Here is a 57,671-nt window from a genome sequence, read left to right as displayed (position 1 = left end):
CTTGGGCAAAGCAAAGCGACAAGAAGGTAGCATCGGCTTCTTCATCGGCTGTATTGTCGTTTTGGTGCTGGTTATTCTGCTTGGCTATCGCGTATTTGTAAGATAGGCAATACGGGAAGGAAGAGGGTTTCCTCGCAAGAAATATTTGCGGGCGAAAGCCCTTTTTTCTGTGAAAAACGTCTCGACGTTTTTCATAAAAGTGGATGCGACCGCTTGCGGTCAACAAAACGGTCATGACCGTTTTGTAGGGACGGGCACGGACAAGCCAATTAGCAAAGGGAGGGCCGGGGCCATATTACTCTATGTACATATGTTAGAGGGGAGAGGTGAGGAAGAATAATGGCCTATCCTTCTGACAGTCAATTCATCCCGTTTATGCTCGGGGGAAGTCCATTCGTAGACGTCCCGAACGACGAAAGTCCCGGCTCTGTTGACATGGTAGGAAACGCTACGTTTCCCGTTGCCTTTTTGGCGTACGATGGAACGTATCTCTACTTTCGGATGAGAGTCAATGAAGATCCAAGAAATTCGCAAAAAACAGGGTTACAAAACTTTGCTTGGGGATATTTGATCAATGCAACGGGAGTGGCTGGCACCTACCAATGGATGTTGGGCGTGCAAGGCTTGCGTAACCGCATTGCCTTGATTCAAAACACCGTTGTTGAATTTAACTCCTGGAACGATCCGGCAGAGGGCACAAGCGGCAGTGGAGCGCCCAACTGGCAAGCGCCGATTATCAATTTTGACACGGCTCGCGTGCGGCTAACGAATGATGGCTCAAATTTTAGCGGCAATCCTGATTACTTCATCGATCTCGTAATACCGGCTGCTACTTTTTTTTCAACGATCGGTGTTACCTCCCTTACTTCCATTCGCTTCCTCCCCTTTACTTCTACGAATGACAACAATTACAACAAAGACTCTCTACGAATCAGTGAAGGCTTTAGCTTTGAAAATTCCTTGAGCAATACGACTACGGTAGCGACAGGAGACGTTCGGGCTAGCCTTGCCATCGACAAGCAGGTAACAGCAGGACCAGTCGTCGTTACCACAGGACAACTATCGCAATGGACGGGATCGATCACTGTCACCAATACCGGGAAGAGCCAGGCAACGACAGTCGTTGTCAACGATCTGATCGAGCTGGATCAGGTAACGGCTTTTACGGTAAACGCAACTAGTATCGGCTCTGTCATCTACAATCCCCTCACGAAGGTGCTCAGCTGGAAGATCGGCAATTTGGCCGCTGGTTCTACTGCCAGCTTGTCATTTACGGTCAATGGGATTTTCGCGGTCTCTCCAGGCGGAACGCGGCGGTTAAACACAGCGACAGTCACTGGCGTTGACAGCTTTTCTGGTGGGACGCTTTCTCCTGTGCAAGATAATATTGTCATCACGGTTAACTTGGCTGGAAGTGTTGCTGGCGTATTGCTTGACCAGTCCACGAACTTGCCTGTGGCAGGTGCGCAGGTCGAGCTGTATGATTCGATTCCCGTACTAATCGGAACGACGACATCGGACACGGATGGTGCCTATTCGTTTACTGGATTGGCTCCTGGTCTGTATTCTGTGTCGGTGACCGCGCCGACTTATGACCCCAAAATCCAGTTCGTGAGCGTTTTAGCAGGGCAAACTACAAGATCAGACATTTTGCTTCCTCCGAGTCCGGGTCAGGTGAATGGGACGATAACAGATACCGGATTGGCACCCATATCAGGGGCAGTGATAAAGCTCATTAATACGACAGGCGTGACTGTAAACCAGACAGTGACAGGGGTAGGGGGGACCTATCAGTTTACCAATATTGTGCCGGGTGCCTACACCCTTGCAGTCAGTGCGGATACATTCCAGCCAGCAACCGTTGCAATCAATGTCATTCGAGCCCAGACGACTACACAAAATGTAGCGCTCCAAACATCAGTTGCCCAGCTCTCCGGACTGGTAACAGGTCCTGGCGGCATACCGAATGCCGGGGCATTGGTGGAAGTGCTGAGCCAGACGGGTATTACGCTGACGGAAACGACAACAGATGGAGCTGGTACGTATCTACTGACCAAGCTCGCAGAAGGTGGTTATCAAATCCGTGTCAGTGCCGCAGGCTTTTCCACACAGTTAGCTGGAATCAGTCTGCAAGCGGGCGATGCCAAAGTACTTAATTTTTCTTTGACGACTGCATTTGGAACGGTAAGTGGAACTATTTCCGATGCGCAAACGGGTGAGGGAATCCCAAATGCGAGCATCAAGGTGGTAACTCAGTCGGGAATAGCTGTGGGAGAGACATTAACCGACGCGAATGGAGACTACTCCTTATCCTTGCTAGGTCCCCAAACCTATATCCTTACGGCTGCTGCAGAGGGGTATGCGGGCCAAACAGTGGGGATAGAAATCATTGCTGGAGCTACTACACCGGTTGACCTCCAATTGGAAAAACTGGCAGGAGTATTGAATGGGACTGTCTCGGACACAGGGAGCAATCCGCTGGGTAATGCCACTGTCATTGTTATGAAAGGAATTGTTCCTGTCGCGCAGACCATTACCGACAGCGCTGGCACCTTTTCCTTCCCGCACTTGGCCCCAGGCACGTATACCATAACCGCTTCGGCTTCTGGTTATTCCACTGTTGTGTTAGGGGCAACTGTGCAGCCTCAGGAAATATCGTCCCTTGCTTTTGTCCTGCAAGCCTCTCCGGGATCAATCGCAGGACAGGTGGTCGACAGCGGTAATCAGCCGATTCAGGGTGCCACTGTCATCATTAGGGAAAATACGGCAGCAGGTGCTGTTGTTGCTACTGTATTGACTGATGGGAGCGGACAGTATGTGGTACCTAATCTGCTACCGCAGGCGTACGTCGTCATCGTATCTGCTCCAGATAAAACGACAGTGATCACAGGGGCAATCGTCACCTCATTGACGACAACAACGGTGAATGTACAGCTGGCAGACTTGCCGGGAAGCATTTCAGGTTCGATTTTTGATGCTACCTCGGGTCTGCCGATCATAGGTGCATTGATAGAGGTTAGCGTGTTGAACCAAGCAGGGGCAATTGTCGCCCATGCAAATAGCGATCTGTCTGGCGGTTACGAGATCACAGGACTTGCACCCGGAGTTTATACCATTACCGCCCGTGCAACCAATTATGAAACGAACAGTGCTTCCGCCACTGTACTTGCGAATACGAATACGCCTGTCAGCGTATCGTTGTTTGCGAGTCCGGGTGAAATCCAAGGGCAGGTGCTCGCTGCAGGGACGTTACAGCCGATTGCCGGTGCGCAAGTAAATGCACTCGATTTCAATGGCTCCGTCGTGCATTCGGTATACAGCGATAATCAAGGAAGCTTTGTTATCACGGGCTTGGCGCAAGGTCAATACGTCATCAGGGCTTTAGCGGATGGCTTTCAGTCCAATCATGTCGGAGCCATTGTGTTCGCGAATACAACTACTCCTGTCCAGCTTCAGCTCAATCAGGATTTTGGTTTTATTAGCGGTACAGTAGCACCTGTCGTACCGGGAACCACCATTCAATTGTTTGATATCAATAACCTGTTGATCGGTACTGTCGTCGCAGATGGGAATGGGGCATTTTCATTTTCAGGGGTCGCACCAGGCTCTTATATTCTTACAGCTACCGCTCCTGGCTACGCTGTTCAATCTGTTGGGACGATCGTACAGCCTGGGCAGACAGCCAACGTATCCTTTACGCTTATCCCGAATCCGGCCAGTATTTCTGGAACCGTGCTAGACACGGGGATGCAGCCGATTGTCAATGCCGTTGTCCGTATTCTGGACTTGAATGAGACGACAATAGGCTTTGGCTATACGGATTCAAACGGGGCCTATACAATTGGCAACCTGCCTGCTGGATCATTTGTCGTGGTGGCAAGTGCCCCTGAATATGTTACAGGCTCGGTTGGTGTTACACTTGGACCTGGTGAAAATAAGACCGGAGTAGACTTTACTCTTGAGGCGAATGCAGGCGGGATTAGTGGACAGGTGACGGATGCAACGAATCCCGCGGTATTCATTACAGGCGCCGTTGTACTGATTCGTTCCATAAGTAACGGAAATGTAGTGGCTACAGCAAGTACCGACCAGACGGGTAGCTATTTGATTCAACATCTGTTGCCGGGTGCTTATACCGTCACGGTAAGTGCGCCTAGCTATGCTGATCAATCAGTAGGGGCCAATGTAGTCAGTGGAGAAACGACGGGGGCTAGTGTGGTGCTCTTGCCAATGCCTGGGTCCATCGTGGGAAGTGTCATAAACAGCTTGGGTGTACCTGTTACGGGAAGCGAAATCAGCGTCAAGCTGATGGATAGCAATCAAGCCGTCAAACAGAGCTTGCTCGCGAATGAATCGGGTGTATTTTTCATTGGGAGTGTCTCTCCCGGCGTTTATACCGTTATCGCGTCGGCGCCTGGCTATGCCGTAGGAAGTATCGGCGTAATCGTGACGGCCAATACCGCAACTTCAACGACCGTCACGTTACCTGACTTGCCTGCGGCTATCTCGGGTGTGGTGACCAATCAGATGACGGGATTTGGGATTCCGGGAAGCACCGTGCTCATTACGGATGACCATGGTGTTGTGCTTGCTCAATTATTGACAGACGATCAAGGCAATTTTTTGGCAGAGAAGCTTCCGCCGGGTGTCGTAAATGTAACTGTTTCTGCGCTGAATTTTGTATCCGTCTCGCAGGCGGTTATTTTGCAAGGGGGCATTACCACCAACTTTCAGCAGGCATTAGTTCCCAATCCCGGCAGTCTATCCGGCGTTGTGACTGACCTGGAGACGGGCTTGCCGATCATTGGCGCAACGGTAATCGTCTACGACAGCACCCGTGCTGCTGTAGGCTCCGTACTGACCGATGCAACTGGAAACTTTTCGCTTGATAGGCTGGCTCCCGGAGGGTACACGGTCAATGTCAATGCAACTGGATATGCAAGCGATGTAGCTGGCGCACAGATACAAGCAGGGGCGGCGTCCGTATTAAGCTTTGCGTTAAACGAATTGCCCGGTGGGATAGCTGGTACAGTGCGACAGGAAGGTACGGCCTCACCGATTGCCGGTGCGGTCATTACTGTTCGACAGGGAAGTCCGTCTGGAACGATACTGGCTATTGTCCTGACGAATGCGCAGGGTCAGTATATGGTGAGTGGACTGTCCCCTGGGAGCTATACACTGATCGCAAGTGCTACGGGATTCGCTGCTGAGGCTTCAACAGTTATGGTCGAATTGGGAGCGACTACCGGTCTTGATTTTTCTTTGCAGAATCTGCCTGCAAGTGTCACAGGAGAAATTAGTGACGCCATTCTCGCTACGCCATTGCCGAATACGCTCGTTCGCTTGCTGGGCAACAATAACACGATTCTCTTTTCTACCCAGACAGACGCTCAGGGGATATACTTCATTGATGGATTTGTGGCTGGAAATTACACCATTTTGGCAAGGAACGAAAGCTATCAGAGGGAGAGTGTCTCCTTTGATGTAGCTCCTGGGGGAACAGTTACAGTCAATATCCCACTGGACCCGAATCCTGGTGTTTTGCAGGGCACTGTCAGGGATGCGCTTGATGGCACGCCACTGGTAGGGGCGGAAGTATTGATCTATTTCCCTGGCACAAATAACTTGTTGTCTCGGGCGATTACGGACGGTCTCGGTCAGTTTAAAATCGACGGCTTGGCGCCTTTAACCTATACACTTGCGATTAGCGCTCAAAACTACACCACCCAGCCTGTTGGTGCGACGATCTTTTCCGGACAGACCACTACGATTGAAGTGGGGCTCCCCCCTTTTCCAGCTTCTGTAACAGGTCAGGTACAGGTATCTGGTGGAGTAGTTGTTCCCAATGCATTGATACAGGTGAAGGATTCACACGGGACATTGTTTGGCAGTGCGATTACGGATAACCTGGGCAACTTCGCTGTTGGCAATCTGCCGCCAGGAACGTATTTAATAAGCGCAAGTGAAGACAACTACGCAGCGGCAACGCAAAGCATCACCGTGACTGCTGGACAGACACTTAGTGGAGTCATTCTCACGATGTCTCTTCTACCGGGCAACATCTTCGGAAAGGTGACCAATCAGTTGACGGGACTCCCGATCACAGGGGCGGCTGTTGCGATTCAGCTGTTTTCCAACGGCCTGTTTGTTGCCAACACCGTTACGAACCAGAGTGGGCAATTCCAGGTGAATGGCTTGACGGCTGGAGCGTACAATGTGATCGCAAGCGCAGATGGCTTCGGTACACATTATAGTACAGTTACAGTCGCAAGCGGGCAAACGACCGTAGCGACAGTCGAGCTATTGCCATTCGTCGGAATAATATCCGGGATTGTCCTCTTGCCAGACGGAATTCAAGCCAGTGGAAACAATATTCAATTGTCACTATTCAATTCAAACCAGATTCGCCTGCAAAATATCCTGGCTGAGCCGGATGGAACATTCCATTTTGTCAATGTGGCTCCGGGTACGTATACCGTTATCGGGACCATCCCGGGCATTGGTACCGGCCAAGCAGAAGCGGTCGTTTTGCCGAACCAAACAACCTTTATCATCATCCGCCTTTCTCAAACGGGTACGATACAAGGAACGGTTCGATCCGGTTTGACAGGTTTGCCAGTAGCTGGAGCGACCGTGTATGTGCAAACGGTGAATCAACCAAACAGAACGACTGTGGTCGTCCAAACGGACAGCTTCGGCAGGTACAAGGTGACTGGTCTTGCTCCCGGCACCTACTTGGTTGTAGCCAATGCGATGGGGAGTGGAGAAGCGAGAGGGACAGTGACGCTGGGTGCAGGGGAGATCGTGACGCTCGATCTGGCTCTGCTTCCAGCAGCAATGAGCGGATCTTTTCGGGTCGCAACATGTCCGACCATTTTGTTTACCCCATTTTGACATTTTGGAGAATTGCTCCACTAGAAATAATAAATATGGCGGAGAACTCCTTTTTTGATATAATAGCTGTAGAAATACAGCTATTTTGTTTTGGGTAAAAACAACTGTGAAAACCATGACTTATATTCAAGGGGGAGCGAGCCATATGGTGAAACAGCAGGAGGAGCTGTCCCATCCATTGACAGCTACCATCACAAAGACAAATACGCTTTTGCATATTCAGAGTCTCCTTCCCTCCTTTACGAAATCGGAGCAAAAGGTTGCCCATATCGTCTTACAGCAGACAGACAGCGTGATTTATTCATCGGTGATTGACCTTGCCGAAAAGGCTGGAGTGGGCGAGACGACCGTTTTGCGATTTTGCAGGAAAATAGGCTTCCATGGCTATCAGGAATTCAAGCTGGCATTGGCGCAGGAATTGGTTAATCCAGTCAAAAACTTGCATGGCGAAGTAGGAGAAGACGATTCGCTGGACATCATCACGCACAAGGTAACCGCAACCAATCAACAGGCGATTGGGGATACCTCGGCCCTGTTTCAGATCGAACAGTTGGAGCGTTGTGTAGACCTTTTGCAAAAAGCAAACACGATCCATTTTTATGGGGTAGGTACGTCAGCGGTAACAGCTCAGGATGCCAAGTACACGTTCTTGCGGATCGGGCTTCGAGTGGACGCTTTTAATGAATCACATCTGCAAGCGATGGCTGCAGCGACTCTGGGACCGGGGGATGTCGCGATCGGTTTGTCTGTATCAGGCAGTACGAAAGACACCATCGATTCATTGAAAGTCGCCAAGCAGGCAGGGGCAACTTGCATTTGCCTGACTCACTATCGACGCTCACCGATTACGAATGTAGCGGACATTACGCTTCTGACCGCAGCGCAAGAAGGTCCGTTGCAGGGAGGCTCTCTCGCAGCAAAAATTGCACAGCTGCATGTACTGGATGTCATTAGTACGACAATAACGATGCGCAACAAGGAAAAGGCCCTTTTATATAAAGAGAGAACAGCGAAGGCTGTCCTAGAGAGAAAATACTAAGAGGTAGTTCAAAAAGTCGTCTTTTGATCATGGAGTAGACCGGGGAGCTGATTCGACTTCGAAATTGGCGTTCACCTTCGAAGTCCGGTGCTCATGTAGTTTACCTACACTCAGCTCCTCCTTCTTCAGGTTCTCGCCACTTTCTCGATGCTGAAAAGACGACTTTTTGAATTTATCTTATATTGAATAGGAGTGGTTGGAAATGAAGCTTGTGATTGTGAAAGATTACACGGAGCTCAGCAGAAAAGCTGCTGAAATGCTCGTAAGCGAAGTAAAAGCAAATCCGAAGACTGTCTTTGGCCTTGCAACCGGAGGCACGCCAGTAGGGATGTACCGTGAGCTGATCAAGCTGTCGCAAGCGGAGAGCATCGATTTTTCGCAGGCGAGCAGCTTTAATCTGGATGAATACGTCGGACTTGCCTCATCTCATCCGCAAAGCTATCGCTCGTATATGCAAGAAAACTTGTTCAATCACATCAACATTCCTGCGGAGAAAACACATGTGCCAGTTGGGAATACGACAGATCATTTGGCAGAGTGTGCACGCTATGAGGAAGCGATTCGTTTGGCAGGCGGGATCGACATCCAGGTGCTGGGGATCGGCAATAACGGCCACATTGGCTTCAACGAGCCTGGCTCCCCTGCCGACTCATTGACACGCGTGGTCCAGCTCACTGACAGTACGATCGAAGCAAATGCCCGCTATTTTGATAGTGTGGACCAGGTTCCGACTCAGGCAGTTTCCATGGGGATCAAGACGATTCTTGGCGCTAAAAAAGTCGTACTTCTCGCAAGTGGAGAGGCAAAGGCAGAGGCAGTGCGATTGATGCTGGAGGGTGAGTCTACGGCAGATGTACCAGCTTCCTTATTGCAATTGCATCGAGATGTAACTGTCATTGTGGATCAGGAAGCAGCGAGCAAGCTGACAACCTCTGTACTGGCAGGAACCAAACCAAGCGGCAGCTAATGCACCGCTTGGTTTTCATTTTTCTTGTTCACCAATCTGTTCCGAATACGCACTTGTTCCTTATGCTATACTGGGAATGTTGCAAGAAGGTCACCAGATTTTTCAAAGGAGCTGATTTAGAATGAGCGCAAACGAAGCGTTGCTTACATTAGAAGGTTGGTATACGTATCATAATTTCCGCACCATCAATTGGGAAAAGTGGAAAGCAGCGTCCGCAGCAGAACGCCAAGAAGCGTTGGACGAGCTGAATGCATTGATCCGCACATGGGAAGCGAATGAGGGCGAGAACCAAGGCAGCACGGCTGTCTACTCCATCCTCGGACACAAAGCAGACCTCGTGTTCATGTTCCTGCGTCCTACCATGCAAGAACTAGATGAGATCAAAACAGCGTTCAATAAAACCCGCTTTGCTGCCTATACAGAAGCTCCTTATTCGTATGTATCCGTAGTAGAGCTGAGCAACTATGTACATAACCCAGGTGAAGATCCAAAAGCGAATCCGCACGTGCGCGACCGCCTCTATCCGATCCTGCCAAAATGGGAGCACATTTGCTTCTATCCAATGAACAAAAAGCGTGATCTACAAGACAACTGGTACATGCTCTCCATGCAGGAGCGCCAAGAAATGATGCGCTCCCACGGCTTGATCGGTCGCTCCTACGCTGGCCGCGTGAAGCAAATCATCGGTGGCTCTGTTGGTTTCGACGATTGGGAGTGGGGCGTTACCTTGTTTGCCAACGATCCGCTGGAATTCAAGCATATCGTCTACGAAATGCGCTTTGACGAAGTGAGTGCGCGCTTCGGTGAATTCGGCAACTTCCTCGTAGGAAACGTATTGAACGTAGAAACACTGGCGAAAAAGCTGGAAGTATAATCAATGATCCCAAAAGATCTGCTGTGCGAGAAAATCGTATCGGCAGATCTTTTTTTGGACTACATAACCTCTCATTAATGGTAAAATAAGGTGGTATTTTGATAATAGAGAGGAGAGGTTGATCCGTGTTGAGACGTACAACGTCGTGGGGGCTCTCACTCGGCGTGTTATCCACTATTCTGGTGACGACTGTATTCGCTACAGCTGGAGTTGAGGGTCTTACCCTGATCGTGCGTGCAGCCGAGAAAACGCTATCGCAGGAAGAGGCAATTAAACAATCCCAGAAGTGGGTGACAATTCCTGAAGACTACAAGCTGAGAGGTGCCAGAATCACAGATCCGGACGAGGAATACAATGTTACAGGTCGAACATATTGGAATATATCTTGGGAAAAAGGCAAGGTTGGACGCATTAATGTGACGATTGACGCTGTTTCTGGTGCATTATCCCGATATTCTAACCGTTTGGAGGACGATCAATTAGGAAGCACTAAAAATGAGTTTACGGAAGAGCAGGCAATAAAAGTAGCGAGGAAGTTTCTGGAAAAAGTGACAACCGAAGAGGAACGGGGTCGTTTATCCAAGCCCAATGAATATGCGGACCAGAACGGTTACTATTTCAGAAATCAGGGACAAGTTGTAAATTTTACTCGCATGGTGGGCGAAATCCCTTTTTTGGGAAATGGTATTCAAATAATAGTGGACCAGAACGGGGACGTCATCAGCTTTAACCGGGAATGGTATGACGGCAAGCTCCCGGAAGCTACGAAAGTGATTGAGATAGCCGAAGCCGAGAAAAAATGGGAGGAGAAAGCAAGCCCGTCCCTTATGTACAAGGATATGGCAGGGATGACGAATAGATATCAGCAGGCACCTGGCTCCTACGAGCTGGTCTACGAGTTCCAGGATGAGGACCCGCAACTGGTCGATGCTACGACTGGAGAAGTCATTAATTTATTTGGAAAAGTAGCAAGTGAGAAAAAAATCAAGCCGTTGGGGAATATGATATCCTCAGAAACGTCAGAAAAGCGGTTGATTACAAAAGAAGAGGCACAAAAAATTGCGGAACAATATGTGAAAAGACTGCCTGGCAACTATCGTTTTGACGGCAGCAGCGGAGGGGGTTCGAGCTCAGGACCAGGTGGAATCTCTGAACGCCATTGGAGTTTTGATTTCTCCCCTCAAAATGGAGGAGGCAAAAAGTCAGAGCAAGTAGAAGTGGATATTAACGATCGGGGAGAATTGGTCGGTTATCAAGTGAATCCAAACGGTCGATTTGAAGAAACTCCCAAAAAGATGGTCATCACTTGGGAGCAGGCCGAGGATAGTGCTACGAAACTCGTAAACACTCTCTTGTCCGATCAGCTGGGAGAAATTTATCTGATAGAAGAGGAGCCTTCGAAGGAAACTCTCCAAAGTTATGCGGATAATGGCGAACCATATGAAATTCAATTTGGCATGCTGATCAATGGTACTCCGGTCGAAGATGAAACCTTTCGAGTCGAGGTCAATCCGGAGACGGGGATGGCTGAGTCATTGAACCAAAGGTCACGCTCGGAAGTGAAGCTGCTTTCCAAGCCAAATAACAAGCAAATCGAACGGCAAAGTGCGAAAGAAGTAATCAAGAAGCAGCAGAAGCTTCAGCTTGCCTACCTCCAGCCTGTGCCAGAGTGGATACCGATAAAGCCGTCTGAACCGATTCTCGTCTATCGTTATGTTGGAGATAATGGGGTTGTGAAAGCAGATACCGGAGAATGGTACAGCTTTGTTGAGGCACAAAAAAAGCAATCCCCGAGTGATATCGATGAGCATCCGCAACAGGCAGTGCTTGATTTTGCGGTCCGTAAGGGATGGATGACGGTCGCAGACGGCCAGTTAGGACCCGAAAAAGAGGTTACTCGTGGGGAAATGGCCATGATGATGGCGCAGATGGCAGATGAGGGCGAATTCCGATATCTACGTCCTTACTTCGACAGCGATGAAGAACGGCTTATTCATAACTTTGCTGACGTACCTTCTTCCCATCCAAACTACGCTGCCATTCAAAGAAACGTAGAATACAAATTGATTCCAAAAACAGGAAATAACTTTGAGCCAGATCGGTTGATTACACGCGCCGAAGTAGCGGATATGGTGGCAAGACTGCTGGGTTATGGTGACCTCCTGGAAAAGCCCGAACTATTCAAGTCGCCATACCAGGACGTGCAAAGCAAGCATGTTCCTGCTGTTACCCTCATCTCAGCAAATGGCTTGCTCAAGGGAAAATCAGCAACGAATTTTGATCCGGATGCAACAGTTACGCGTGCACAAGCCGCTGAACTGCTGAAATTGATTTACGACCAGCAGCAAGAGCGGAATTGATTTGCAAGATCGTGAAAAAGCTTGACGTATAATCAACATCCCAAAAGATCTGTTGTGCGAGATTTCGCATCGGCGGATCCTTTTTTTTTGGTCTATTTTCTCTCATAAATGGTAAAATGAGGTTGTTTGTAGATGGAGAGGAGAGGTTATTCGTGTTGAGACGTACTATATCGAGGGGACTTTCACTCGGCGTGACATTTTCCATTTTGATGACAACTGTGTTCGCTACAGCAGGGGCCGGAAGTTTGGCACCAGTCGTACATGCAGCCGAGAAGGCACTTTCGGAGGAAGAGGCAATTGCGCTTGCCAAGAAGCAATTGACGATTCTGGGTGAGTACAAGCTGGCAAGAGTCGAATTTGTCGACAGTATTGAAATGCTATGGGGAAAACCCATATGGTCTAGCAGTTGGAATAAAGAAAATAGTGGGAGTATTGAATTGCGAATAGATGCATTATCAGGGGGAATTTTGAAATATGAACGTCGTGGGGAAGAGCGGGACTTGGACGCAATTCAAAAGAAGCTTCCGGAAGATCAGGCGATCCAAGTGGCAACCGAATTTCTTAAGCAAGTAACGACGGAAGAAGAACGGAGCCGTTTATCCAAGCCGAATGAATATCCTGATCCATATGTTAACTATAACTCTACTAGCAAAGGAACCATTATAAACTTTACCCGTATCGAAAACGAGATTCCTTTTCTGGAAAATGGGTTTCGATTCAGAGTGGGCAGCAATGGGGAAGTGATCAGGTTTGAGCGACATTGGACAGAGGAGGAACTTCCAGATACTTCGAAAGTTATAGATATAAAGAATGCTGAAAAGAAATGGGATAAAGAGGCGATTCTGTCACCCATGTACAAGGATACTGCTGAAATAGACCAGCCTGTTTATGATTTCAAGAGTGAAGACCCGCAAATTGTCAATGCCATTACAGGGGAAATGCTTGATTCGTACGGACAGACTGTCAATGAAAAGAAGATAAGGCTGTTAGGGAAAACCGTTCCTCCTTCTACCACTGAACAAAAGATCATTACACAAGACGAAGCATTAAAAATAGCAGAGCAACAGATTAAAAAGCTACCTAGTACTTACCGATGGAATGGTAGAAGCTTTGAGTCACGCTCAGTACTTGATAGAAAGAACTGGAATTTTGAGTTTGTTTCGCAACCAAGGGATGGAAGTGAGTCAGATACTGTAAAAATAGGGATTAACAACCGTGGTTATTTCGTCGAATTCAGTATGAATGAAAAAAGCAGGTTCTTAGAAGAGAGAAAGAAAATAGAAAAGAGTATTACTTGGGCACAAGCACAAGAAAGTGCAGAAAAGTTCTTACAAACATTCTACCCTGATCAGTTAGGAATAATTTATGCGGTCGATTACGTTCCGAATGAGAAAAGGATCAAAGAAATCTTGGAAAATGGTGAACCGTATAATATCCAATTTGGCTATATGATCAAAGGCATACCAGAAGAGGATACCATCTTTCACGTCGATATCAACCCTGCGACCGGGGAAGTATGGCAAATGTATAACAACGGACTTCAGGAATATTTACTACCACGTCCCTCTCAAAAAAATATTGGTATCGATCTGAATACGGCGAAAAAAGTCATGAAAGAGAACAAGAAGCTCATGCTCACTTACTTTCAGCCAAAAGTTGATGGAATTTATGGAAGAAAGAAAATGCTTGAACAACCACTCCTCGTCTATCGTTATGTGGGAGAAAAAGGGCTCGTAAAAGCAGATGGCAAGTGGCACAGTTATGCAGAGAAGCACAAACAGGAATAGATGCTTTGAAAATTTACGAACTCTTTCCTTTGGTTCCCCGATACTTTTTGTTAAAGTAAACAGGAAAGCATTTTTGACAGCGGAGGGGAACAAGACTGGGCTTTCTCAAGTTTAAAATTGGTTATCGTACGTTAAAAACAGCCATTGGAACGGCTATCTCGATTCTGATCGCCCAGCAGTTAGGCTTGATGTATGCTTCTTCTGCGGGGATCATTACGATCTTGTGTATTCAGGTAACAGTCAAGCAATCGTTTCAGACAGCGTGGAATAGGATTCTGGCCAGTTTATTGGGGCTGGGAATCGGTGTCTGCCTGTTTTCCCTTATGGGCTATACGCCGATTGCCATTCTCCTTTTCATTTTGCTTTTCTTGCCGCTCGCGGTGCGTTTTGGCATTCAGGAAGGCTTCGTCAACAGCATGGTTGTGCTTATGCATCTGTATTCTTCAAAGAGAATCGACGGGATGCTATTGCTGAATGAGGTCGTTTTGCTTGTCATCGGTGTGGGCGTAGCCCTGCTGGTCAATCTGTACATGCCGAGTCTCGATAAAGAGCTAAAAGGGATGCAAGTAAAGGTGGAGAAGCTGTTCAGCAAAATCTTGCTGGAGTTCTGCTACTACTTGCGTCACGGGGAAAGTGATTGGGACGGGAAAGAATTGATCGAAACAACAGGTGTCTTGGAAACGGCGATTCGTTTAGCATCACGAGATGTTGGCAATCGATTGGGCCGTCGTAACGATTCGTACTACGAGTATTTTGTGATGCGGCAAAAGCAGTTCGAGCTATTGGAACGCATGATGCCAATTGTCTCTTCCTTGGACAATCAGGTGGCAGAGAGCCATCGGATCGCAGATTTTCTTGCGCGAATCAGTGACTCGGTACATCCGGGTAATACCGCCTACCGCTTTATCGACCAACTGCGCGTGATGCAAGAGGAGATCAAGGCAGCAGATTTGCCGCGAACGCGAGAGGAATTTGAGACGCGTGCCTCGCTTTTCTACCTCCTTCGGGAAATTGAGAGCTATTTGTTCATCAAGCATGAGCTAGGCAAAAACAGGGACGAAAAGGCACAGGTGGCAAAGAGTTAGACAAAACAGTACGTAACAATGAAAGAGTTGTAGAATACCGAAGGAAGGCTGCGAATACTTTTCGCAGTCTTTTTTTGTTTTTCGGTAAAAACTCCGTGAACTTTTCATTAAAACCAAAAAAATGCACCGTTGTCCTAGTACGTTTTTGAACTTACTTGTATACCGTGTACAAGCGGCGAAAAATAAATCAAAAGAGTAGGATCAAGGAGATGAGAGTGACCAGATGAAATTAATTGTGAATGAAAAAGAGTTGAAAGAGTATTTTCGAGGGCTGCGTAGTCTCATTTGGGGAAAAGACCAAAGAGACGAAGAAGTCGAAACTGATAAGGAAGAAGCTGTTCGCTGTTCGCTTCGCAAAGAGCTGTACGCAGAAGAATTCGCCGCCTTTCTGCAAGAAAACAACAGCGATTTGATACGTGATACTTTTCGTAAAGTGCTGCTGCGCTATTTGCATGAAACCGTTGAGCTGGGAACAGATGCAGGGAGTGTCACAGGCGTCCTGGATGAGGTTGGCCGGGACTATGCTGAAGTCATAGAGTCAGGCGGTACACGTGTGCTGATTCGTTTCAAGCAAATTAATTACGTTCATGAGGTGTAAGGAGGAGAAGACAAATGAACTATGTACAGAAATTGAGAACGTTTATAGGCGATAGTGTACAAGTCGTAACCGGATTGGACGTGATTACCGGTGAGTTGCTCGGCGTGACCAATTCGACATTAACCGTGCTTGCAGCAAGTGAGCCAGGCTATGGCGGAGGTCAAACAGTGGTATTTCAGCTCGATCGCATCACGTATGTGCGCGTTCTCTAATGGCAGAGCCGCAAGGGAGAAGGGGCCTCGTGCCCCTATCCATTCTAATTCCTGCCATGCATGGGACAGCTCATCTGTCAAAGCTGATTGCCGTATGTAAACAGCTTGCACCTCTGGAGATTATCGTGATTTCGAAAAGGACCCTGGAACTTGGCTCAGGTGTTCGCGTCATTCTTGCAGAAGCAGTTGAGAATCTGTTCGCATGGCGGAGAGAGGCTGCCAAGCATGCAAGAGGGAGTGTCCTACTTTTTCTCGGTGAAGAGCAGATCGATTCGCTGTCTGGACTGCAGCGCTTCTTGTTCCCGATTTTATATGGAAATGCACAGGTCGTTTTGCCCCAGCATGATATTCGGAACAGGAGAATGACAAAACCACGGCCCATCCACAGTTTTTCCTTGCTGGTAAATAACCTCTTCGGTCGCTCTGACCTGCGTGAAGCTTCCTTGCTGGACACACCTCACGCGATGACCAGAGAGGCACTTTCCAAAATCGGAGTGGAACAGTTGGCACAGCCTGCAGAAGCGCACAAGCGGGCGGTTGTGAGCGGGCTGACCATTACCGCTCAAACCATTGAAATGGGGACGGAAGAACGGATGTTTTTGCCACAGCTTCACGGTTCGTTGCTCAAAGAGCTCTCTTTGTATGAAAAGCTGGTGATTGCCGAACAGCTTGATCTCGTCTCGCGTCTTCCTTTTCGTGGCGGACTGTCCGATGGAGGCAGGCGAAGAGATATAGCTGAGAATGTGAGCGCTAAAAACAGCAGTATGCCTGTTACACAGTTAGGGAAATGGCCCTTGAGACAAACAACTCTTTACGGTGGGAAAACGGTATCCGTAATCATTCCAGCCCTTAACGAGGCAGCGACGATCCAGCAAGTGATCCGTGAAGCTCTTCGGCTGGAGCCAGTTGAAATTATCGTGGTTGTCAATGGCTCGGTTGATCAGACAGCACGGCTTGCCCGTGAATGCGGAACGACGACCGTAGAGTTCCCATATGAATTGGGAGTTGACACAGGACGAGCAATTGGGGCAAGTCTATCGAAAGGTGACATCCTGCTGTTTGTCGATGCGGATGTGATCATCACGGCGCATGATTTGTACCCATTTGTTCTGGCGTGCGAGTGCGGCGTGGATGTGGCACTGAATGATGTTTCTGCTTTTTTGAATCAGCCTTGCACAGACAACGTTTTTGTGGCTTGTCGCCAAGCCCTCAACTTGGCTTTGAATCGTAAGGATTTGGCGATCGGGTCCATGGTGACCGTCCCCTTTGCCTTACGCAGGGAAGCGGTTGCTCCGCTCGGGTGGCCTATTCTGCTCTGCCCGCCAAAAGCACAAGCAGTATACGCACAGGCAGGTGTAAAGATGGAATTGGTTCATCAGGTGAACAGCTTCACCTCCAACCGACTCCGTCCAGAAAAACACTTCGCCAGCTCCGGAATGCCCCCTGCCGTCGAACAGATTGCAGGTGACCACGTGGAAGCCTTGCAGTTTCTGGCGAAAGGACGGTAGCGAGGATGCGATGTGAAAACAAGAAGACTGGAAGGAGGGAATTAAATTGGCAAAACAACGAATAGAGGGTCTCGTAAGTGTCGTGATTACCAATTTCAACAGGGCTGCTTATATACGTGAATGTTTAGACAGTATCCTCCAGCAAACCTATGAAAATTGGGAGATTGTCCTGATCGATGATGCTTCGACGGATCATTCCGTAGAAGTGGCCAGAGAATGGTTGGAAGAGAGTAAAAGATTTTTTCCAGGAGACAATCAGGTACTGATTCATGCGCTCCCTCGCAATATTGGCTTTGCGGGTGCCATTAACGTCGGGCATTACCTGAGCAGAGGTGAGTTCATCGCGAATCAGGACTCAGATGACTTCTCTCACGTCTTGCGCCTTTCGCGGCAGGTTGAATATTTAAAAAGTCATCCCCAGATTGATTTGGTCGGTACGAATTATTACGCGTTCCCCTCCGATCATCCGGAAAAAAAGGAGCTTGCTGCATGGATCAGGTACGGTGATGACATTCGCAAGGTATATGGGAACGGCGGACACTGTGTCTGTCACGGAACCTGCATGTTTCGGGGACGCTTGTTTGACCAGATTGGTGGCCCGACGCGGAGGATCGACGGTGCGGAAGACTACGAATTTGTTGCAAAAGCCTTGAATGCGAGAGCAGGCGTGAATAATATCGCCGAAGCACTGTATTATTACCGAACCCACTCTGAGCAGCGTTCGGCCCAATATTATCGGAAAAAGGGGGTGTAAAAAAATTGGATAGTAGTAATGATCGAATATTGATGGTGCTGGACAATTTGAGAACAGGCGGAACTGAGACACATGTTCTTAGCATGGGCAAAGCGTTGAGAAAAAAAGGCGTCCAACTGTTTTATGCAGGCGGCAACGGCCCCCTCTACCAAGAATTTGTCGATGCAGGCTTTTTGGTCGAACCAATAGAATCCGCACGTGAGCCGCTCCAGGCACGCAGACAGCATCTGACCGAGTGTTACCGTGCATTCATGAAGAAGCATCGTATTACCATCGTCCATGTGCATCAGACCCCTTCAGGATTTCTTGCCGCTACGGCAGCCAATGAGCTCGGCATTCCTGTCGTATTCACCTTGCATGGAACGTACTACCCAAAGGATGAGGCGATAAAAGTAGCCCAGCTCTGCTCCGCCGTTATCAGTGTGAGTAAACCTGTCCAACTATTCTGGCAAAAGCGAGGGGTAAAAACCACACTCATTTCCAATGGGGTTGATGTGGAAGAGTTCCAGTCTGGCTCTGCAAGTAAGGCTGATGTGCCGTCATTGCCGCCTGATGCCACAGTGGTAACGTATGTCAGCAGGCTGGCTTGGCAAAAAGCGACGGTGTGCAACATGGTGTTGCGGGCAACCAAAACGTTGCGCAGTGAAATCCCCAACTTGCATATCGTGGTGGTGGGTTCGGGTGCCCAGGCCGTTCATGTTCATGAGCTGGCAAAAGCGCTGAATAAAGCCGCAGGGCAGCCCTATATTCACATTGTGGGGGAGCAAACCGATGTCCGGCCGTATTACGCCATCAGTGATTTGGTGATTGGAACAGGGAGGGTCGCACTCGAAGCGATGGCGTGCGGAAAGCCTGTGCTTGCGATCGGTAATCATGGCTACGTCGGTTTGGTCGAACCTTCGTCTTACGAGTTGGCTTGGGACTGTTACTTCGGTGACCACTCCTCTGTGCAGAAGCCGTCTCCTCTGTTGATCGACAGTGCTCTGCGTCAAGCATGCCGCGACCGGAGTCAATTGAAGGAAATAGGAGGTCAAGGAAGAGCGTGGGTACAAAACCATTTTCATATCACGCAAAAATGTGCCTCCTTGCTTACCGTTTATGCGCAAATAAAGAATGGAGGGGGGGCGACAAGTATGAAAAAAATTTTGTACGTTGGCTGGTTAGGGTTCAACAATTTGGGCGACGAGCTGATGTGGCATGCCTTTTACGATTTGTCATGCAAATACCTCGACCCTACACAATACAAGGTAATACCTTCCCTGCCCGGGGTTGATCTGAAGGATGTAAGCGCGTATGACACCGTCGTTTTGGGAGGAGGTTCGCTCCTCATCCCGGGGTATGTGGATGTAGCTTATCGTGCTGTTGAACAGAAAAAAAATCTATGGGTCTGGGGAAGCGGGTTTGACTCACAAGATCAAGTCGTGCTGGATTCTTCCGGCAGATTGACAAACAAGCTAATAACTGGCCAAGATAAAATGAGCCACATGTTGCAAAAAATCGCCGAGCACGCCACGTTTTTTGGTGTACGCGGACCACTTACACTTCAATACCTCCAGCAAGCGGGAGTGGGAGAAAGGGCAGCGATTAGCGGAGACCCGGGGATGCTACTTATTCCTGCATCCTTGCCAACAGTGGTAGATAAAAGCAAGAGATTCACGATTGGCATCAACTGGGGTACGTCCTATAACCGGATTTATGGGAAAAACGAGAATGGAGTAGAGGATGCACTGGTATATGCAGCCAAGAAGCTGATCAGGGCAGGCTACGATATCCACTTGCTCACCATGTGGGGACCAGATCGGGAAGCCATAAAAAGACTGTACAAAAAAATCGACGATCCAGCTCATACGATCCTCGACCTGGAGCTGCACGATCATACGCGAATGCTGCAGCTGATGAAAGGCTTTCAGGCGACAATCAATTTTAAGTTGCATGCCAATGTGCTGAGTGCCGCTGCAGGTATTCCGTTCGTTTGCTTGGCTTATCGCGTTAAGGGCATCGACTTCGCTTATTCACTGGATCTGCCGGAGCTCCTCGTGCCAACAGACGAGCCACAATTAGGGGAACGAATTCTTTCTTGCACCTGGGAGGCCATCGCACGTAGGGAGCAGATCGCAGCAAAATTGGCGGCGAGTCAGAAAAAAATGATCGAGAATTTGGAGCAGCCGTTCATCCAAGGCTTGCTGTAAGTCCATTTGTACAATGAAAAAGAAGACAAGGGGACCTGTGAATTTGCTACAGGTCCCCTTATACGTTGTCGTGGCAAAAATCAGTACTCACCGTGCTCTCGCAAGCTGGCTACAGGAACACTCATCTCCTGATCCGGCTGGTTGAGCGGGTAAATCCTCGCCATGTCGTTGTCATCATCGATGTGCTGGATGTATACGGGTATTCCATCGCAAGTAACATTCGCCATAACGGGTGAAGCGGCGATTTCTTTCGCGCGCTGTTTATTCATTTTGATTCCTCCTGTCATATGTAACAGCTTTAATATGTACGTCAGCCCAGCAAGGTATACTTTTTGCGCCTGTTGACATCACCTAAAATATGTAATAAATTGAAGAGGAAGTTACTACGAAATCGTACTAAAAGGAGTCACCGGTATGCAGCAACTATACGACCTCTTTCTGAAAACCGGTTTGCGTCCGTTCGCCTTTATGTCCGATACGATGCAGCTGGAAGAAAAACTGACTCGTTCTGATTTGTCGACACTCCTCATTTTGCTGTTCCGCGGAGATTTGACCATGTCAGAGCTGGCTGCAGAGATGGGGGCGCCGCTTAGTTCGATGACCAGCATCGCGAAACGGCTTGAACGCAAAGGATACATCGCGAGGGCTACCTCTGTAGAGGATCAACGGGTGAAGCTCGTCACGCTGACACAACCAGGCAAACAGCTCGCTAAAGAATCAGAGCAAATGATGCTGACGATGCTGGGCAGGCTTCAGGAAGCATTTACACCGGAAGAAATGGAGCAATTCACTACCCTTTTACTTAAGGCAGCCAAGGTATTTCAGGAGGGAGGCCCTGTCAAGCCTCGTGAAACAAAGGTTCGTTCCATCAAGATCAACATTGAAGAATAGTCCGTTCGAGCCTGCTTCTTTTTTTGTCTAATTACTACGAAATCGTATTAAATGGATCGTGAAGGAGAGAGTCGAGATGAGAATCATCATCTACACCGGCAAAGGTGGGGTTGGGAAGACGAGTGTTGCAGCAGCAACGGCTGTTAAGCTGGCAAAGCAGGGAAAGAGGACGCTCGTACTCAGTACGGATGCCGCACACAGTTTGGCTGATTCATTGGGGACTGTGATCGGACCAGACCCCGTATCAATCAGCGAAAATTTATGGGGCCAAGAAGTAAACAGCTTGCGGGAAACCGAGCGCAACTGGGGGGCAGTACAGGGATGGCTGACAACACTGCTCGACAAAGCACAGCTGACTGATATTACAACGGAGGAAATGCTCGTTTTTCCTGGCATGGAGGAATTGTTCAGTTTGCTACAGATCAAGGAACACGCCATGAGCGGGCAGTTCGACGTCCTGGTAGTAGATTGTGCCCCCACTGGGGAAACACTGCGTCTGCTCAGTTATCCGAACGTATTGAATTGGTGGTTGGAGAAAATTTTTCCGACGGAGCGCAAGCTGATCAAACTCGTTCGCCCAGTGGCTAAGATCGTCAACAAAGTAGAGCTTCCTTCTGATGATGTGCTAGACAGTGTCGAGCAGCTCGCTCGAGGGCTGGAGGAAATGCAACGAATTGTTTTGGACCCGGAGATTACATCAGTGAGGATCGTAGTAAACCCAGAAAAAATGGTGCTTGCGGAAGCAAAGCGCTCGTTTACGTACCTGAATCTGTTCGGGTTTAATACGGATGCCATCATCGTAAATCGGGTGCTTCCGGATGAAGCGGGAGAGGGATTTTTTGCCCACTGGCGAGAGCTGCAACGAAAGTATGAGAACGAAATCGTGGAAAACTTTCAGCCGCTGCCGATTTTGAAAGCACCGATGATGCCAAAAGAAGTGATTGGCCTGCCCATTCTAGAAGAATTGGCTGATATCGTTTTTGGAACAGAAGACCCGTCCGCCAAGCTTTATCAGGGCAGAACGGAATTGATTCGAGAAGTGGACGGCGAGCTGCATTTGGAGCTGATGATTCCTTTTGTGGATAAAGATGCCTTGGATTTAACGCAAACAGGGGATGAATTGACCGTAAATGCGGGTGCCTACAAGCGAAAAGTCATCTTGCCACGAGTAGTAATGGGACGACAGGTTACGGGAGCGAAATATGCGGAAGATCGGCTGATCATTCGTTTTAGCGCAAGGGAAGGGGCTGCCCAGCATTGAGACGTACTGGATTGAATAAGATGCTGACGATTCTCGGGAACATGGAACAGCATGGAACCGAGCGACATGTGAAAAATGCCTGCAAAGAATGGCTACTCGCATCGCGGTCAGTTATCGACAGCGTGATCGATGCGTTACAGGATGAACAAGACCGTCCGAGAGCTCACAAAATTAACATTTCCAAGGAATAGGCCAACTTGAGAGGAGAGAAATGAAATGGTACATGGGATCAAGCGCCAAATGGGTTTCACTCTTATCCTGACAGGACTGCTGCATACGGTTGTCGGTCTCTTTTTCTACGCGGAGCCACTTCAGCAGATCATCGCAAACGGCTTTTGGAATGCGGTAGGGCAAGAGGGAGATGCTGCTTTCTGGTTTATGATGTTTGGCTTTTTGTTGATGTTGCTCGGATATATGGCGGATTGGCTGATGAAAAAGAAGGGAATGGAGCCGCCGACTACCTTCGGGTGGACGATTCTTGGCATATGCGTGGTCGGGGTGATTGCCATGCCTGTATCGGGCTTCTGGCTAGCCTTACCACAGGCAGGCATCCTTCTGCGTAAGTGATGTAAGAAATTTGCGGATAGGTAGATGGTTCAGATAAAATGAATGTAACCATTTTCCATATGTTTCAATATCCGAGGTGATTTTCATGAACTTCTTAGATGCAAATAACCAATGGACCCCAGAGTTTTTGGAACACATCCAAAAATCCGCAAAGTCATCCATCAAGCTCACGCTGACGAAAGAAGCGGCTACCTTAACGGATAGCAAGGTGGGCGGAAAGCCTTGGCTGCCGCCACAAATGCCATATCCACAGGATGAAGCTGGAAACGACTACTTGTTTATCGCACAAATCAACTGGGCGCAAATGCCGCGACTCGATGGCTACCCTGCTTGTGGATTGACCAGTTTTTTTGTCAAGGAGGATGATACGTTCGGATTGATGGACCAATCCTTTCAAGTGCTTCATTTTGAAGAGGTCATGGACACACAGGAAATAGACCCCTTTCAACCAGAGGAACCTGACGTGTACAGTCCGGTACTAGGTGGGCCATACAAACTGACAGGAAAACTAGAGACGCAGTACGTCCCACATCGAGATCCACAGGCGGTGAATTTTCAGCTTCCTACCGACGAGGATGATCAAGTGGCCTATTCGAAATATTGGGACCTCGCTGATGCAAGCGGATCACGGATTGGTGGATATCCCTACTTTACCCAAGCATATTTGAATCAGGATGGTTGGGAGCTGCTCCTTCAACTGGATATGGAGGGCGACCACTACGATTACTATGTGTCGTGGGGAGATAGCGGAGTGGGCAACTTCTTCATTCGCAGGGAGGATCTGCTTCGTCGGGATTTTTCGAAGGCTTCGTATACATGGGATTGTTTATAAAAGAAAGACGGGGATAGCGAAATGGAGCCAATACAAGACTTACAAACCTTAATCAAAGAATCTCAGAGGACCAGAGTGAAATACCTGTTCTTTTGGGGACATACACAGAAGGAGTCAGGCACAATCGATAAATCTTGCTTTAGCCAATGGTATCCGGTCGCTTTTGTAGAGGATGGCATCACGTACCTGACCGCAGAACATTACATGATGGCGAAAAAGGCTGAACTGTTCGGTGATCTTGCTATTCGTGATGAAATACTCAGGAAAAACCATCCCAAACAAGCGAAGGAATTGGGACGAAAGGTTCATTCCTTTGACGAGGCTGTGTGGAATGCGAACAAGACAGCGATCGTTCGCCAGGCAAACCTATTAAAATTCAGCCAGCATGCTGATTTGAAAGCATACCTCTTGGACACAGGTGACCGCGTTATTGTGGAAGCGAGTCCTTATGATCGGATATGGGGAATCGGGATGGCCCAGGATCATCCGCATGCAGAACAGCCCGAAAAGTGGCGGGGAGAAAATTTACTCGGTTTTGCATTGATGGCAGTCAGGGAGCAGTTACGTTCGTGATCAGGATTATCAAAATCGGCGAAGAGCCTGTCGAGCAGGTTGCCCATCTTTTTTTGGGGGAGCAAATAGTTGTAATTCATCAGATACAGAAATAGACGTACAAATACGCCATTCTTTCCTATGATTCTTCAGAAAGAATAGCGTATTTTTTCATTTTAGGGAGGATTTTGTTTTATTAGCTTACTAGCATTGGTTGCCACCGAAATTCCAAAAACACCCAAATTTATTCTTTAGAGTAAGTTAGGGGTTTTTGGACCGGAAAGGTATTAACTATAAAAACTATGACAAAATTTATCGGGTTTTCCTTTTTGCCTACTTGCTAAATTCTGTAAGTAAAATATTTTTAAAGTTAGCTTTACCCATACTGTTCAAATTGACGGTCAACATATGCTTGCCTCCAAGTGTACCCCCAACAAGAGTAATAAACCCTGGAATGCTACCTGTATGTCCCCATATCGAGACACCGTTTGGAAGCTTAGTTTCATAGATTCCAAGACCATATCCGCTGATTTCAGCACTTCCTGTAGGAACTGTAGTAAGCATTTGTTTTAATTGCTGTTCCTTCAGTAATTTGCCACTGAGTAAGTAAGAGAAGAATTTATTTAAGTCGTCAGCAGTAGAAATCATATCTCCAGCCGAGCTAGCTATACTTGGGTTATAATAAGTAACGTCTTTTAGCTCACTTGCTCCGTCTGGTTGGAAATATCCACGGGCATGCTTGGTGCCTGGAATAACGCTTGAATTGCCAGGTAGGAATGTATTCGACAATTCAAGCGGTTCAATAATCCGATTTTCAATCTCTTCCGCATAGCTGTTTCCGGTTATTTTTTCAATAAGGATACCCAGTAATACGTATCCTGTGTCTGAATAAGACCAGCCCTTTCCTGGGGCAAAGTCTGGAGGCAGAGAAAGCCCAATCTTTACTAATTCTTCAGCGGTATATGATTTTTTGGGATTCATCATATCAGCGTCTTTTGACCTTAAGTATTCAGCGATACCACTTGTATGGTTCAATATCTGCCGGATAGTAATCTGGTTACCATCATATCCGTTTCCTTGAATGACACCAGGCAACCATTTTTCGATGGAGTCGTCTAGATTCAGCCGGTTCTCTCCAGCTAATTGAAGTACAACTGTTGCGGTGAACGTCTTCGTCACGCTGCCAATGCGAAAGCGAAAATCTGTTTCCATTGGTTTCTTAGTGCTCAGATTCGATACCCCAGCGGCGTAACCCCATGTTTTTCCATCCTCGGAAGTTTTAGCGAGTATCCCCGGGATTCCAAGTTGCAATGTATCCCGCATTGCTTGCTTGACGGAATTACGATCTCGTTGAGTGCTTGTTTGTAACGAACTAGATACATTTTGAGTGGGCTCTGCTTTTACAATTGAGGTTGGCGTTGTGTATAACAGGGAACTTCCTGCTATTAAAAGGGCCAGACTTGCAAATGTAATTTGACTACGTCTTTTCATAAGGCATTTCTCTCCTCTATTCATATTGTATAGGTGGTTGCTTGCTGTAAGTTAACTGGTTTGTTTTTCATATATAAGACATATCTGTTCCGCCTTTCACGCCTCGTTATTTTTTTATCATACACAATGAAAATCTCTTTTTTTCTTACGCATTCCTTACAAAATACTTACGTTTAAAATAGCTTCTATAATAGGGTAGAAGGAGCATCTGTGCCGGAAAGTTCAAAGTGGCCGGGGGTGTTGGCAATCACGATCTGTTTAAAGCAAGTTCATATGTACAGCTTTAGGACATGGCCGGAATCGGCGTATGGAATGATCCTGACCTGGGACCAGTCCTTGATCGAGTTAGCCCAAGGGACACAAGTGTTGAACACAGATGGGAAGCTATTTGTCTTTACACGAAAAAGTGGTTGAGCAGACATCGTGCTGCTCAACCACTTTTTTCTTTATTGCACAGAAAACCCAGCTTTGACCTGCTCCAAAGACATAACCATCTGCCCATATAGCTTCCCGTCTGGAGTTGCTGGATCATAGGGATTGGACTGAGGCAAGGAAACGACGTATACCAGCCCATGTGTTTTTGCCAGTACATCTCCCAGTGGCGGTCCCTCCATTTTGGACAGGTGATTCCAATGTGGTACCGTCATGACAAAAATGGTGAGGAACGAGGATTGCCCTTCCTTTCGCTGATTTGGGAGCGAACATAAAATGCGCTTCGTATTTCGTAGGCACATCCAGCTTGCCCGCCAGTGGCTGTTGGCGAGGGGGACGCTTAGTCGTCGAGGAGAACTCCTCCACGATGTAATTTCCCGTCCAAGAGGGAGGAATGGTAAACGTAAATGTCTCGGTGATCGGGATCGGCACGGTGAACTGATTGTTTATGGTTCGACCTTTGATCTCATCAGTTGTCGGTCTTTTCACTTCTGGCTCAGGGTCAGATGGAGCCGCTTGCTGTGGTGGTGGTGCTGCTTGTGGACCTGGCAGCGAACAGGCGGAGAGCAGAAAAATGATGATGAGTCCTACATAGAAGTACGTTGCTACTTTCATCACGGTCCTCCTTGATGTATAAAACACTCCCATTTATTCATTCCACGCAAGGTGGAAAACTATCCCATATTCCGATCGTGAATATTTATTCAATAAAACATATTTTTCTTGAATATCAGAAAATATATAATTATAATTTAAATCAGAAATCATTTCCGATATTCGGAAAAAGGAATACGCAATTCATCCGGGAGATAAATGGGGGATAGCAGGATGATTGAGGTTAAGCAGCTTGTAAAATCTTTTGGCCCGTTAACCGTGTTGAAGGGCGTTACGCTCACGGTGGAAGAAAAGGAAGTTGTCGTCTTGCTTGGAGCCAGTGGTTCAGGCAAAAGTACTTTGCTTCGATGTTTGAATTTTCTGGAATTTTATGACGGTGGAGAGATTCGAATCGGTGGTCAGCAGATTGATCCACACAAGACGAATCTGAATCAGTTCCGCGCCGAGGTCGGCATGGTTTTTCAGCACTTCAATCTGTTTCCGCACAAGACTGTTTTGGAAAACTTGATCGAGGCACCTGTTCACGTCAAAGGGATGAATGCAACAGAGGCCAAACAATTAGCGTACGAGCTCCTGAAAAAAGTGAATATGCTGGATAAGGCCGATGTCTACCCGGACATGCTCTCCGGTGGACAAAAGCAGCGGGTTGCCATCGCCCGGGCACTTGCCATGAAACCGAAGATCATGCTTTTTGATGAGCCGACCTCTGCACTCGATCCCGAGCTCGTCGGTGAAGTGCTACAGGTCATGAAGCAGCTCGCCAAAGAAGGAATGACGATGATCGTCGTGACGCATGAAATGGGGTTCGCTCGTGAAGTAGCAGATCGGGCGGTGTTCATGCACGATGGACAAATCCTGGAGCAGGGACCGCCGAGTGAATTCTTTGAAAATCCGCAGCATGATCGTACCAAGCAGTTTTTAGGCAGCATCCGTTAACATCCACTAAATATAGAGATGAAAAACAGGGGGAATCACCAATGAAAAAACGCGCAAAATGGTCCGGAATTTTGTTGTCTACTGTTCTAATGGGCTCGTTGTTGCTCTCTGCTTGTGGATCACAGGAAAGTGCACCGGCAGCAGGTGGACAAGCTTCTGGAGACGGTGGAAAGAAAGATTTTACGTACGCCATGAGTGGCGTGTACAAGCCGTTTAGCTTCAAGGAAAACGGGCAACTGACTGGCTTTGATGTAGAGATCGGACAAGCGCTGGCAGAAAAAATGGGCATGAATGCAATGCCTATCACCAATCCATTCGAAACGATCATCCCTGGTCTGGACGCGAAAAAATACGACGCTGTCATTGGGAGCTTGACTGTCACACCAGAACGTCAGAAAGCTGTTCTGTTCACCAATCCATACTACCGTTCCGGTTCGCAAATTTTCGTGCAAGAGGGCAATACAACAATCAAGAGCAAAGAAGATTTGAAAGGCAAAAAGATCGGCGTAGTGAAAGCATCCAACTACTTGGATTGGGCGAAAAAGCTGACCGATGAAGACAAAATCACTCAATATGATAGCGATATCACCGCTTTACTCGACTTGCCGACAGGACGTCTCGATGCGGTTATTACGGACCAGGTAGTTGGCTTGCGATTCATTAAAGAAGGCGGCGGAAAAGTGATTGATGTAGGCGAACCCCTCAGCTTTGACGAGCAAGCGATTGCTGTGCGCTTGGGTGACCAGGAGGCAGTGGAGCGGATCAACAAGGCGTTGGACGAGATCGTCAAAGACGGTACTTATGAAAAAATCAGCCAAAAATGGTTTGGCCGCAATATCCTGCAAAAACAATGAGTGGGCAACGGGGTGTCCGTGATGGACGCCCCCCTTTTTAACGCTTCATGTGAGGAGGATTGAACGTGATTATTGATATTTTTCTATCCAGTTATCCCCTTTTTCTAAAAGCGACATGGCTCACGGTTCAGTTGACGGCGGTTGCGCTGGTGCTCGGTTGTGTGGTAGGTCTTGTCATCGCCTTTTTCCGGATATCGGATTCCAAAGTATTGAACTACATCGCACACACCTACATTACCGTCATTCGCGGAACGCCATTGATCGTACAAATTTGTATTCTGTACTTCGGCTTGGCGAATATGGTCACGCTGTCGCAGTTTTGGGCAGGGGCCATCGCGCTGGCAGTTCATAACGGTGCGTATATTGCGGAAATCTTCCGAGGCTCCATCCAGTCCATCGACCGTGGGCAGATGGAAGCGTCCAGGTCACTCGGGATGTCGTACCCGTTGGCGATGCGCAGAATCATTTTGCCGCAGGCGTTCCGTCGGGCGATCCCATCGCTTGGCAATCAATTTATTATCGGGTTGAAGGATTCATCGTTGGTCGCCTACGTAGGGATGCAGGATTTATGGGGAACCGGTCTCGGTGAAGCAGCTTCCAACTACAAGCAGCTAGAGACGTACATGGTTGTCGGTTTGTACTATCTCGTTCTGATCATGATCTTCTCGTATTTTGTTAACAAGCTGGAAGCACGGCTGGCTACAGGAAAAGCCCCCAAAAAACAAACGAAAGACAATAGTAGCGTGGCAGCGTAACTTTTTGTCATGGAGGACGAAAGAAGGATGGTTCAATCAGTCGAACGGGCGATGAAAATTATTCGGGTACTGATTTCAGACGAAAAACATGCTTGGCCGATTTCGGAGCTGGCGAGCGCAACGGGTCTACCAATCAGTACGCTCCACCGTTTTCTCGAATCCATGATCCAGTTCGGATTGGTTGAGCAGGACCCAGTCACCAAGCATTACAAGCCGGGATATACATGGATGGAAATCGGTTTTATCCTGCATGAAAAGCTGAACCTGCGGGCTGTAGCGAGACCTTTCATGGAGGAGCTGGCGAATGAAGTCGAGGAGAGTATCTTCCTCAATGTATTGGCGGGGGCGGATTCGATGCCGATCGAAAAAGTAGAAAGTCCACTGAAAATACGCATAGACGAGAACCTGGGGGAGCGGATTCCTCTCACAATCGGCGCCCCTAGCAAAATCATTCTCGCGAATTTAAAGCAGGATGCGATTACAAGAGTCGTTTCAGCCCAGCTTGCGACAGACAAGCAGCCGTCATTTTTGGAGCAGCTGAGCGAAGCCAAGAAAAGGGGCTATGCGATCAGCTACGAGGAGAAGACGGAAGGCACCATGGCTGTTGCTGCTCCGATCATCGGCTACGGAAATCAACTCGTCGGAGCGCTCTCGATCAACGCCCCGTGCTTTCGGGTGACAGAAGATCGATTGCCCCTACTCATCGAAAAAGTGAAACGCCAAGCTACGACGATTTCGGCAAGAATCGGCGGAGCATAAGCAAACCCTCCATTCCAGCATCTGTTGGTGGAGGGTTTGCTTTTTTTAATATTAACCATTGGATCTTTCAATTTTTTCGCCCTGAAAAACTGTGTTAGTGTGAAAGAAACAGTGGGGAGGGGAGATAGACATGTTTCCATTTCGCGTCATCAATCAGGAAACTACCGAAGATGTGCTAGATATGGCCAGCGTGATTGAAGTGGTCGAGCAAGCCTATCAAATGAAATCGAGTCAGCAGGCGACGTTGTTTCCGCTCATTTTTCATGAGTTCGTAGAAGGTAGAGCCGACATGGATATCAAATCCGGTCATTTGCCGCAAGCCGATATATTTGGACTCAAGCTCGTCTCGTGGTTCGGTGACAATGACAAGAAAGGCCTGCCACAATTAGTTGGAACGGTGATGGTATTGGACAGCCAAACTGGCGTACCGCAGGGGATTTTGAGTGGAGAGCACATTACTTGCATGCGTACGGGAGCTGCCGGTGGAATCGGTGCAAAGTATTTGGCACGTCCCGAATCGGAGAACCTGCTGATAGTAGGGACGGGGCACCAGGCTCCTTTTCAAATCATGGCGACCTTGATGACGATGAAGCAGATCAAGCGGGTGTACATTTGTAATCCGCGATCACCAGAAAAGGCGCAAAGCTTTGCCGCCAAAATCAAAGAAAACCTCTTGACCAGATTCGTCTCCAAATATACAGGAGAAGAATACGAGTGTTATGCCAGCCGTTGTGACGTGCAGTTTATTGCAGTGGACAACCTCGAAGAAGCGACTAGACAAGCAGATATTATCATCACGGCAACCTCTTCACGTGAACCGATGATCCAAGAGGACTGGGTAAAGCCGGGGACGCATATTACCTGCATAGGGGCAGATATGGAAGGAAAACAGGAAATCGATGAACGGCTTTTTGCAAAAGCGCGCGTCTTCGTTGATGATGTAAGACAGGCTGTACGCGTGGGAGAGACGAAGGTAGCTGTAAAAAAGGGCCTGATAACAGAAAGCGATATCGCAACAGAGATCGGCAATGTCATCCCCGGTCATGCCCAAGGACGACAACATGTAGGAGAAATCACGATTTTTGACAGCACAGGGATCGCGTTCCAAGATTTACTGACAGCTGCACACATTTTGAAAGTGGCGGATAAGCGCGGTGTAGGTACGATAGTTGATCTGTAAAAGTGAAAGAATAGGATAAGGAGAGGAACGACGATGAGAATTGCACCTTTTAAAGTGGAAGAATGGATGAACGCCTACGAGATGGAGGCTGTTTACAATATTGCCGAGACATGCGTCGATTCGCTGACGGTAGAAGAGTTGATTCGCCTTTCCGATGAGCCGGAAGATTTTTTCCGCGAGATGGCCCAGAAGAAGCTGACGTACGGTCATATCGAGGGTTCGCCGGAATTCCGCAACCTCGTCGCGAGTATGTATCAAACGATGAAGCCGGAGAACATTTTGGCGATGAACGGGGCGATCGGAGCGAATTTTCTTACCTTGTTCTCGCTCGTTACGTCTGGTGACGAAGTAATTACCGTTCATCCGACGTATCAGCAAATTTATTCAGTACCGGAGTCGTTCGGAGCGCAGGTCAAGCTGCTCAGACTTTTGCCGGAAAATGATTTTCTGCCTGATCCGGGTGAGCTGCGCTCGCTCGTTACAGACAAGACCAAGCTGATCTGTATCAACAATCCGAACAATCCATCCGGAGCTTTGATGGGTGAAGGGTTGCTGCGAGAAATCGTAGAGATTGCCCGCTCCGTAGATGCCTACCTGTTGTGTGACGAGGTGTATCGCCATTTGCACCAAGACCCGGAGGTTGTGGTGCCATCTATCGTCGACTTGTACGAAAAAGGGATTGCGACAAGCAGTATGTCCAAAGTGTTTTCATTGGCGGGCTTGCGTCTGGGATGGATTGCAGCACCTCAGGATGTGATCAAGAGCTGCTTTACGCACCGCGATTACACCACCATCAGCTGCGGGATGCTGGATGACATGCTGGCTGTCCATGCACTAAAAAACCGCGACAAGATCATGGAGCGCAACCTGAAGATCGTGCGGGACAATCTGCAGATTCTCGATGAGTGGGTAGCGAAGGAGCCGTTGGTCTCTTACGTCAAGCCGCAGGCAGGAACAACCGCAATGCTCAAGTACGAGCTGGATATCCCTTCGGAAGCGTTTTGCATTGATCTGTTTAAAACGACAGGGGCGTTTTTGACACCAGGCAGTTGCTTCGACATGGAAGGGTGGTTACGAATCGGGTACGCCTGCTCGACGGAAGTGCTTCAAGTAGGTCTATCAAAAGTATCGGAGTTTTTGGAGTCACGCAAATAAGGGATAAAGCGGGAGTATCTCTTCGGTGGAAGAAAAGAGACACTCTTATCCTAGTATTTTTACATTCTGGCATTTCTGATCACGATACCGAACTGGGGGGATATCATGAGTCAGCCTAATGTAGATTTGCAGCCGAAAAAGCAGAAGAAACTGTGGGAAGTCAATGTGTTCGCGTTACTTTTTGCCGTGATTGCGATTGCGGTGATCCTGACGTATATTTTGCCTGCTGGAGAATACGGACGAGTCGAGGTAAACGGCAGGAGTGTAATTGATCCACAGTCGTTTCAGTGGATTGAATCATCTCCAGTCAAACCGCTCGGGCTGGTAAACAGCGTGCATACCGGTTTGGTGGAAGCCTCAGGCATTATCTTTTTTGTATTGATAATTGGCGGAACATTCGGTATTTTAACGGCTACTGGCGCGATTGAAGCGCTCATAGTCACACTATCGCGCCTACTCAGGAATGAAGAGAAGTGGCTGATTCCCATCATGATGCTGTTTTTTGCGGCAGGCGGCTCGCTCATGGGAATGGCTGAAGAAACGTTACCCTACATCGCGATCATGATTCCGCTGGCAATTGCTCTTGGTTTTGATGCAGTGACTGGTGCTGCCATTGTGCTGGTAGGAGCGTCGGTCGGTTTTACATCTGCACTAATGAATCCGTTTACGGTGGGGGTTGCCCAAGGCATCGCCGAGCTGCCCACTTTTTCGGGAATGGGTTATCGAATTGCTGTTTTTGTCGTGATGTATTTCGTATCGACTGCATTCGTCCTGCGGTATGCGTCGAAAGTCAAACAAGACCGTTCGCAGGGCTTCTTCGGATTGTTTGAAGGGAAAAGCACGGCGGAGCTTTTGCGTGAAGATTTGAAGTTGACGGCCAGACATAAAGGAATCTTGGCTTGCTTTGTTCTCAACTTTATCGTGTTGGTCTTTGGTGTCATTCAATATGGCTGGTATCTCACCGAGCTATCCGGAATCTTTCTGTTGCTGGGCATCATCATCGGAATCGTGGGAAGACTCGGCATCAACGAAATGGTAGACAACTTCATGAAAGGTGCTGCTGGCCTGATAGCCGGGGCCTTGGTCATTGGAGTTGCACGGGCAGTTGTTGTGGTGCTTAATGACGGTCACATACTAGATACGATTCTTTACTATTCTGCTGGTGTCTTGAATCAATTGCCTAGTGCACTTACAGCGTTTGGCATGCTCGTCCTCCAAACCGTGATCAGCTTTATTGTTCCGTCCGGCAGTGGAATGGCTGCTTTGACCATGCCGATCATGGCGCCTTTGGCAGAATTAGTTGGCGTTACGCGTCAAACCGCGGTTCTTGCCTATCAGTTCGGAGATGGCATATCCAATATCTTTATCCCGACCTCCGGCTATTTTATGGCTGGTTTGGCTTTGGCTGGCATCCCGTGGTTACGCTGGATGAAATGGATTATGCCGCTGATTCTGATGCAATACGGGATTGCGACAGTCGCTGTCGTCGTCGCGCATCTGATTGGTTATGGACCATATTGACGGGAGGAGATCATGAATGGCACTTTGCACACCAACTCTTGCACAATGGGCCATCAGTGAACGGCGATACTTGCATCAATATCCAGAGCTGTCTGGTCAGGAGTATCAGACAGCGGCCTATGTTCGGAAGTATTTACAGGAATGGAAAATTGAACTGATCCCATGTGAGCCGCCGAATGTGGTCGGCATTTTGCGGGGGACGGATGGAAAGAAAACCATTGCGTTAAGGGCGGATATGGATGCACTACCGATCGTTGAAGAGGGAGAGAAGCCGTATCTCTCGAAAAATGAAGGTGTCGCTCATGTATGCGGTCATGATGGACATACGGCCATTTTGCTAGCAGCAGCCAAATGGCTTTCGGAAAACCGCGCAGACGTAGCACCAAATGTGCTTTTTCTATTTCAATCCTCAGAAGAAATGCTCCCTAGTGGAGCGCAAGCTATCGTTCGTCAAGGTGCGATTGATGATGTGGACGCTGTCTTTGGGATGCATCTATGGCAGCCTCTTGAGAAAGGAAAGATCGGAATCAGTATGGGTGCGATGATGGCGTCTGCTGATGACCTGCGCATCGTCATAACCGGACGTGGAGGACACGGCTCGATGCCGCACGAAACAGTCGATCCGATCTATGTGGCGAGCCAGGTGATTAACGCGGTACAAGGAATCGTGGCGCGCAGCGTCAATCCGATCGAACCTGCGGTCATTTCCATCTGTCGGATGGAAGCTGGCTCTACCTATAACATCATCCCGAATCAGGCCGTTTTATATGGAACACTGCGGGCACAGTCAGAAAAGACGAGGCAACTCTTGGCTCGCGAGCTGAAGCAGACGATTGAGACATTGTGTGCGGCATGGGGCGCAGATGCCGAAGTCATGGTAGATTGGGGGACCCCACCTGTTGTCAACGATGAGCGGATGAGTCGATTCGTTGCTGATGTCGTAACCGATCAATTTGGCAAGAGCAGTCTTGCTTATGTGGAGCTGGTCATGGGTGGTGAGGACTTTTCTTACTATTTGGAGCGCAAGCCTGGCAGTTTTATTTTTATCGGAATGCGTGGAGAAAAGAGCAGCTATCCCCACCATCATCCGCGTTTTGACATTGATGAGGATGTTATTCCGACTGCTGTCGAGCTATTGATTCAATTAGTAAAAAGATTTTAACAAGGAGGAGTAGTTCATGTCGTTGTCCGTATCCTTTCTCGATATTGTAAAAGCTCACAAGAATCTCAAGGGGCAGGTTATCCATACCCCGTTGATTTCATCACCCGCGCTGTCTGCCATCGCAGATGCTGATGTATGGATGAAGCTGGAATGTCATCAGAAAACAGGATCATTCAAGGCGCGCGGTGCGCTTAACAAAATCGCATCTTTGACGGAAGAGGAGCTGGCTCGGGGCGTTATTACCGCTTCAGCAGGAAATCATGCACAAGGTGTCGCGTATGCGTCTTCGTTAAAAGGCGCGTCGGCCCTGATCGTCGTGCCAAAAACAGCTCCCGAGACCAAAAAAGCGGGCATCAAGCGCTACGGTGCGGAGTTGGTCGTGTATGGAGACAGCTATGATGACGCAGAAAGCCATGCCTATGAGCTGGCGAAAGAAACAGGGCGCACGTTCGTCCACGCCTTTGAAGACAATGAGATCATAGCAGGGCAAGGAACGGCAGCGCTGGAGGCTCTTTTGGAAGAGCCGGATTTTGACGTCATTCTCGTACCTGCTGGCGGCGGAGGGTTAATTTGCGGAGTGGCGCTCGCAGCAAAGGCAATCAATCCGGATGTGCAGGTGATTGGGATTCAGACATATGCATCTCCGCCATGGTACTACTCGTTCCGCGAAAAGCGGTTGGCTGAGGTGGTATACAGCGATTCTCTCGCAGATGGTCTTCACGGGGGAATTACACAAGGCAATCTGGACTTGGCTCTGCAGATCATCGATGACTTCCTGCTCGTGGAGGAAGAACACGTTGCCCAAGCGATGAGCTGGCTGGCAAAGGAGCATCATCTGATGGTGGAAGGCTCAGGGGCGGTCGGTGTCGCTTCGCTTATGCAGGGAACTGTGCCCGATCTGGAAGGGAAAAAGGTGCTGACGATTGTGAGCGGCAGTAATGTAGATGCTGGCAAGCTGGCGGAGATCATAGGGAAGCACGCATACGGTATCGGTTGAACATAGAGCCACTCTCGGCTACACTTTTTCTAACAGAGGTTGTTCAATAAGTCGTCTTTTTGAACACGTACTTACACGAAGAATGGGTGTCGTTCGGTGAGGGAGTGGATAATCAATCATGGAGTTACGCAATCTGAAGACATTTCAGGTCGTTGCCGAGCATTTGAACTTGACGAAGGCTGCAGAGCAACTCGGATACAGCCAGCCTACGATTACGCTCCAGATTCAAGCGTTGGAGCGGGAGCTGGGACATCCTTTACTCAATCGAGTAGGCAAGCGCACGTTTTTGACACCGGCCGGAAAAATAGTGAAGCAGCATACGGATCAGCTTTTCTACGTTCTCCAGCACATGACGGAGGGACTTAATCATTTAGACATGCCAGTAGGTCCGCTTGTCGTTGCGGCCCCAGAATTTTATTGCATCCAATACATGCCCCAAATTCTGAAGGCGTATGTGGAAACACACCCACAGGTAAATCTGCAGGTAATTTCTTGTACCAGTCAGGAGACGTTGAAGAAAATCCAGGCCCACGAGGCAGATATTGGGATCATTGCGGGCACCACCTTGCAATCGGGTATCCACTCGAGCGTGGTAGACTTAGAACAATTCACCCTGATTGCTTCTCCTGATTTGATAAGGGAAAAAACATTGGCAGACGCACTTGTGACCTTCCCCTTTTTGTCCTATCAGGAGGGGTGCAATCTCGATGAATTTATTACTCAATGCCTGTTGGAATTAAACTACATCCCACCCTCTGTCATTAAATGCAGCAGTGAAGAAACCATCAAACGATCAGTCCTGAATCAAACAGGCATAGCCTTGCTCAGTAAGGTTCTCGTGGAAAAAGAACTGCGAACAGGCGAACTGATCGAGCTGTTCCGCTTTTCCAAGAAAGCAGAAACATCGCTAGTCTGTTTGGAACGCCGAAGAGAAGAGCCTGCGATCCAGACCTTCATGGAGCTCGTCAAAGACGTTTGGTTATCGGTAAGAGAAGAGAAGTCATGACAAGGAGCTGTCTAAGTAGTCCCTCAAAAGTAAAGAAGCTGGAAAAAACGGTTTCGTTTTTATTGGCTGAGTCTGACGTTTATACGATTTGAATGTAGGGGCAAATTATCTCTTGGAAACAATATTTTCTTCTTGCACCTCTAAAGCGAGGGTTGTTTGCGTGATATAATTTTTATTTCTTTCATTTTACAAGAAGAGACGTTTTTGTGTGGAACGGCAATGATATAGTAAAATGACAGAAGGTAAGAGAAATAGGAGATGACAACAAATGAGTAAGCAAGTAAACGAAACCGAACTCGTTTTGCATTTAGCTACCAAAACAAAAGTAGACCCGCAAAAAATCATGATCGTACTCAAGCATGAGCAAGCGTACATGAACAGTGCGAAGGCAGATGCAAAAGGTGATGTCGACGTTGATTTTGATGATCTCGTAGATTACATCATGGGTAAGTCAGATGTGAAGCTGGATGAGATCACCGTCGAGAAGATCCTGGATGTAGAGATGGAATACTTGATTAAAAAAGGAATCGCTGGGTACATAGACTAATATAGGACGTCTGGTTATCAGGAAAAAAAGAGTAGTGTTCCAAGCACATTTCCCCTGTAGAGGGTGATGTGCTTTTTTATTCTCACAACGCAAAAGGGTAATCATGGTAAATCTGAAAGACGGTGGCTGCGGTGGGGAGAAGAATATTTCCAGACTAGGCTCAGTGCTCCGTCCCTCAGGGAAGCATGGACTGCCCGCTCCGAAGGGATTCGCAGGGAAATGCAAAAGTGGTAGCCGCTTCGCCGCACGTGCACGGTTGCATTTCTTTTACCCGCTAATCCCTTCTCCGCTCGGTAGGACTCCACAAGTCGCTACGTCTGGAAATATTCTTCTCTGTCGTGACAGATATGATTCTTCAATCTTTTAAGGCATTTAAGTCCGGTCTAGCAGGGAAAGTTCGTAGAGGAAACAGGAGAAAACAGCGAAGATCTTTGGTACACCGACCGAGACGGAATGCAAAAAGCGAAACACGCTCTTAAGCGTCCACCTCTGAAACACATCCTGAATGGACCACTTTGGACGCGGTTTCGCTTTTTGCATGGAGTCGGGCAGTGAATCCCTCAGCGGGTGGGACAAGAATCTGAGCGTTTTCTCCTGTTTCCTCCCCACCACAACAGCGTGAAGACTATGTTTTTAGTATTGCTTAATCTTTGATAATTATACTAAAAAATCCAAAAAATATATGAAAGACAAATGTAAATTGTTTGACTATTGAGCGTCACCGTGTCTATAATTTGGTTATCTTTGTTAGTAATGTTAACTAACTGTGTGGCGGTGATCGATGAAGCGTGCAAGCTCCCAAAAAAACAGGTAATAGTAAACTCGTGAAAAAACTGAATAAAGAAGAAGTATTGCAGCAGGTCGTCCAGCACGGGCAGATTTCCCGCGCGGATATCTCTAAACAGACACAGCTCAGCCGTCCGTGTGTTTCCGCCCTCGTAGATGAAATGATCCAGGAAGGACTCCTGCAAGAAGTAGGAATGGGCGATTCCAAAGGCGGCCGCAAGCCGATTTTGTTGGAGTACAACTACCAGGCCTACGCCATTGCCGGAGCGATTTTTGAAGGATCTACACTGGACATGGCCATAGCAGATATGAAAGGTGAGTTCTTGGCTCGCTATCGCAAACGGCTGGCACAACCAGCGAATGGCGAAACCGTCATCGAAGATTTGGCAGCAGGACTGGATCGCTTGTTGCGTGAAAGCGGCATCCCGCGAGAGCGCCTGCTTGGCATGGGCGTCGGCTTGCAAGGGGTCACACAGCGTGGCAGTGGAACCGTCAGCTTTTCCCCCAGCACGGGGTGGATGGGTTCACCGATTCAGCAGACAATCGAAGCGCGACTCGGACTGCCCGTCATTATCGACAATGACGTGAATATGATGACACTGGGCGAGTACGTTCGTGGAGCAGGGGTCGGCCATACCAACGTCGTCTACATGTACGTAGGAACGGGGATTGGGGCCGGGATCATTTTGGATGGACAGTTTTATCGGGGGAGTCGTGAGGCAGCAGGAGAAATCGGCTTCATGATGATCGGCCCGGTACATAATCGCCCGAATGGCGCGTCAGGGGTGTTTGAGACGCATTATTCGATTCCGGGCATCCAAGAGCAGGCTAAGGGATTTCTCTCTGACCTTCAGGAAGGGTCGAGTGTCATAGAAGAGCTGATCCGGCACGCCAAACAAAATGCAGACGCAAAGGAGCTTCTTGCAGATGTGTATCGACATTGGGCGTACGGAATGGCGAACATCATCAGTATTTTGAACCCGGAAATATTGATCCTGAGCGGGGAGATGGTCCACGTCGATGGTGAAGGGGTGAAGCAAATTCACGAATGGCTGAGAGAATGGGTGCCCGAGGTGCCTAATCTCGAAAAAGCGAGTCTGGGGGAGCGAGCTGGTTTAATTGGTGCTGTCCACAGTGTTTTGGAAGCGTTTCCTTTCATACGACTGCTTGACAAAGAGTGAGAAGAACAAGAGGGGGAGTTCGTTTTGAAGAAGACAACTAGCAAGCTGAAAACATGGATGAAGGGCGTATTTGTCAGCTCCTTGGCTCTGACTGTAGCTGCGTGCGGCAGTGGAGGACAGGAAGCAAAGCCTGCCGACAACGGAGGCCAATCAGGCACGCAACCGGCTGCTCAACCTGCTGATTCATCGGGTGACCCACAAAGACTGGTGATTTACACCGGACGAGACAAAAACATTTTTGAAATCGTGTTGCCAAAATTCAAAGAAAAATACCCGAACATTGAAGTGGAAACACTCGAAATGGGTGCCCAACAAATTTTGGAGCGCGTTCGTGCAGAGAAAGCGAACCCACAGGCTGACTTCTGGTGGGGCGGTACCCAATCTGCTCTAGCGACAGCAGCCAATGAAGATCTGCTGGAGCCTTACAAGCCGACTTTTGCAGACAAGGTGCCAGATTTGTACAAAGATCCGCAAGATCGCTGGTACGGCGAAATGCTTTTGCCAGAGGTCATCATGTACAACTCGCAGGTGCTGAAGCCAGAAGAAGCACCGCAAGATTGGGACGAATTGATCGATCCAAAATTCAAAGACAAGATCGTGATCCGAAACGTACTGCCATCCGGCACGATGCGTACCATTTATTCCGCAATGATCTTCCGTCAAGGGGCGGATACTCCTGAAAAAGGTTTTGAATGGCTGACCAAGCTCGATGCTAATACAAAAGAGTACACGCAAGACCCGACAAATCTGTATCTGAAGCTGGATCGTCAAGAGGGCGTCATCTCCTTGTGGAACCTCCAAGACGTTCTCATCCAAAGCAAAAAGAACAACCATCCATATGACTTCATTTATCCGAAGAGTGGAGCACCGATTCTCGTAGACGGCGTGGCTCTGGTAAAAGGCGCGAAAAACCAGGATGCAGCGAAAAAGTTCATGGAATTCTTGATGAGTCCTGAAATGGCTGCCCAATTGGCTAAAGAGCGCTTCCAGTTCCCATCTCGTACAGACATCAGCAAGGACGAACTGCCAGACTTCATGAAAAATCTTGAGCTGAAGCCAATGGAACTCGATTGGGCTGTCATGGCTGCAAAAGAAAAAGAGTGGATGCAGCATTGGGATGAAAACATCAAGGGGAAAGGCAAGAAGTAAGAAAGATTTTTTCCAAGCAGCTAGGCGGGAAGGCGTTGTCCTTTCCGTCTAGTCACTTATAGAAGTTGTTTGAAAACGGTCATCAGCTTGAAATGACTTGCGATGAAGGAGGAAACACAACCCGATGAGCAGCGTAACACTTGATCACGTTTACAAAAGGTTTGGTCAGGCAAAAGGGGTCGAAGATGTTCACATTCATATCGAATCAGGAGAGTTTTTTACTTTTCTCGGTCCGAGTGGCTGCGGCAAAACGACTACCCTGCGCATGATTGCAGGATTTTATTATCCAACGGAAGGCCATATCCGCTTTGGATCACAGGAGGTTACATCCCTTCCTCCCCATAAGCGCAATACGGGGATGGTATTCCAAAACTACGCGTTGTTCCCGCACATGACTGTTTTTGAAAATATCGCGTTTGGCTTGCAGGTTCGGAAAGTGAACAAAACAGATGCAAAAGAGCGCGTAGAACGAATCATGAAGCTGGTGCGTCTGGAAGGCTATGGCGAACGCCGCATTGATCAGCTTTCCGGGGGACAACAACAACGGGTAGCACTGGCACGGGCGCTGGTCATCGAGCCGCAGATTCTGCTGTTGGATGAGCCGCTGTCCAATCTGGATGCGAAGCTTCGTGAAGAGACGCGCTTTGAGATCAAGAGACTTCAGCTGGAGCTGGGAATTACGACGATTTACGTCACGCACGATCAGGCAGAAGCGATGTCGATGTCAGATCGAATCATGGTCATGCAGAGCGGAGAAGTGCAGCAGATCGGAACACCGCATGAGATTTACCATCGTCCTGTAAACCGTTTTGTCGCTTCTTTTATCGGCGAGACGAATCTGTGGGAAGGGACAGTTACAGGGTTTGATGGCGATGAAGTGCTGGTTCGCACGGCTTCTGGACAAATGCTCAGTGGATTTAAGGAAAATGCCTCTCCACGCGCACAGCTGTCAGTTGGGGAGAAAGTAACCATGTCCATTCGTCCTGAATCCGTTCTGGAGAGTACAGGCAACGAGGGACAAAATGTAGTGACAGGCTCTGTTGTCATGTCTGAATTTACAGGGGCGTGTGTCAATTACGTCACGGAAGTAGGAACGGAGAGCCTGCGCAGCATGTCGATCAACCTGGGACGACCGATTAAACAGCGCGGCGATGCCATCGGCCTACATATACCGAAAGAGAGCATTTATTTTGCCGGATAAGGGGGAAGAAGCTTTTGAGAGCAGAGTTGCAGCAAGCGCCGACAGCAGCCAGACGAAAGTCCATCACCGCTTCACCCGCCTTCGTCTACGTGCTGATATCGCCACTCTTTTTAATATTGTTGGCTTATGTCGTTTATCCATTGTTCGAAACGTTCGTTGCGAGTATCAAGATCGATGAAGAAATTACGTGGAAAAACTACATTCGCTTCTTCAGCCTGGAGCATACCGCCAACCTGGAAGCGTTGTGGAACAGTATCTACATATCGGTTCTGAGTGTCATTACGTGCGGAATTGTTGGCGTCGCGATGGCGTTTTTATTGGAACGCTATGATTTTCCTGGACGAAAAATACTTTCTGTGCTGGCTTTGGTTCCGATGGCGTTGCCTCCACTAATTGGTGTTCTCTCGTTTACCTTTTTGTATGGAGAGAGCGGAATTATTCCACGAGCGATCAAAGAACTGTTTGGGCTTGCCCAGGTTCCTTTCTCGTTAAAAGGAATTTGGGGTGTGGTCGTTGTTCATACGTTTACGATGTACACCTACTTCTTCATGACAGCGACAGCAGCAATCAAGGGACTCGACCCGTCCTTGGAAGAGGCGGCAGCCAGTCTTGGAGCGAATCGCTTTACCGTTTGGCGGCGCATTATTTTGCCGATGCTCACGCCAGCCATGGTCGCGTCTTCTCTGTTGGTTTTCATGATTTCGATGGCTTCTTATACGGCACCGCTCATTTTCGGAATTGACCGGACGATGACGATGCAAATCTATCTGTCTCGCACCAATGGAGATTTGGACATGGCTGCGACACAGTCTACGATTCTTTCGATTGTTTCTGTGGCTTTTCTTTTGATCATGCGTTGGTACCAAGGCGCGCGTAACTACCAGAACTTGAGCAAAGGGGTCAGCGTGCATCGTACCGAGATCAAGAGCAAAGCGGGACGCTACACCACGATTGTGCTGTCTTTTATCGGTACAGTCATTCTGATGCTGCCAATTCTCGTATTGGTACTCATCTCCTTCTCAGTGGATGGTACCTGGACGGTGCAAATATTACCTCCGGAGTATACCCTTTCGCATTACATGGATTTGTTCACGGATAGCAAGACATGGCGTCCGATTCTCAACAGCTTGCAGTTGTCTGCTATCGCGGTAATCGGGATCGTCATTTTCGGTGTAGCTGCGGCTTATGCCATGGTTCGCCTCAAATTTCGTGGGAAAACGCTTCTTGATGTGTTGATCATGCTGCCATGGGCATTGCCAGGGACAGTTGTGGCGATCAACCTGATTGCAGCGTTTAGCGAGCCGAATGCATTCAGCTTTGGACAGGTTTTGATCGGAACATTCTGGATTATCCCGTTGGCGTATTTTGTCCGACATCTACCACTTGTGTTTCGCTCTACCAATGCGACTTTGATGCAGATGGACCCATCTGTCGAGGAGGCTGCGCGGAATCTGGGTGCTTCCTGGTGGTACAGCTTCAGACGTGTCGTGTTCCCGATGGCTTGGGGTGGAATTCTCGCAGGTACGCTTTTGGCATTCGTTCAGTGTATCGGGGAGTTCGTAGCTTCGATTCTGATCTTCACACCGAAGACAACACCATTGTCTGTCGCGGTATTCCAACGCATGTACAGTAATGAATTCGGCACCGCTTGCGCCTATGGAGTCTTGCAAATCGTGGTCATCATCATCGTGTTGTTCATCTCCAGAAAACTGACCGGAGATAAAGCGGGAACTGCCGTGTAAAGCTGGATGCCTTCGTGAAAAAGGAGGGGCTTCACGTGGATGTCAGTGAATCGATGGACAAGAAATCACCGATGGTACAGCCGACCAAACTGCCCTGCCCGCCAATTCCCGCATCTGTTCGCACCATGCAGGGGGAACACGGACTGCTCGATCTGTGGAAAGCGATCAAGCCGCTCGCTACCATTGCCAGTGCCATGAACACAGGTGCCCATCCGGACGATGAGCACAGTGCCATGCTCGCTTACTTGGCGCTGGGGAGAGGCGTGTATACCACGAGTGTGATCGCGACGAGAGGGGAAGGCGGCCAAAACGAAATCGGCTGCGAGCAAGGCACCGCGCTGGGGATTATCCGCACGCGTGAGCTGGAAGAAGCCTCATCACTTAGCAATGTGACGCTTGGCATCTTAAGCGAAGAGCTGGATGATCCCATTCATGATTTCGGGTTCTCCAAATGCGCCGAAGAAACCTTCCGCAAATGGGGCGAAGAGGTCGTGTACGAGCGATTGATTCGAAAAATCAGAGAGCTGCGCCCCGATGTTGTCATCGCTTGCTTTGAAAATGAACCGACGACACACGGACATCACCGAGCGATTACGTTACTGACACAGCGAGCTTTCCACGAAGCAGCCGATCCACAGATCTTTCCGGAGCATAGGCAAGCTGGACTTTTGCCGTGGCAAATGAAAAAACTGTATCTGCCTATCATGGACAACGATGATTATCACGTCGCTGTACCCGTGGGGGAATACGACCAAATCTACGGGTCATCCTATGTGCAGCTTGGTGAGCGATCGAGGTTTATGCATAAGACACAGGGCATGGGTGTTCATTACGACGAAGGCCCGACCTACAATTACTACCGCTTGGATGCATCGGTTTTCCCGGCACCGGAAAAAGAGCGCGACTTTTTTTCAGGACTGCCTGTCAGTTTTGCTGATCTGGCGCAGAGTATCGCTGCAAAAGGCGGGCAAGAACTTGCGGAAGTGCTTCACCGTATGCACGATGCGGCTACAGATGTACTGAATGCCTACCCGCGTTTTGCTGAGGTGGCACAAAGGGTTCACCGCATGAAGGCTTTGCTTGCGACTGCACAACAAGAAGTAGGCAAGGCTCCACTCGATGAAGAAACAAAGATTGATTTGATGTATCGGCTAGGACTCAAGGAAGCGCAGCTAAACCGTGCCAGTGCGGAGGCTCTGTCTTTGGTCGTAAAAATCAAGCCGGAGACGGGCGAGTGGGTGGCAGGCCAGACGACAACTGTTACTGTAACGGCCTACAACGGCGGCTCGCTTGAGGTTGAGCATGTGCAGCTGCGTATGCGTGTTCCCGCTGGATGGACGGCGAAACCGCTCACGCCAACTGCGTTTCCACGACTTGCTTACAATCAGACGGTGTGCACCGTATTTGAGGTATCGATTCCTGCACAGACGGAGCTGTTTCATCCTTACAAGCCGCCCGTGCTCGACGTGGAGGTGCTCTATTTCGCCTTCGAGACAGCCAGTACGATTCGCGTGGAGCCGGATAGCCGTGTAGCTGTGCTTCCGCCGTATGCCGTGACCTTGACACCGTCAGATGTGGTGCGAAACACGCTGCATACGGATGAGACGATCCCGGTTAAGGTAACACTGAAACAGTACCGTCCGGGAAGCTCTACAGCCAAGGTTGCTCTCGTTGTCCCGGCAGGCTGGACAGTGGAGCCAGCCCTTGTCGATGTTCCGTTTTCTTTCCGCAGCGAGACGAAAACGATCGTTTTTACTGTTCATACCACACCGCAAGTGACGAATGGCAAATATCAGATCAGCGCTACGGTCACGGGAACAGACGGTGTGACAGAGATCGCGCAAGATGTGCAGGTCATTGAATACCCGCATGTCGGCCGCACGTATTTCATCCGGCCCGCTACGCTGACTGTTCAAGCCTTTGACCTGGCCATCCCGAAAAACCAACGGATCGGCTACGTATCCAGCGGATTTGACAATATGGATAAATACTTGCGCGCGGTTGGGGTGAATTGCCTCAATCTCGACGCAAACGAAATACAATCGGGCGATTTGTCCCGCTACGACACGATTGTCCTTGGTATTCGCGCATACGGATTCCGCCGCGAATTAATCGAGAGCAATCAGCGTCTTTTGCACTATGTAGAAAACGGCGGAAATCTCGTCGTTCAATATCACAAGCCTGAGGACAAATGGAAGCCGCACTTGGCACCTTACCCCATTTTTATCGGCGAATCGCTGATCGATTGGCGGGTGACTAATGAGCAATCAGACGTCCGTATGCTGGCCCCTGACCATCCGATGTTCCAAGAGCCAAACGTGATTACCCAAGCAGACTGGGATGGATGGGTGCAGGAGCGCTCCATCTACAATCCTTCTCGCTGGGGGAGCGAGTATACCGAGCTGATTGCGACAAGTGATCCGGGAGAACCAGAGTTCCGCGGCATTTTCCTCACGGCGCACTATGGAAAAGGGACGTACACCTACAGCTCGCTTGCCTGGTTCCGCGAGATTCCACAGCTAGTCCCTGGCGCTTTTCGCTTGTTCGTCAACATGATCAGTCAGAAGCAGTAATGCCCCATCCACTCCGGGCCAACCGTGGGTCGATCCATGGCTACATCAATGAAATGCAAACGTACAGACCGCCATGATTGATATAGACATCAATCTGAATGGAATGGAGGAGTTGTTCATTGAGTAAGGGGAAACTTGCCAAGCTGTACACGATTACGACTGCAGCGGTGCTAGCCACGAGTCTGATTATGCCGATAGCACCCGAGACCGCCCATGCAGATCGCGGGGTTGTCGACCTGTGGAAAGCCATCAAGCCGCTCACCACGATTGCCAGTGCGATGAACACCGGAGCACATCCGGACGATGAGCACAGTTCGATGCTCGCGTATTTGTCGCTAGGCAAAGGGGTGGACACATCCAGTGTCATTGCGAACCGAGGCGAGGGAGGACAGAACGAGATAGGCAGCGAGCTAGGTAATGCGCTGGGGATCATTCGTACCCGCGAATTGCAGGAAGCTTCCAAAATCACGAACATCCATCTGGAGAACCTCAGTGAAAAAATCGATGACCCTATTTTTGACTTCGGCTTTTCCAAAAGCCCGGATGAAACCCTGCAAAAATGGGGCGAGGATGTAGCGTACGAAAAGCTCATCCGTCGTATCCGGACACTGAGACCAGATGTCGTGATTCCCGCATTTTTGAACGAACCTTCGACTCACGGTCATCATCGCGCGATTAATGTAATTACAGTACGGGCATTCAAGGATGCCGCAGATCCAAACGTTTTTCCACAGCATGCAAAGGAAGGCTTGGCTCCTTGGCAGGTGAAGAAGCTGTATCTGCCTGCAAAGGAACAGGATTACTCGGTCAAGGTACCTGTTGGCGACTATGACGAAATTTATGGTGCCTCTTACGTCCAACTAGGCGAAGAATCCCGTTTTATGCACAAGAGCCAGGGTATGGGACGTCACTATGACGAAGGGCCAAGCTTCAATTATTACAAGCTCGATCAAGCCATCGTAGAGACAAAAGACATGGAAGCAGACTTTTTTGAGGGAATTGCCTATTCGTTTGACGATTTAGCCAAGGAAGTGGCCAGCCAGTCTGGTGGGGGAAAAGTCGCGAGTGAACTGAAAAAGCTGCAAAAGGATGCCGCAGAGGTTATTGCTGCGTACCCAAGCTTTGCCTCAGTAGCCAAGGAAGCGCATGAAATGCTGGCGGATGTGGAAAAAACGACGGCAGTAGTCGAAGCGTCCTCCTTGCCAACTGACACGAAAACAGACTTGCGCCATCGTTTGGGAGTGAAGAAATCTCAGCTGAACAAAGCTAGTGCCGAAGCGCTCTCGCTCGTAACCAAAGTAAAGCCTGAGACAACTGAGCTGGTAGCTGGCCAAACAACGAAAGTAACGGTTACGGCTTACAACGGCGGCCAAGCAAAAGTCGGGAAAATCAATCTCGCGCTGAATGTACCAAAAGGCTGGCAAGTCAAGCCGCAATCGACCACCAGCTTCTCATCGCTCGGTTACAATCAGACGGTGAAAACGACATTTGATGTCACAGTTCCTTCAGATGCCGCTCTGTTCCAACCGTATGCCGCTCCAGCCATTACGGCAGACGTCAGCTACGACTTTGCAGGCTCGACGGCGAATAGCCATGTGACACCAGCAGATGCCATTGCAGTTCTTCCATCTTTTTCTATGGTGCTGAGTCCAAATGCGACGGTTTTGAATACGCAGAAGCCAGAGGAGCCAATCCCGGTCAAGGTTACGGTGAAAAACTACAATCCAGGTGCAGCGAAAACCAACATCTCTCTCGATGTACCAAAAGGCTGGAGGGTAGAGCCACAAGCAGCACCGATCGCCTTTGAGGCCAAGGGAGAAACGAAGTCGGTTGCCTTTACGGTCAAAGCAGATGCTTCGGTCCAACCGGATAAGTATACGGTGACAGCAGTAGCGTCTGGCAGTGGTAAAGAGAGCCGACACGGAGCCCAAGTCATCCGTTACCCGCATATCGGCACGACTTACTTTGTCCAACCTGCAACTCTTGCCATCCAGGCATTTGACCTGAAGGTGCCGGAAGGCTTGAAGGTCGGTTACGTATCCAGTGGCTTTGACAATATCGATCAGTATTTGTCCCAATTGGGAGTCGATGTGACCAATCTGTCGGTAAAAGACATCGAGTCTGGCGATCTGGATCAATACGATACGATCGTGCTGGGTATTCGCGCTTATGGTTTCCGACCTGAGCTGATTCCTTCAAATGCACGCTTACTGAAATACGTAGAAAACGGCGGTAATCTGGTCGTGCAATACCACAAGCCAGAGGATAAATGGAAGCCGGAGCTGGCTCCTTATCCGATCAAAATCGGTGCTCCGCTGATTCAATGGCGTGTCACAGACGAAAACTCCAAAGTAACAGTACTGGCGCCTGATCATGCATTATTCCATTCGCCAAACAAAATCACGGAGGAAGATTGGGATAACTGGATTCAGGATCGTTCCGCTTACAATCCATCCGAGTGGGGCAAGGAATACACAGAGCTAATCTCCAATGGAGACGAAGGCGAGAAGGAATTTACGGGTACGTACCTCACAGCCAAGTATGGAAAAGGAACGTATACCTACAGCTCGCTCGTGTGGTATCGCGAAATTCCGTCACTCGTACCGGGTGCGATCCGATTGTTTGTAAACATGATCAGCCCACAGCAGTAATCATAATAGAAGGGAAGGCGATCGTTCGGCGGTCGCCTCCCTCCTAAAAGAAGATCAGACGCAAAAATAGAAGCAGTTTACGAATGGGTAGGGAAGGAGATGCAAGAAAGATGAATTACAGAGATCGGATTTTTCAACAGGAGGGAGCCAGTTTCCCTGGCAAGACATACGTGGAGGCGGTTTTGGAGCCTGCATTCAACGAAGCGAAGCACCATCTGCTGCATCCAATGATGGCGATCAACAAGGCACATTTGATCATGCTTCGTGAACAAGAATTGCTCACAGACGATGAGGCCAAAAGAATTGCTGGTGCACTGTGTGGGATCGAAATGGAAGAGCTGCGCCAATCGCATTACACCGGGCAGTTTGAAGATTTGTTCTTTCAGGTAGAGAGCCGTTTGCTGGAACTGGCTCCTGATGTGGCAGGAAATCTGCATCTGGCTCGCAGCCGCAACGACATGGGGATTACCATATACCGCATGGTGCTGCGTGAAAAATTATTGGTGACCTTGGCTTCTGCCCTCTATCTGAAAGAGCATTTGCTCCTCTTTGCAAATGAGCATGTGGATACGATCATGATTGGCTACACGCACACACAGCAGGCACAGCCGACGACAATGGCGCATTACATCATGGCGGCTACTGACATGCTCAGCCGTGATATCAAGCGACTGATCCAAGCCTATCACACAGTCAATCGCTCCCCTATGGGGGCAGCGGCCTTGACGACTTCTGGCTTTGCGATCAGCCGGGAGCGGATGCGCGAATTGCTCGGATTTGATGAGTTGGTGGAAAATTCCTATGATGCAGTCTGCGGCGCGGATTATTTGGGGGAAGTAGCGACAGCCGTACAATTAGCAGCCATTAATTTGGGGCGTACGGTTCAAGATATGCTGTTGTGGTGCACACAAGAGTTCGCGGGGTTAAAAGTCGCGAGTCCATACGTGCAGATCAGCTCCATCATGCCACAAAAGCGAAATCCGGTTTCCTTTGAACATATGCGCTCTCTGTTGTCCAGTGCAGCAGGAAATGCGACGACAGTGCTTACGATGATGCACAATACGCCTTTTGGCGATATCGTGGATACCGAGGATGACATGCAGCCATACGCGTGGCGGAGCATGGGCGTACTCGAGCAGATGTATCGCTTGATGGCGAGTGTTGTGGGTACGATGGAAGTGAACAAGGACGTCCTCTTGGAGCGGGCAAAGGGCAGCTTTGCGACCGTCACAGAGCTGGCGGATACATTGGTGCGCACGGATCAGCTTTCGTTCCGCAAATCTCATCACATCGTGAGTCGTGTGGTAAAAGAAGCGATGAGCGAGCAACTCGCTGCAAACCAAATCAGCTTGGAGCTGGTAAACCGTGCAGCCGTAGAAGTAATCGGGCGAGAGCTGTCGCTCACAGCAGAAGAGCTCAGACTGGCGCTTGACCCCGTTCATTTCGTAATGATCCGCAAGCTTCCTGGTGGACCAAATCCAGAGGAAATGAAGCGCATGATCGCCGTTCGCCAAGCTGTTCTCCAGCAGGAAACAGAATGGCTAGAGGAGAAAAAGCAGGCGATTGCGAATGTGATGAAAGGGCTTGATCAGATGACAGCTGAATGGAGTGTGGGGTAATGGCAGTGGTGCAAATACCTCTTCTGGCAGTGGACGGAGGGGGCACCAAGTGTCTGGCGGTACTGGTGGACCGCTCCAGAAATGAAATCGGTGCAGGACGCTCCGGTTCGTGCAATTATCAAGGGATCGGGGAGGAAGCGGCAGCTCGTGAGTTGGTTGCAGCGATCAGCCAAGCTATAGACGATGCGATCGCTCGTCAAACAGTTGCCCCCTTTATGAGCGGCACTCCGACACCGGATGGACCAATCGAATGGGAAATCGAGTGCGCGGTGTTCGGGATCGCTGGCCTGGATACAGAGTATGATCGACAGGTAATCTCGCGGATGGTGAGCAAGGTGCTGCACCAGCTCGGTATTCGCGTCCAGCACCTGATTGTGGAAAACGACGGGTTTGCGGCATTGCTCGGTGCGACCGGAGGCAAACCTGGCATTCTGGTCATCGCAGGCACAGGCTCGATTGCCTTTGGTGTAAACGATGAACAGGAAACGGCGCGAGCAGGAGGCTGGGGGCATCGGGTCGGTGATGAGGGCAGTGGCTACTGGATCGGCAAGCAAGCGATTATGGCTGTATTAAAAGCAGCGGATGGCCGCGGCGAGCCGACTGTATTGAAGGAGCTGCTCCTCCCGCACGTTGGACTGGGACGCGTAGATGAATTGTTTAACTGGACGTACAGTGAGCATTATTCCGTAGAGAAGGTAGGAGAGCTGTCACCATTGGTCAGTCAAGCGGCACTTGCCGGAGATAAGGTGGCAGCAGCTATTTTGCAGGTCGCAGGCGAAGAGCTTTTCGATGCTGCTCGGGCTGTCATAGATACGTTGCAAATGAAAGCCAAGCCGTTTCAGATGATCATGCAGGGAGGCGTTTTGCAAAACGATGATCGCGTGCGAGAGATCGTCGTAGAGCGCGTCCGAGAGTACGCTTCGCAGGTCGTCATCGAAAATGCACAAAACGATCCGATTTATGGTGTCATAGCAAAAGGATTGGCTTATTTAGAACGCCAATCGGGAGGCAAATGAGGTGCCAGTAATGAAAAAAGTAATGGTCGTCTTTCCCCATCCGGACGATGAGTCTTTTGCCTGCGGGGGAACGTTGGCAAAGTGCAAGGACGCCGGACATGAAACGTGTTATTTGTGCATTACCTCCGGCTGCAAAGGACGCAGCGGTCCATTCGATATCGATTGCAGAGAAAAGCTGGCAAAGCATCGAGAGCTAGAGCTGAAAACAGCAGCGGAAGTGCTCGGAATCAGTCGTCTCGACTTGTTCCGGTACCCGGATGGTTCCTTGCAAAATGCCGATCTGGATGAGCTGGTGGGCAAGATTCGGAAAGCGATAGAGGAATGGAAGCCCCATGTCGTCGTTACGTTTCCGCCGGACGGGGTAACGGGTCATCCCGATCATATCGTCACGTGCGAGGCGACGACGCGAGCGGTCGAACAAGCGGAAGCGAGCTTGACTCTAGCAGAATATCCTGATCTGTACTATGTTTCGATCCCGCACTACTACGATCATTGCCCGGATCATGGTCCAAAGCCAGCGGTTCCGATTACAGGCAAGATCGATATTTCGGGCTATCGGATACAAAAAGGAGAGGCGCTGAAGGCTCACTTAAGTCAGGAGTATTCCGTGAATCGCGCTTATCCGGGTGTGATCGATGGGGACTTTGGCGTCATTGGCTGCTATGAGTATTTTACTTTGGTGCGTTCAGCGGGCAAGGCGATCGAGCCGGTTAGTGTGGGTGGGAGTATTCCTGTCATTGAGCTGTAATCTAAAAAGTAGAAAGGGCTGACCAGCATGATTTTTGCTAGTCAGCTTTTTTACATTGGATAGCCCATCAGACGGATTGTTTTGTCCTACTAGATTTGATTACAATGTGATCAAGTGCAATTGGAAATCAAAGGGAGAGAAGACATGTCACACAGAGTCTATGTATATAACGTCAGTGAACCTTCTCAAGCACAAAACAACGACACGATGATGGTGGAATGGGGATATGAGGTCCCACTACTCTTGCAACCGCTCTTCATAGAAGGTGGTTCGATCGCCGGCAACAATTACAACAACCATACCGAACCGGACAATTCCGGACTCTATTACGACGCGCAGGCAGGCATCGAAAACGTCAAGCGATTCTACGATTTCCTGGAGAGCCAGGAAGGGTTAATCCAAAACAAAGAAGCATTTTTAGAAGCGAGAAATCAGCTTTTCAGCTATCTGGAAAAACGAACGCTTCCGTATTTTCACATCGATGCCTGGGACGTATTCAATATGGATGATATTCCTCATGACGAGCAGGCGGAAACTTTGCGCGCCAATATTGCCCATAACAACGAGATCATGACAAAGGCAATGGACAACGATGACATCTCATTGCTGAACTACTCCGAATTGATGGACGTGAACCCAGGCTTTCGTTCTTTTGCCGAGCTGCTCAATTATGAGGACTACCAATACGGCTGGGGACACATCTGGCAGCCTTATGAAGAGCATTCCGACGTGGAGATTTTTGAGGAAGCTGGCTTGTGTGGTCTAAAAGACGAAGAGGGAAATATATTGCTCGCCCCTCAGTTCGATGCCTTTTACGATTTCGCTTCCGAAGATCTCGCCGTAGTCTCTAGAGATGGCAAATATGGCTATGTACATAAATCCGGGAGAATTGTCATTCCATTGGAGTGGGAGGATGCCTACGATTTTGAATACGGCTCTGCTAGTGCCATTGTCAAACGAAACGATCGATATGGTCTGATCAATCTCGAAGGCAAAACAATTGTCCCTACCCACTATGAAGAATTGGAACCTCTCGATTACCAACGATTTTATACGGCAAAGAAAGACGGAAAATGGGGAGTGCTGGGGGAAGCTGGTTCAGTAACGATAGATTTTGAGCATGAAGAAGCTTTCGAGTGTGGGGACGGCTTTTACCATACGGCGGTTAAAGGCAGGAAAAATCAGAAAATCTTTAACGAATATTGGAAATACGTCGGGGAATTCCCTCTGGCGGCGGTGGAACAGATCGACGAAGGGCTTCTTCTCGTCAAACCGCACAAGGATGCAAATCACAGCACCTTGTACAAAAAAGACGGCACTGTCGGCGCATCCGGCTTCGATAAACTGAATCGGCAAACCCATTTTCCGAATCTGCTCGTTCTACGCAAGGGGAAGAAGTACGCCGCTTATGGCAAACAGCAGGAGAGCCTTCTGTTGCCGTACGAATACGATGAACTGATTGACTTGCAGGTTTATACGGAGGCAAGGCAGGGCAATCAGGTGCTGGCGAAAAAAGATGGAAAGCTAGGCGTTTTTCATGGAGATGCCGATCAGCCAGCATGGTTATTCCCCTTAGACGATTATGAGAATATTTTTCGGCTGCATCAGGATGCGTATGCTTTGAAGAAAAATGGATTATGGAGCATTGCCTTATCGCCGGAAAAGCGATGGAGTGATTTTGAATTCGATTTGGTGGTGAAAAAGGCATTTGTCGGGGGTTTTGCTTATGCCTTCAAGGGTCACGACGTTTATTTAGTAAGCGAGTACGGGCTGTCGAGGGCAGAGAAAACGCTCGTTCTGGAGGATGTAGAAGATCGTTATTACAGCTATTATTTTGATGCCGAGGTTCGCAAGCGACTGCTGGCCTATGCCAAAGGAGAGCAATCCGATGTTGACAGCGTAGATCAGTACACACCAGTAGAAACGTTGTACAATCTGGGCATGGAAGCGTATGAAGCAGGTGATTATGAGAAAGCCATTCTGTACGATACGCTTGCTGCTAAAAAGGGCTATGCCCCGTCCATGAATAACCTTGCCCATATGTATTACAGTCTAGAAGGATTCGAGGATGCTGATAAAGCTTTTTACTGGTATGAATTAGGGGCTGCGGCAGGCAACCACCATGCTATGAATGGACTAGGCTGTTGCTATCGACACGGGGTAGGCACGGAACCTGATGCCGATCAGGCAATGTACTGGATGGGCAAGGCGGCAGAACACGGTCATGCGCTGGCTCACAACAATCTGGGCGCCATCTATTATGACGGAGAACTGGTGCCGCAAGATTTGGACAAGGCCCTCTGGCATTATGAGCAGGGGGAGTTATTGGGTTCGCCGGTTTTTGCGTGGCTTGGCTATCTGCACGATTCAAAAGGAAACTACGAAAAGGCGCTGCATTATTATCACCAAGATTACGAAGCAGGCGGCGATATCAGTGCCTATAATTTGGGGATCTTCTACTATAATGGCTACGGTACAGCCAAAAATATCGACGCCGCCATCACTTATTTTCACACTGCTTTGGAAAGAGACTACCCGCATGCGCATCTCGAACTGGCAAGGATTTACCGGAACGAAGCAAAATTTGCGGACGAGCTCCTGGCGAAAAAACACATCGAAGAAGCGGAAAAGGCAGGTCTTGATATCCCTGAGGAGCTAAAACAATCGTAGAAAAGGCAAAAAGCGGATCGACAGAAAAAGTCGTCGGTCCGCTTCCAACTAACTAACATCTAAATAATAGCTTCCACTTCAATTTCAACGAGCAGAAGCGGGTCAATCAATGCCTTGACCTCAACCATCGTAGCGACAGGCTGAATCTCGCGGAAAAACTCCCCATGTGCTTTTCCGATCTCTTCCCACTTGCTGATATCCGTTACAAACATCCGCGTTCTGACCACATGAGACAAATCAGCATCTAGTTCTCGCAATGCTTTTTCAATCGTCTCTAGGATAAACCTTGTTTGTTCATAGGCATCGCCTACTCCAACGACTTCTCCGTCCTTCATAGCAGTGGTGCCAGCCACTTCAATCCGGTCTCCTATTCGGATTGCACGGCAATAGCCTACGACAGGCTCCCAAGGTGAACCCGTGAATATTTTCTTTCGATTCATACGTAGAAGGCCCCTCTCATTTCGCAATAATTGGAATATACTACAAAACAGAAGGGGAGTGGAGCGGTTTATGAACTTTTTTCTCACTCTTTTTTCCAAGTACAAGTGCTTGATCCACACTGCGATTGGTCATCAAGATTACGTGCGTGCGGCATATAAACTGGAGGCTCATGGCATCCGTTTTCGGACACGCATTCACTCTCATGCGCTTCGTCATTTAGGGGGAGACATGGGGATGCTACCCCAAGAAGATCATAAGCAATACGACATCTACGTGGCAAAAGAAGACGAACACCAAGCACATTTGGCAATTCATTCCCGTTGATGGATACCTATACGATATAATGATTGGGATTCGTAAGAAAATGGTACAAACGAGGAGGAACCAGCATGTCCGTACTAGAGGCACTCAAAAGCAGAAGAGCCGTGCGTAACTATATTCCAAAAGAAGTAGAAACCGAAAAAATCCAAGCATTGCTAGATTGCGCAGTGTTAGCCCCGAATGACCGCTTACGTCAGCCGTGGCATTTTTACGTGATCAGAGGAGAGGCAAAGCTGCGGTTCGAGGAAATCGCGAAGGAATTTTTGCTGGAGCGTTTTCCGACCAAGCCGAATCTCGTGCAGGATTCCTTAGCCGTCCTGGAAAAAACACCACTCGTCATTGTCGCGACTGCTGATGTGATCCCAGGGGATGAAGCATCCTCAGAGGATAACGAATACGCGGTTTGCTGCGCGATTCACTCTATGTGGCTGGCAGCGAAGGAACTGGGACTGGGCATGGTATGGCGCACGAGAGGAATCGGCTTGGTTCGCGATGAGCGCTTGCTGCAATTTCTCGGTTCGCCTGAAAATAAAAAGGTTGTGGGTACGCTGTTCATGGGCTATCCCGAGGCAGATGCTCCTGAGACGAGTCGGGTAGCAGCGGAAGAAAAGACGACCTGGCTGTAATCGATAGAATAGCAATCCAGAAGAAGCCTCCTATTGCATCTGTCGATTATCATAAAGACTAGAAGCACCCTCACTTTTTGGAAGCGGAGGACTATTGATGAATCAGCAAGTAACGGATTATATCCAAAACATAACCAATGAATCTCAGGTAGAAGTTTGCAATCGGATTCGCCAGCTCATCCATGAAAACATCCCGAATGTAGAAGAGCAGGTGAAGTATAAACAAGCTTTTTATTCCATTCAGGGCAAGCAGGCATGTGTATATTTTCCGGCAAAGGACTGGATTAATGTGACGCTGTTTCAAGCGGCGAATTTGGATGCTCCAGCTGGCATTTTTGAGAAGTCTGATCATGCTGACCGGAAGTCCATCAAAATACGGAATGGAAAAGAATTTGATTTTAATGTTCTTGCAGGCCTATTCAAAAAATTGGGTGAAGCACAGTAGTTGTTTGCAACTAAGTCCCTCCATGCACGTATAAATGGGTAAGGTTAGACCGTACATATCGAGGGGAGCTGTTTCATTATGTTTGGAAAGCTTGCGGCAGATGCACTTGGTTTGAGCAATGTGGGAATCGTGGTAAAACCAGCGGATTACGACAAGGTGGACGCTGATGATTACATCATGCATGAGGACCATGAGAAAATTTATTTTTTGATCAAATCAAAGTCCGATGAGTACTGCTTCACCAATCTGGGGCTTGTTCATCTGGATGGAACGAGTGCCACCAGCAAAAAACGCATGCTGCGCCGCTATTCCTACCATACACACCCGATCTCTGACGTGTATCTGGAAACAGCCGGAACCGTCGATTTGGATGTAGAAATCAAGTTCACCATGGGCAATGAGCACTATTCGATCGATGTCAACAAAAAGCATTTGGAGGAGCTAAAAGACCTCTACAAAGCTCTTGTGAAGATCGCATCGATTATGCACGATAACGAACTTGCGCTCCAGCATGCAAAAGAAAGCCTCCACGTCGCCCAAAGCACACTCGGCCGCGTAACAGGCCAGCAAGCAGACGTAGCTTCACAATTCAAGTCCATCAACCAATACACCTTCGATTGGCTGGAAGACATCCGATACAAGTATGTCGTTAAAGACTTTGGTAAAGTCTTTGAAAAATATATTCATAACTAAAAAAAGAAGAGCCTCATTAAAGAGGCTCT

At 48.8% G+C, this 57,671-nt stretch carries 49 protein-coding genes (1 of these 49 running past the window's edge); 45 read left to right on the top strand and 4 right to left on the bottom strand.

Annotation, left to right across the window (positions count from 1 at the left end):
* The 13 genes from ACM6JA_RS10725 to ACM6JA_RS10665 form a co-directional block, all read left to right on the top strand.
* A protein-coding gene (locus ACM6JA_RS10725; protein WP_414852290.1) for a YisL family protein crosses the window boundary here: on the top strand, positions 1 to 106 show its end. The gene continues 263 nt to the left of window position 1, outside the view; 106 of the gene's 369 nt are visible here — the last part of the coding sequence; its start codon lies beyond the left edge, outside the window; the stop codon is at positions 104 to 106.
* 233 nt (positions 107 to 339) lie between these two features.
* Positions 340 to 6,894: a carboxypeptidase regulatory-like domain-containing protein gene (locus ACM6JA_RS10720; protein ID WP_414852289.1), complete on the top strand. Its 6,555-nt coding sequence runs from the start codon at positions 340 to 342 to the stop codon at positions 6,892 to 6,894.
* A 145-nt stretch (positions 6,895 to 7,039) separates the two neighbouring features.
* Positions 7,040 to 7,933 (top strand): MurR/RpiR family transcriptional regulator, encoded by an 894-nt coding sequence (locus ACM6JA_RS10715; RefSeq protein WP_069848228.1) that lies wholly within the window; start codon positions 7,040 to 7,042, stop codon positions 7,931 to 7,933.
* A gap of 202 nt (positions 7,934 to 8,135) precedes the next feature.
* Positions 8,136 to 8,900 (top strand): glucosamine-6-phosphate deaminase, encoded by a 765-nt coding sequence (nagB, locus tag ACM6JA_RS10710; protein ID WP_414852288.1) that lies wholly within the window; start codon positions 8,136 to 8,138, stop codon positions 8,898 to 8,900.
* A 121-nt stretch (positions 8,901 to 9,021) separates the two neighbouring features.
* Positions 9,022 to 9,774, top strand: a complete 753-nt coding sequence (gene hemQ / locus ACM6JA_RS10705) for a hydrogen peroxide-dependent heme synthase (RefSeq protein ID WP_007715842.1) — start codon at positions 9,022 to 9,024, stop codon at positions 9,772 to 9,774.
* A gap of 125 nt (positions 9,775 to 9,899) precedes the next feature.
* On the top strand, positions 9,900 to 12,134 hold the full coding sequence (locus ACM6JA_RS10700) for a YcdB/YcdC domain-containing protein (protein ID WP_414852287.1): 2,235 nt from the start codon (positions 9,900 to 9,902) through the stop codon (positions 12,132 to 12,134).
* Between the two features lie 116 nt (positions 12,135 to 12,250).
* Positions 12,251 to 13,921 carry a YcdB/YcdC domain-containing protein gene (locus tag ACM6JA_RS10695; protein WP_414852286.1) on the top strand — a complete coding sequence of 557 codons (1,671 nt, stop codon included), beginning with the start codon at positions 12,251 to 12,253 and terminating at the stop codon, positions 13,919 to 13,921.
* 95 nt (positions 13,922 to 14,016) lie between these two features.
* Positions 14,017 to 15,006 carry an aromatic acid exporter family protein gene (locus ACM6JA_RS10690; protein ID WP_414852309.1) on the top strand — a complete coding sequence of 330 codons (990 nt, stop codon included), beginning with the start codon at positions 14,017 to 14,019 and terminating at the stop codon, positions 15,004 to 15,006.
* 223 nt (positions 15,007 to 15,229) lie between these two features.
* Positions 15,230 to 15,604 (top strand): DUF2642 domain-containing protein, encoded by a 375-nt coding sequence (locus ACM6JA_RS10685; protein ID WP_414852285.1) that lies wholly within the window; start codon positions 15,230 to 15,232, stop codon positions 15,602 to 15,604.
* 14 nt (positions 15,605 to 15,618) lie between these two features.
* Positions 15,619 to 15,816, top strand: coding sequence for a hypothetical protein (locus ACM6JA_RS10680; RefSeq protein WP_414852284.1), 198 nt, complete (start codon positions 15,619 to 15,621; stop codon positions 15,814 to 15,816).
* A 29-nt stretch (positions 15,817 to 15,845) separates the two neighbouring features.
* A complete protein-coding gene (locus ACM6JA_RS10675) occupies positions 15,846 to 17,324 on the top strand; it encodes a glycosyltransferase (RefSeq protein WP_414852283.1) in 1,479 nt (492 codons plus the stop codon).
* Between the two features lie 46 nt (positions 17,325 to 17,370).
* Positions 17,371 to 18,078 (top strand): glycosyltransferase family 2 protein, encoded by a 708-nt coding sequence (locus tag ACM6JA_RS10670; protein ID WP_414852282.1) that lies wholly within the window; start codon positions 17,371 to 17,373, stop codon positions 18,076 to 18,078.
* 5 nt (positions 18,079 to 18,083) lie between these two features.
* A complete protein-coding gene (locus ACM6JA_RS10665; RefSeq protein WP_414852281.1) occupies positions 18,084 to 20,267 on the top strand; it encodes a glycosyltransferase in 2,184 nt (727 codons plus the stop codon).
* Positions 20,268 to 20,347: 80 nt separating this feature from the next.
* Here ACM6JA_RS10665 and ACM6JA_RS10660 read toward each other — a convergent pair whose 3' ends face one another.
* Positions 20,348 to 20,536 (bottom strand): H-type small acid-soluble spore protein, encoded by a 189-nt coding sequence (locus tag ACM6JA_RS10660; RefSeq protein WP_017252179.1) that lies wholly within the window; start codon positions 20,534 to 20,536, stop codon positions 20,348 to 20,350.
* A gap of 145 nt (positions 20,537 to 20,681) precedes the next feature.
* Between ACM6JA_RS10660 and ACM6JA_RS10655 the strand changes: the two genes are divergently transcribed.
* The 6 genes from ACM6JA_RS10655 to ACM6JA_RS10630 all read left to right on the top strand — a co-directional run bounded on the left by ACM6JA_RS10655 (position 20,682) and on the right by ACM6JA_RS10630 (position 24,391).
* Complete coding sequence (locus ACM6JA_RS10655) at positions 20,682 to 21,158, top strand: MarR family winged helix-turn-helix transcriptional regulator (RefSeq protein WP_414852280.1); 477 nt, start codon at positions 20,682 to 20,684, stop codon at positions 21,156 to 21,158.
* Positions 21,159 to 21,234: 76 nt separating this feature from the next.
* Positions 21,235 to 22,419, top strand: a complete 1,185-nt coding sequence (locus ACM6JA_RS10650; RefSeq protein WP_414852279.1) for an ArsA family ATPase — start codon at positions 21,235 to 21,237, stop codon at positions 22,417 to 22,419.
* 11 nt (positions 22,420 to 22,430) lie between these two features.
* Positions 22,431 to 22,610 (top strand): hypothetical protein, encoded by a 180-nt coding sequence (locus tag ACM6JA_RS10645; protein ID WP_414852311.1) that lies wholly within the window; start codon positions 22,431 to 22,433, stop codon positions 22,608 to 22,610.
* 25 nt (positions 22,611 to 22,635) lie between these two features.
* Positions 22,636 to 22,986 (top strand): DUF6463 family protein, encoded by a 351-nt coding sequence (locus ACM6JA_RS10640; RefSeq protein WP_414852278.1) that lies wholly within the window; start codon positions 22,636 to 22,638, stop codon positions 22,984 to 22,986.
* A gap of 85 nt (positions 22,987 to 23,071) precedes the next feature.
* A complete protein-coding gene (locus tag ACM6JA_RS10635; protein WP_414852277.1) occupies positions 23,072 to 23,818 on the top strand; it encodes a YwqG family protein in 747 nt (248 codons plus the stop codon).
* Positions 23,819 to 23,839: 21 nt separating this feature from the next.
* Positions 23,840 to 24,391 carry an NADAR family protein gene (locus tag ACM6JA_RS10630; RefSeq protein ID WP_414852276.1) on the top strand — a complete coding sequence of 184 codons (552 nt, stop codon included), beginning with the start codon at positions 23,840 to 23,842 and terminating at the stop codon, positions 24,389 to 24,391.
* Between the two features lie 312 nt (positions 24,392 to 24,703).
* Here the strand turns inward: ACM6JA_RS10630 and ACM6JA_RS10625 are convergent, their stop codons facing one another.
* Complete coding sequence (locus tag ACM6JA_RS10625) at positions 24,704 to 25,861, bottom strand: serine hydrolase domain-containing protein (protein ID WP_414852275.1); 1,158 nt, start codon at positions 25,859 to 25,861, stop codon at positions 24,704 to 24,706.
* 210 nt (positions 25,862 to 26,071) lie between these two features.
* On the opposite strand from ACM6JA_RS10625, the gene ACM6JA_RS10620 reads away from it, so the two are divergent.
* Positions 26,072 to 26,275, top strand: coding sequence for a hypothetical protein (locus tag ACM6JA_RS10620; RefSeq protein WP_409175270.1), 204 nt, complete (start codon positions 26,072 to 26,074; stop codon positions 26,273 to 26,275).
* A gap of 114 nt (positions 26,276 to 26,389) precedes the next feature.
* On the opposite strand, the gene ACM6JA_RS10615 is transcribed toward ACM6JA_RS10620, so the two are convergent.
* On the bottom strand, positions 26,390 to 26,908 hold the full coding sequence (locus ACM6JA_RS10615) for a hypothetical protein (RefSeq protein ID WP_414852274.1): 519 nt from the start codon (positions 26,906 to 26,908) through the stop codon (positions 26,390 to 26,392).
* A gap of 213 nt (positions 26,909 to 27,121) precedes the next feature.
* Between ACM6JA_RS10615 and ACM6JA_RS10610 the strand changes: the two genes are divergently transcribed.
* The 21 genes from ACM6JA_RS10610 (at position 27,122) to ACM6JA_RS10510 (ending at position 55,116) form a co-directional block, all read left to right on the top strand.
* A complete protein-coding gene (locus tag ACM6JA_RS10610) occupies positions 27,122 to 27,844 on the top strand; it encodes an amino acid ABC transporter ATP-binding protein (RefSeq protein ID WP_414852273.1) in 723 nt (240 codons plus the stop codon).
* A gap of 41 nt (positions 27,845 to 27,885) precedes the next feature.
* A complete protein-coding gene (locus ACM6JA_RS10605; RefSeq protein WP_414852272.1) occupies positions 27,886 to 28,698 on the top strand; it encodes an ABC transporter substrate-binding protein in 813 nt (270 codons plus the stop codon).
* 68 nt (positions 28,699 to 28,766) lie between these two features.
* A complete protein-coding gene (locus ACM6JA_RS10600) occupies positions 28,767 to 29,453 on the top strand; it encodes an amino acid ABC transporter permease (RefSeq protein WP_193375271.1) in 687 nt (228 codons plus the stop codon).
* Between the two features lie 27 nt (positions 29,454 to 29,480).
* Positions 29,481 to 30,212, top strand: coding sequence for an IclR family transcriptional regulator (locus ACM6JA_RS10595; protein WP_414852271.1), 732 nt, complete (start codon positions 29,481 to 29,483; stop codon positions 30,210 to 30,212).
* A 130-nt stretch (positions 30,213 to 30,342) separates the two neighbouring features.
* Complete coding sequence (locus ACM6JA_RS10590; protein WP_414852270.1) at positions 30,343 to 31,392, top strand: ornithine cyclodeaminase family protein; 1,050 nt, start codon at positions 30,343 to 30,345, stop codon at positions 31,390 to 31,392.
* 33 nt (positions 31,393 to 31,425) lie between these two features.
* A complete protein-coding gene (locus tag ACM6JA_RS10585; protein ID WP_414852269.1) occupies positions 31,426 to 32,547 on the top strand; it encodes an aminotransferase in 1,122 nt (373 codons plus the stop codon).
* A 105-nt stretch (positions 32,548 to 32,652) separates the two neighbouring features.
* Positions 32,653 to 34,068, top strand: a complete 1,416-nt coding sequence (locus ACM6JA_RS10580) for a YfcC family protein (protein WP_414852268.1) — start codon at positions 32,653 to 32,655, stop codon at positions 34,066 to 34,068.
* A 16-nt stretch (positions 34,069 to 34,084) separates the two neighbouring features.
* The gene (locus ACM6JA_RS10575) at positions 34,085 to 35,230 is read left to right on the top strand and encodes a M20 metallopeptidase family protein (protein ID WP_414852267.1); all 1,146 of its coding nucleotides are present in this window, start codon (positions 34,085 to 34,087) and stop codon (positions 35,228 to 35,230) included.
* Between the two features lie 16 nt (positions 35,231 to 35,246).
* Complete coding sequence (locus tag ACM6JA_RS10570) at positions 35,247 to 36,227, top strand: threonine ammonia-lyase (RefSeq protein ID WP_414852266.1); 981 nt, start codon at positions 35,247 to 35,249, stop codon at positions 36,225 to 36,227.
* Positions 36,228 to 36,345: 118 nt separating this feature from the next.
* Positions 36,346 to 37,233, top strand: coding sequence for a LysR family transcriptional regulator (locus tag ACM6JA_RS10565; RefSeq protein ID WP_414852265.1), 888 nt, complete (start codon positions 36,346 to 36,348; stop codon positions 37,231 to 37,233).
* Positions 37,234 to 37,501: 268 nt separating this feature from the next.
* The gene (locus ACM6JA_RS10560) at positions 37,502 to 37,780 is read left to right on the top strand and encodes a hypothetical protein (RefSeq protein ID WP_007726550.1); all 279 of its coding nucleotides are present in this window, start codon (positions 37,502 to 37,504) and stop codon (positions 37,778 to 37,780) included.
* A 788-nt stretch (positions 37,781 to 38,568) separates the two neighbouring features.
* Positions 38,569 to 39,747: an ROK family protein gene (locus ACM6JA_RS10555; protein WP_414852264.1), complete on the top strand. Its 1,179-nt coding sequence runs from the start codon at positions 38,569 to 38,571 to the stop codon at positions 39,745 to 39,747.
* 24 nt (positions 39,748 to 39,771) lie between these two features.
* The gene (locus ACM6JA_RS10550; protein ID WP_414852263.1) at positions 39,772 to 40,896 is read left to right on the top strand and encodes an extracellular solute-binding protein; all 1,125 of its coding nucleotides are present in this window, start codon (positions 39,772 to 39,774) and stop codon (positions 40,894 to 40,896) included.
* Between the two features lie 124 nt (positions 40,897 to 41,020).
* Positions 41,021 to 42,097, top strand: a complete 1,077-nt coding sequence (locus tag ACM6JA_RS10545; RefSeq protein WP_172143176.1) for an ABC transporter ATP-binding protein — start codon at positions 41,021 to 41,023, stop codon at positions 42,095 to 42,097.
* A 14-nt stretch (positions 42,098 to 42,111) separates the two neighbouring features.
* A complete protein-coding gene (locus ACM6JA_RS10540) occupies positions 42,112 to 43,839 on the top strand; it encodes an ABC transporter permease (protein ID WP_414852262.1) in 1,728 nt (575 codons plus the stop codon).
* Positions 43,840 to 43,892: 53 nt separating this feature from the next.
* Positions 43,893 to 46,412 carry an NEW3 domain-containing protein gene (locus ACM6JA_RS10535; protein ID WP_414852308.1) on the top strand — a complete coding sequence of 840 codons (2,520 nt, stop codon included), beginning with the start codon at positions 43,893 to 43,895 and terminating at the stop codon, positions 46,410 to 46,412.
* A gap of 119 nt (positions 46,413 to 46,531) precedes the next feature.
* Positions 46,532 to 49,063 (top strand): NEW3 domain-containing protein, encoded by a 2,532-nt coding sequence (locus ACM6JA_RS10530; RefSeq protein ID WP_414852261.1) that lies wholly within the window; start codon positions 46,532 to 46,534, stop codon positions 49,061 to 49,063.
* Positions 49,064 to 49,173: 110 nt separating this feature from the next.
* Positions 49,174 to 50,682 (top strand): argininosuccinate lyase, encoded by a 1,509-nt coding sequence (gene argH / locus ACM6JA_RS10525; protein ID WP_414852260.1) that lies wholly within the window; start codon positions 49,174 to 49,176, stop codon positions 50,680 to 50,682.
* Positions 50,682 to 51,698: an N-acetylglucosamine kinase gene (locus ACM6JA_RS10520; RefSeq protein ID WP_414852259.1), complete on the top strand. Its 1,017-nt coding sequence runs from the start codon at positions 50,682 to 50,684 to the stop codon at positions 51,696 to 51,698. The genes argH and ACM6JA_RS10520 overlap by 1 nt, the downstream gene beginning before the upstream one ends.
* Positions 51,699 to 51,708: 10 nt before the next feature.
* Positions 51,709 to 52,446 carry a PIG-L deacetylase family protein gene (locus ACM6JA_RS10515; RefSeq protein ID WP_414852307.1) on the top strand — a complete coding sequence of 246 codons (738 nt, stop codon included), beginning with the start codon at positions 51,709 to 51,711 and terminating at the stop codon, positions 52,444 to 52,446.
* A gap of 144 nt (positions 52,447 to 52,590) precedes the next feature.
* On the top strand, positions 52,591 to 55,116 hold the full coding sequence (locus tag ACM6JA_RS10510) for an SEL1-like repeat protein (protein ID WP_414852258.1): 2,526 nt from the start codon (positions 52,591 to 52,593) through the stop codon (positions 55,114 to 55,116).
* A gap of 59 nt (positions 55,117 to 55,175) precedes the next feature.
* Here the strand turns inward: ACM6JA_RS10510 and ACM6JA_RS10505 are convergent, their stop codons facing one another.
* Entirely contained in the window at positions 55,176 to 55,556 is a 381-nt protein-coding gene (locus tag ACM6JA_RS10505; RefSeq protein ID WP_414852257.1) for a RidA family protein, read from the bottom strand.
* A 70-nt stretch (positions 55,557 to 55,626) separates the two neighbouring features.
* Here ACM6JA_RS10505 and ACM6JA_RS10500 point away from each other — a divergent pair, with 70 nt between their 5' ends.
* The 4 genes from ACM6JA_RS10500 to ACM6JA_RS10485 all read left to right on the top strand — a co-directional run bounded on the left by ACM6JA_RS10500 (position 55,627) and on the right by ACM6JA_RS10485 (position 57,642).
* A complete protein-coding gene (locus ACM6JA_RS10500) occupies positions 55,627 to 55,881 on the top strand; it encodes a hypothetical protein (RefSeq protein ID WP_414852256.1) in 255 nt (84 codons plus the stop codon).
* 65 nt (positions 55,882 to 55,946) lie between these two features.
* A complete protein-coding gene (locus ACM6JA_RS10495) occupies positions 55,947 to 56,504 on the top strand; it encodes a nitroreductase (RefSeq protein ID WP_414852255.1) in 558 nt (185 codons plus the stop codon).
* A 97-nt stretch (positions 56,505 to 56,601) separates the two neighbouring features.
* Positions 56,602 to 56,949 (top strand): DUF1801 domain-containing protein, encoded by a 348-nt coding sequence (locus ACM6JA_RS10490; protein WP_414852254.1) that lies wholly within the window; start codon positions 56,602 to 56,604, stop codon positions 56,947 to 56,949.
* 78 nt (positions 56,950 to 57,027) lie between these two features.
* Entirely contained in the window at positions 57,028 to 57,642 is a 615-nt protein-coding gene (locus tag ACM6JA_RS10485; RefSeq protein WP_007726579.1) for a PH domain-containing protein, read from the top strand.
* Positions 57,643 to 57,671 lie beyond the last annotated feature (29 nt).

The organism is Brevibacillus sp. IT-7CA2 (genome assembly GCF_949767855.1).
Lineage (GTDB): Bacteria > Bacillota > Bacilli > Brevibacillales > Brevibacillaceae > Brevibacillus.
This window is presented reverse-complemented; position numbering and strand designations above follow the sequence as displayed.

Coding starts and splice junctions, on each gene's coding strand:
- ACM6JA_RS10720 (WP_414852289.1), top strand. CDS start 340: ATGGCCTATCCTTCTGACAGTCAATTCATCCCGTTTATGCTCGGGGGA.
- ACM6JA_RS10715 (WP_069848228.1), top strand. CDS start 7,040: ATGGTGAAACAGCAGGAGGAGCTGTCCCATCCATTGACAGCTACCATC.
- nagB (WP_414852288.1), top strand. CDS start 8,136: ATGAAGCTTGTGATTGTGAAAGATTACACGGAGCTCAGCAGAAAAGCT.
- hemQ (WP_007715842.1), top strand. CDS start 9,022: ATGAGCGCAAACGAAGCGTTGCTTACATTAGAAGGTTGGTATACGTAT.
- ACM6JA_RS10695 (WP_414852286.1), top strand. CDS start 12,251: ATGAGGTTGTTTGTAGATGGAGAGGAGAGGTTATTCGTGTTGAGACGT.
- ACM6JA_RS10685 (WP_414852285.1), top strand. CDS start 15,230: ATGAAATTAATTGTGAATGAAAAAGAGTTGAAAGAGTATTTTCGAGGG.
- ACM6JA_RS10680 (WP_414852284.1), top strand. CDS start 15,619: ATGAACTATGTACAGAAATTGAGAACGTTTATAGGCGATAGTGTACAA.
- ACM6JA_RS10660 (WP_017252179.1), bottom strand. CDS start 20,536: ATGAATAAACAGCGCGCGAAAGAAATCGCCGCTTCACCCGTTATGGCG.
- ACM6JA_RS10655 (WP_414852280.1), top strand. CDS start 20,682: ATGCAGCAACTATACGACCTCTTTCTGAAAACCGGTTTGCGTCCGTTC.
- ACM6JA_RS10650 (WP_414852279.1), top strand. CDS start 21,235: ATGAGAATCATCATCTACACCGGCAAAGGTGGGGTTGGGAAGACGAGT.
- ACM6JA_RS10640 (WP_414852278.1), top strand. CDS start 22,636: ATGGTACATGGGATCAAGCGCCAAATGGGTTTCACTCTTATCCTGACA.
- ACM6JA_RS10635 (WP_414852277.1), top strand. CDS start 23,072: ATGAACTTCTTAGATGCAAATAACCAATGGACCCCAGAGTTTTTGGAA.
- ACM6JA_RS10630 (WP_414852276.1), top strand. CDS start 23,840: ATGGAGCCAATACAAGACTTACAAACCTTAATCAAAGAATCTCAGAGG.
- ACM6JA_RS10625 (WP_414852275.1), bottom strand. CDS start 25,861: ATGAAAAGACGTAGTCAAATTACATTTGCAAGTCTGGCCCTTTTAATA.
- ACM6JA_RS10615 (WP_414852274.1), bottom strand. CDS start 26,908: ATGAAAGTAGCAACGTACTTCTATGTAGGACTCATCATCATTTTTCTG.
- ACM6JA_RS10610 (WP_414852273.1), top strand. CDS start 27,122: ATGATTGAGGTTAAGCAGCTTGTAAAATCTTTTGGCCCGTTAACCGTG.
- ACM6JA_RS10605 (WP_414852272.1), top strand. CDS start 27,886: ATGAAAAAACGCGCAAAATGGTCCGGAATTTTGTTGTCTACTGTTCTA.
- ACM6JA_RS10595 (WP_414852271.1), top strand. CDS start 29,481: ATGGTTCAATCAGTCGAACGGGCGATGAAAATTATTCGGGTACTGATT.
- ACM6JA_RS10590 (WP_414852270.1), top strand. CDS start 30,343: ATGTTTCCATTTCGCGTCATCAATCAGGAAACTACCGAAGATGTGCTA.
- ACM6JA_RS10585 (WP_414852269.1), top strand. CDS start 31,426: ATGAGAATTGCACCTTTTAAAGTGGAAGAATGGATGAACGCCTACGAG.
- ACM6JA_RS10580 (WP_414852268.1), top strand. CDS start 32,653: ATGAGTCAGCCTAATGTAGATTTGCAGCCGAAAAAGCAGAAGAAACTG.
- ACM6JA_RS10575 (WP_414852267.1), top strand. CDS start 34,085: ATGGCACTTTGCACACCAACTCTTGCACAATGGGCCATCAGTGAACGG.
- ACM6JA_RS10570 (WP_414852266.1), top strand. CDS start 35,247: ATGTCGTTGTCCGTATCCTTTCTCGATATTGTAAAAGCTCACAAGAAT.
- ACM6JA_RS10565 (WP_414852265.1), top strand. CDS start 36,346: ATGGAGTTACGCAATCTGAAGACATTTCAGGTCGTTGCCGAGCATTTG.
- ACM6JA_RS10560 (WP_007726550.1), top strand. CDS start 37,502: ATGAGTAAGCAAGTAAACGAAACCGAACTCGTTTTGCATTTAGCTACC.
- ACM6JA_RS10545 (WP_172143176.1), top strand. CDS start 41,021: ATGAGCAGCGTAACACTTGATCACGTTTACAAAAGGTTTGGTCAGGCA.
- ACM6JA_RS10535 (WP_414852308.1), top strand. CDS start 43,893: ATGGACAAGAAATCACCGATGGTACAGCCGACCAAACTGCCCTGCCCG.
- argH (WP_414852260.1), top strand. CDS start 49,174: ATGAATTACAGAGATCGGATTTTTCAACAGGAGGGAGCCAGTTTCCCT.
- ACM6JA_RS10520 (WP_414852259.1), top strand. CDS start 50,682: ATGGCAGTGGTGCAAATACCTCTTCTGGCAGTGGACGGAGGGGGCACC.
- ACM6JA_RS10515 (WP_414852307.1), top strand. CDS start 51,709: ATGAAAAAAGTAATGGTCGTCTTTCCCCATCCGGACGATGAGTCTTTT.
- ACM6JA_RS10510 (WP_414852258.1), top strand. CDS start 52,591: ATGTCACACAGAGTCTATGTATATAACGTCAGTGAACCTTCTCAAGCA.
- ACM6JA_RS10505 (WP_414852257.1), bottom strand. CDS start 55,556: ATGAATCGAAAGAAAATATTCACGGGTTCACCTTGGGAGCCTGTCGTA.
- ACM6JA_RS10500 (WP_414852256.1), top strand. CDS start 55,627: ATGAACTTTTTTCTCACTCTTTTTTCCAAGTACAAGTGCTTGATCCAC.
- ACM6JA_RS10495 (WP_414852255.1), top strand. CDS start 55,947: ATGTCCGTACTAGAGGCACTCAAAAGCAGAAGAGCCGTGCGTAACTAT.
- ACM6JA_RS10490 (WP_414852254.1), top strand. CDS start 56,602: ATGAATCAGCAAGTAACGGATTATATCCAAAACATAACCAATGAATCT.
- ACM6JA_RS10485 (WP_007726579.1), top strand. CDS start 57,028: ATGTTTGGAAAGCTTGCGGCAGATGCACTTGGTTTGAGCAATGTGGGA.